The 57,671-nt window shown below is 72.0% G+C and carries 49 protein-coding genes and 4 pseudogenes (1 of these 53 running past the window's edge); 29 read left to right on the forward strand and 24 right to left on the reverse strand.

Features of this window, described 5'->3' with window-relative positions:
• Positions 1-104: 104 nt before the first annotated feature.
• From IF23_RS0122220 to IF23_RS0122230, 3 genes are all read right to left on the reverse strand, one after another.
• Positions 105-1,019 carry a VOC family protein gene (locus IF23_RS0122220; RefSeq protein WP_030286361.1) on the reverse strand — a complete coding sequence of 305 codons (915 nt, stop codon included), beginning with the start codon at positions 1,017-1,019 and terminating at the stop codon, positions 105-107.
• A 273-nt stretch (positions 1,020-1,292) separates the two neighbouring features.
• Positions 1,293-2,750, reverse strand: a complete 1,458-nt coding sequence (locus tag IF23_RS0122225; protein WP_030286362.1) for a DHA2 family efflux MFS transporter permease subunit — start codon at positions 2,748-2,750, stop codon at positions 1,293-1,295.
• Positions 2,751-3,276: 526 nt separating this feature from the next.
• Positions 3,277-3,978, reverse strand: coding sequence for a metal-dependent hydrolase (locus tag IF23_RS0122230; RefSeq protein WP_030286364.1), 702 nt, complete (start codon positions 3,976-3,978; stop codon positions 3,277-3,279).
• A gap of 134 nt (positions 3,979-4,112) precedes the next feature.
• Here IF23_RS0122230 and IF23_RS32940 point away from each other — a divergent pair, with 134 nt between their 5' ends.
• Positions 4,113-4,352 (forward strand): tetratricopeptide repeat protein, encoded by a 240-nt coding sequence (locus tag IF23_RS32940; RefSeq protein ID WP_078654170.1) that lies wholly within the window; start codon positions 4,113-4,115, stop codon positions 4,350-4,352.
• A gap of 28 nt (positions 4,353-4,380) precedes the next feature.
• Here the strand turns inward: IF23_RS32940 and IF23_RS0122235 are convergent, their stop codons facing one another.
• Entirely contained in the window at positions 4,381-4,824 is a 444-nt protein-coding gene (locus IF23_RS0122235; protein ID WP_030286366.1) for a DUF3592 domain-containing protein, read from the reverse strand.
• A 374-nt stretch (positions 4,825-5,198) separates the two neighbouring features.
• Between IF23_RS0122235 and IF23_RS0122245 the strand changes: the two genes are divergently transcribed.
• Positions 5,199-6,308 (forward strand): aminotransferase class V-fold PLP-dependent enzyme, encoded by a 1,110-nt coding sequence (locus tag IF23_RS0122245; RefSeq protein WP_037679255.1) that lies wholly within the window; start codon positions 5,199-5,201, stop codon positions 6,306-6,308.
• Between the two features lie 353 nt (positions 6,309-6,661).
• Positions 6,662-8,059: a DEAD/DEAH box helicase gene (locus IF23_RS0122250; RefSeq protein ID WP_030286372.1), complete on the forward strand. Its 1,398-nt coding sequence runs from the start codon at positions 6,662-6,664 to the stop codon at positions 8,057-8,059.
• A 113-nt stretch (positions 8,060-8,172) separates the two neighbouring features.
• Here the strand turns inward: IF23_RS0122250 and IF23_RS31525 are convergent, their stop codons facing one another.
• Complete coding sequence (locus tag IF23_RS31525) at positions 8,173-8,904, reverse strand: FadR/GntR family transcriptional regulator (protein ID WP_169750024.1); 732 nt, start codon at positions 8,902-8,904, stop codon at positions 8,173-8,175.
• 75 nt (positions 8,905-8,979) lie between these two features.
• Here IF23_RS31525 and IF23_RS0122260 point away from each other — a divergent pair, with 75 nt between their 5' ends.
• Complete coding sequence (locus IF23_RS0122260; RefSeq protein ID WP_051739818.1) at positions 8,980-9,825, forward strand: sterol desaturase family protein; 846 nt, start codon at positions 8,980-8,982, stop codon at positions 9,823-9,825.
• 52 nt (positions 9,826-9,877) lie between these two features.
• Here the strand turns inward: IF23_RS0122260 and IF23_RS0122265 are convergent, their stop codons facing one another.
• The gene (locus tag IF23_RS0122265) at positions 9,878-10,993 is read right to left on the reverse strand and encodes a baeRF3 domain-containing protein (protein ID WP_030286377.1); all 1,116 of its coding nucleotides are present in this window, start codon (positions 10,991-10,993) and stop codon (positions 9,878-9,880) included.
• Between the two features lie 744 nt (positions 10,994-11,737).
• Here IF23_RS0122265 and IF23_RS31530 point away from each other — a divergent pair.
• Positions 11,738-12,259: a cytochrome P450 family protein gene (locus IF23_RS31530; protein ID WP_051739807.1), complete on the forward strand. Its 522-nt coding sequence runs from the start codon at positions 11,738-11,740 to the stop codon at positions 12,257-12,259.
• Between the two features lie 51 nt (positions 12,260-12,310).
• On the opposite strand, the gene IF23_RS35650 is transcribed toward IF23_RS31530, so the two are convergent.
• The 4 genes and pseudogenes from IF23_RS35650 to IF23_RS0122285 all read right to left on the reverse strand — a co-directional run bounded on the left by IF23_RS35650 (position 12,311) and on the right by IF23_RS0122285 (position 18,569).
• A complete protein-coding gene (locus IF23_RS35650) occupies positions 12,311-14,410 on the reverse strand; it encodes a WD40 repeat domain-containing protein (protein WP_425423872.1) in 2,100 nt (699 codons plus the stop codon).
• 345 nt (positions 14,411-14,755) lie between these two features.
• A pseudogene (locus tag IF23_RS35655) lies at positions 14,756-16,231 on the reverse strand (ATP-binding protein); the annotation flags it as partial.
• Between the two features lie 171 nt (positions 16,232-16,402).
• Positions 16,403-17,443, reverse strand: coding sequence for a chitinase (locus tag IF23_RS0122280; protein WP_037679261.1), 1,041 nt, complete (start codon positions 17,441-17,443; stop codon positions 16,403-16,405).
• A 232-nt stretch (positions 17,444-17,675) separates the two neighbouring features.
• A complete protein-coding gene (locus tag IF23_RS0122285) occupies positions 17,676-18,569 on the reverse strand; it encodes an NADP-dependent oxidoreductase (protein ID WP_030286384.1) in 894 nt (297 codons plus the stop codon).
• A gap of 70 nt (positions 18,570-18,639) precedes the next feature.
• Here IF23_RS0122285 and IF23_RS0122290 point away from each other — a divergent pair, with 70 nt between their 5' ends.
• Complete coding sequence (locus IF23_RS0122290) at positions 18,640-19,245, forward strand: TetR/AcrR family transcriptional regulator (RefSeq protein ID WP_030286386.1); 606 nt, start codon at positions 18,640-18,642, stop codon at positions 19,243-19,245.
• A gap of 114 nt (positions 19,246-19,359) precedes the next feature.
• Entirely contained in the window at positions 19,360-20,337 is a 978-nt protein-coding gene (locus IF23_RS0122295) for a zinc-dependent alcohol dehydrogenase family protein (protein WP_030286389.1), read from the forward strand.
• Positions 20,338-20,404: 67 nt separating this feature from the next.
• Here the strand turns inward: IF23_RS0122295 and IF23_RS0122300 are convergent.
• Positions 20,405-20,893, reverse strand: a pseudogene (locus IF23_RS0122300) (cupin domain-containing protein); the annotation flags it as partial.
• 81 nt (positions 20,894-20,974) lie between these two features.
• Here IF23_RS0122300 and IF23_RS0122305 point away from each other — a divergent pair.
• Together IF23_RS0122305 and IF23_RS0122310 are read left to right on the forward strand one after the other, a co-directional pair.
• Positions 20,975-21,826: a LysR family transcriptional regulator gene (locus tag IF23_RS0122305; RefSeq protein WP_245655060.1), complete on the forward strand. Its 852-nt coding sequence runs from the start codon at positions 20,975-20,977 to the stop codon at positions 21,824-21,826.
• Between the two features lie 128 nt (positions 21,827-21,954).
• Positions 21,955-22,521, forward strand: coding sequence for a GNAT family N-acetyltransferase (locus IF23_RS0122310; RefSeq protein WP_030286395.1), 567 nt, complete (start codon positions 21,955-21,957; stop codon positions 22,519-22,521).
• A 184-nt stretch (positions 22,522-22,705) separates the two neighbouring features.
• On the opposite strand, the gene IF23_RS0122315 is transcribed toward IF23_RS0122310, so the two are convergent.
• Together IF23_RS0122315 and IF23_RS34650 are read right to left on the reverse strand one after the other, a co-directional pair.
• Positions 22,706-24,154 (reverse strand): MFS transporter, encoded by a 1,449-nt coding sequence (locus IF23_RS0122315; protein ID WP_051739808.1) that lies wholly within the window; start codon positions 24,152-24,154, stop codon positions 22,706-22,708.
• On the reverse strand, positions 24,147-24,332 hold the full coding sequence (locus tag IF23_RS34650; RefSeq protein ID WP_030286399.1) for an MbtH family NRPS accessory protein: 186 nt from the start codon (positions 24,330-24,332) through the stop codon (positions 24,147-24,149). Before IF23_RS34650 ends, IF23_RS0122315 begins: the two co-directional genes overlap by 8 nt.
• Positions 24,333-24,355: 23 nt before the next feature.
• Here IF23_RS34650 and IF23_RS35455 point away from each other — a divergent pair, with 23 nt between their 5' ends.
• Positions 24,356-24,487, forward strand: coding sequence for a hypothetical protein (locus IF23_RS35455; RefSeq protein WP_281179997.1), 132 nt, complete (start codon positions 24,356-24,358; stop codon positions 24,485-24,487).
• Positions 24,488-24,821: 334 nt separating this feature from the next.
• On the opposite strand, the gene IF23_RS0122330 is transcribed toward IF23_RS35455, so the two are convergent.
• A complete protein-coding gene (locus IF23_RS0122330; RefSeq protein WP_030286401.1) occupies positions 24,822-25,670 on the reverse strand; it encodes an NmrA family NAD(P)-binding protein in 849 nt (282 codons plus the stop codon).
• Positions 25,667-26,092 carry a nuclear transport factor 2 family protein gene (locus IF23_RS0122335; RefSeq protein WP_030286402.1) on the reverse strand — a complete coding sequence of 142 codons (426 nt, stop codon included), beginning with the start codon at positions 26,090-26,092 and terminating at the stop codon, positions 25,667-25,669. The genes IF23_RS0122330 and IF23_RS0122335 overlap by 4 nt, the downstream gene beginning before the upstream one ends.
• Before the next feature lie 86 nt (positions 26,093-26,178).
• Here IF23_RS0122335 and IF23_RS0122340 point away from each other — a divergent pair, with 86 nt between their 5' ends.
• Both IF23_RS0122340 and IF23_RS33710 read left to right on the forward strand, forming a co-directional pair.
• Entirely contained in the window at positions 26,179-26,775 is a 597-nt protein-coding gene (locus IF23_RS0122340) for a TetR/AcrR family transcriptional regulator (RefSeq protein ID WP_030286403.1), read from the forward strand.
• Between the two features lie 104 nt (positions 26,776-26,879).
• Positions 26,880-27,490, forward strand: a pseudogene (locus IF23_RS33710) (transposase).
• Between the two features lie 104 nt (positions 27,491-27,594).
• Here IF23_RS33710 and IF23_RS0122345 read toward each other — a convergent pair.
• From IF23_RS0122345 to IF23_RS0122355, 3 genes are all read right to left on the reverse strand, one after another.
• Positions 27,595-28,518 carry an aminoglycoside phosphotransferase family protein gene (locus IF23_RS0122345; RefSeq protein ID WP_030286404.1) on the reverse strand — a complete coding sequence of 308 codons (924 nt, stop codon included), beginning with the start codon at positions 28,516-28,518 and terminating at the stop codon, positions 27,595-27,597.
• Positions 28,519-28,775: 257 nt separating this feature from the next.
• Positions 28,776-30,035: an MFS transporter gene (locus IF23_RS0122350; RefSeq protein WP_078654182.1), complete on the reverse strand. Its 1,260-nt coding sequence runs from the start codon at positions 30,033-30,035 to the stop codon at positions 28,776-28,778.
• 74 nt (positions 30,036-30,109) lie between these two features.
• Complete coding sequence (locus IF23_RS0122355; RefSeq protein WP_078654175.1) at positions 30,110-30,724, reverse strand: ArsR/SmtB family transcription factor; 615 nt, start codon at positions 30,722-30,724, stop codon at positions 30,110-30,112.
• Between the two features lie 314 nt (positions 30,725-31,038).
• Here IF23_RS0122355 and IF23_RS0122360 point away from each other — a divergent pair, with 314 nt between their 5' ends.
• From IF23_RS0122360 to IF23_RS0122405, 10 genes are all read left to right on the forward strand, one after another.
• Complete coding sequence (locus tag IF23_RS0122360; protein ID WP_051739820.1) at positions 31,039-31,323, forward strand: phosphopantetheine-binding protein; 285 nt, start codon at positions 31,039-31,041, stop codon at positions 31,321-31,323.
• An 8-nt stretch (positions 31,324-31,331) separates the two neighbouring features.
• Positions 31,332-34,634: a non-ribosomal peptide synthetase gene (locus IF23_RS0122365; RefSeq protein WP_157848057.1), complete on the forward strand. Its 3,303-nt coding sequence runs from the start codon at positions 31,332-31,334 to the stop codon at positions 34,632-34,634.
• Entirely contained in the window at positions 34,631-37,327 is a 2,697-nt protein-coding gene (locus tag IF23_RS0122370; RefSeq protein WP_051739811.1) for a type I polyketide synthase, read from the forward strand. Before IF23_RS0122365 ends, IF23_RS0122370 begins: the two co-directional genes overlap by 4 nt.
• Complete coding sequence (locus tag IF23_RS0122375) at positions 37,324-40,605, forward strand: non-ribosomal peptide synthetase (protein ID WP_051739812.1); 3,282 nt, start codon at positions 37,324-37,326, stop codon at positions 40,603-40,605. Before IF23_RS0122370 ends, IF23_RS0122375 begins: the two co-directional genes overlap by 4 nt.
• Positions 40,602-41,438, forward strand: a complete 837-nt coding sequence (locus tag IF23_RS0122380; RefSeq protein ID WP_078654176.1) for a thioesterase II family protein — start codon at positions 40,602-40,604, stop codon at positions 41,436-41,438. Before IF23_RS0122375 ends, IF23_RS0122380 begins: the two co-directional genes overlap by 4 nt.
• A complete protein-coding gene (locus tag IF23_RS0122385) occupies positions 41,431-41,622 on the forward strand; it encodes an MbtH family protein (RefSeq protein WP_030286418.1) in 192 nt (63 codons plus the stop codon). Before IF23_RS0122380 ends, IF23_RS0122385 begins: the two co-directional genes overlap by 8 nt.
• A gap of 34 nt (positions 41,623-41,656) precedes the next feature.
• Positions 41,657-43,249 (forward strand): amino acid adenylation domain-containing protein, encoded by a 1,593-nt coding sequence (locus tag IF23_RS0122390; RefSeq protein WP_051739813.1) that lies wholly within the window; start codon positions 41,657-41,659, stop codon positions 43,247-43,249.
• A 17-nt stretch (positions 43,250-43,266) separates the two neighbouring features.
• Positions 43,267-46,377, forward strand: a complete 3,111-nt coding sequence (locus tag IF23_RS0122395; protein WP_078654178.1) for a condensation domain-containing protein — start codon at positions 43,267-43,269, stop codon at positions 46,375-46,377.
• Positions 46,374-47,261: a TIGR03621 family F420-dependent LLM class oxidoreductase gene (locus IF23_RS0122400; protein ID WP_030286424.1), complete on the forward strand. Its 888-nt coding sequence runs from the start codon at positions 46,374-46,376 to the stop codon at positions 47,259-47,261. Before IF23_RS0122395 ends, IF23_RS0122400 begins: the two co-directional genes overlap by 4 nt.
• A 337-nt stretch (positions 47,262-47,598) precedes the next feature.
• Positions 47,599-48,213 (forward strand): helix-turn-helix transcriptional regulator, encoded by a 615-nt coding sequence (locus IF23_RS0122405; protein WP_245655061.1) that lies wholly within the window; start codon positions 47,599-47,601, stop codon positions 48,211-48,213.
• Positions 48,214-48,442: 229 nt separating this feature from the next.
• On the opposite strand, the gene IF23_RS34150 is transcribed toward IF23_RS0122405, so the two are convergent.
• From IF23_RS34150 to IF23_RS0122415, 3 genes are all read right to left on the reverse strand, one after another.
• A complete protein-coding gene (locus IF23_RS34150; RefSeq protein WP_169750025.1) occupies positions 48,443-48,754 on the reverse strand; it encodes a hypothetical protein in 312 nt (103 codons plus the stop codon).
• A 104-nt stretch (positions 48,755-48,858) separates the two neighbouring features.
• The gene (locus IF23_RS0122410) at positions 48,859-49,572 is read right to left on the reverse strand and encodes an NUDIX domain-containing protein (RefSeq protein ID WP_030286428.1); all 714 of its coding nucleotides are present in this window, start codon (positions 49,570-49,572) and stop codon (positions 48,859-48,861) included.
• Positions 49,569-49,952 (reverse strand): hypothetical protein, encoded by a 384-nt coding sequence (locus tag IF23_RS0122415; protein WP_030286431.1) that lies wholly within the window; start codon positions 49,950-49,952, stop codon positions 49,569-49,571. The genes IF23_RS0122410 and IF23_RS0122415 overlap by 4 nt, the downstream gene beginning before the upstream one ends.
• Before the next feature lie 49 nt (positions 49,953-50,001).
• Here IF23_RS0122415 and IF23_RS0122420 point away from each other — a divergent pair, with 49 nt between their 5' ends.
• The 4 genes from IF23_RS0122420 to IF23_RS0122435 all read left to right on the forward strand — a co-directional run bounded on the left by IF23_RS0122420 (position 50,002) and on the right by IF23_RS0122435 (position 53,701).
• Entirely contained in the window at positions 50,002-50,760 is a 759-nt protein-coding gene (locus IF23_RS0122420; RefSeq protein WP_030286433.1) for a DeoR/GlpR family DNA-binding transcription regulator, read from the forward strand.
• A gap of 327 nt (positions 50,761-51,087) precedes the next feature.
• A complete protein-coding gene (locus tag IF23_RS0122425) occupies positions 51,088-51,498 on the forward strand; it encodes a RidA family protein (protein WP_030286435.1) in 411 nt (136 codons plus the stop codon).
• Between the two features lie 164 nt (positions 51,499-51,662).
• The gene (locus IF23_RS0122430) at positions 51,663-52,358 is read left to right on the forward strand and encodes a TetR/AcrR family transcriptional regulator (RefSeq protein WP_030286437.1); all 696 of its coding nucleotides are present in this window, start codon (positions 51,663-51,665) and stop codon (positions 52,356-52,358) included.
• A 203-nt stretch (positions 52,359-52,561) separates the two neighbouring features.
• Entirely contained in the window at positions 52,562-53,701 is a 1,140-nt protein-coding gene (locus IF23_RS0122435) for an FAD-dependent oxidoreductase (RefSeq protein WP_030286439.1), read from the forward strand.
• Between the two features lie 75 nt (positions 53,702-53,776).
• On the opposite strand, the pseudogene IF23_RS32960 reads toward IF23_RS0122435, so the two are convergent.
• Positions 53,777-53,914, reverse strand: a pseudogene (locus IF23_RS32960) (FKBP-type peptidyl-prolyl cis-trans isomerase); the annotation flags it as partial.
• On the opposite strand from IF23_RS32960, the gene IF23_RS0122445 reads away from it, so the two are divergent.
• The 3 genes from IF23_RS0122445 to IF23_RS0122455 are packed head-to-tail and all read left to right on the forward strand — an operon-like array spanning position 53,901 to position 55,735.
• Positions 53,901-54,560 carry a hypothetical protein gene (locus IF23_RS0122445; protein ID WP_030286441.1) on the forward strand — a complete coding sequence of 220 codons (660 nt, stop codon included), beginning with the start codon at positions 53,901-53,903 and terminating at the stop codon, positions 54,558-54,560. The pseudogene IF23_RS32960 and the gene IF23_RS0122445 sit on opposite strands and share 14 nt — an antisense overlap.
• Before the next feature lie 36 nt (positions 54,561-54,596).
• A complete protein-coding gene (locus IF23_RS0122450) occupies positions 54,597-55,055 on the forward strand; it encodes a hypothetical protein (protein ID WP_157848059.1) in 459 nt (152 codons plus the stop codon).
• Entirely contained in the window at positions 55,052-55,735 is a 684-nt protein-coding gene (locus tag IF23_RS0122455) for a hypothetical protein (RefSeq protein ID WP_030286445.1), read from the forward strand. Before IF23_RS0122450 ends, IF23_RS0122455 begins: the two co-directional genes overlap by 4 nt.
• Positions 55,736-56,441: 706 nt before the next feature.
• Here the strand turns inward: IF23_RS0122455 and IF23_RS34655 are convergent.
• Both IF23_RS34655 and IF23_RS0122465 read right to left on the reverse strand, forming a co-directional pair.
• Entirely contained in the window at positions 56,442-57,185 is a 744-nt protein-coding gene (locus IF23_RS34655) for a hypothetical protein (RefSeq protein WP_245655062.1), read from the reverse strand.
• Between the two features lie 239 nt (positions 57,186-57,424).
• Positions 57,425-57,671, reverse strand: partial view of a GlxA family transcriptional regulator gene (locus IF23_RS0122465; RefSeq protein WP_030286449.1) — the 3' end only. 692 nt of this gene lie beyond the right edge of the window; the window shows 247 of its 939 coding nt (coding positions 693-939); its start codon lies beyond the right edge, outside the window — the gene reads right to left on this strand; the stop codon is at positions 57,425-57,427.

Below are 57,671 nucleotides of genomic sequence, written 5' to 3' on the forward strand. Positions count from 1 at the left end.
GCCCACCCCCGCACCGCCCCGCTCCGCCCGTCCGCCGCCACCCGCAGCCATCTCACCGTCTCCCTCCGCTCGTGGTGTACGCCGCCCTGCCGCGCCCCGCCCGGTCACACCGGCGGCGGCTGCCACAGCCCGGTGTCCGGGCAGCCCCGCAGGCTCGCCGACACCACGTCGTCCCGGGGGGACGCCACCCCCCAGGTGTCGCTGGTCTGGGCGTTGGCCGGATACACCCGGGGCGTCCACTCGTGGTCCGGGTCGATCCGCAGCATTCCCGTGGTGTATTCGGCGACGAACCGGGAACTCGGCTCCTGGAAATAGGTGAAGGTGTTCGCCCCGACCCCGTGCCGCCCGGGACCCCACAGCGGTGTGTAGCCCTTTTTCGTCAGCTCGCCGGTCGCCCGCATGAATTCGTCGATGCCGCGCAATTCGAAGGCCACATGGTTCAGCGACACATGCGGGGCGCGGGTGAAGGCGAGCATATGGTGGGCGGTGCCGGAGCGGAGGAATACCATGATGTCCTCCACCCAGTCCGTCACCCGGAGACCGAAAATGTCGCGGTAGAACGCCAGAGCGGCCGGCAGATCGGCGGTGTTGAGCACGACATGGCTGATGCCGGTCGGTCTGCTCTCACCCGCCTCGACGGGCCGGAACGCCCGCGCCGCCGTCCCGGCGCTCACCTCGACCGTCCGGCCCTCGCAGTCCAGGAACCGGAAGCGGTAGCCGCCGCCCACGTCATCGCAGGTCGCGGGCGTGGTGAGGAGTTGGCCCTGCGGATGCGCGGCCACCCGGTCGGCGATCTCGTCCACCGCGCGTTCATCGGTCGCGGCCAGACAGAGCAGATCCATCCGCGGCTCCGCGGTGGCCCGCAGCCGCAAGGTGTGAGCGTCCTGGCACCCGGCTCCCAGGAATATCCGGTCCGCGTCGGTGCCGACCGGATCCAACTGCCAGTGTTTCTCGAAGAATTCCCGGGCGGCGCCGAGGTCGGGTACGCCGAGCGCCACACTCCGGACATGGGTGATCATCGAAAATGCCCCCAGACGGTCTCCGGTGGTTTCCGCACGAGAATACCGGCGCCCGCAGAACAAGGACCATTCGATTCGGCCCTTCTCGCCGCTCCACCGCACTTTCGGATACGGGCCGGAAAGCCCCCGCGCGGCACGCGAATTACCCTGCCCGGGCGTCCGTTCGGCCGTCACCGTACGGAAGGGGCGTACCGATTCCGGTCCCCGTACCCCTGTCGCAAAAACGCGGGAGGCGACGGCCGCAGCCGCCGCCTCCCGGTGTCCGGATCCGGGTCAGCTCTCCGCCGACCGGCCCCGGGACGGGAGCAGATAGCTCAGGGCGAAGGTGACGGCGAGCAGCGCGACGCTGACCCACATGGTGGTGGCGAACGCCGGTCCCGCGTCCCGGGCGAGCTGGTGGGCCCGGTCGGGCTGCGGGTGGAAGTACAGCGTGCCGAAGAGGGCGACGCCGAGGGAGGCGGCGACCTGGATGACCGTGTTGAACAGCCCGGACCCGCTGCCCACATGCCGCTCGGGGACGTCCTGGAGGGTGAGCTGGGCCAGCGGCGCCACGGCCAGCCCCGCACCGGAACCGGCGACGAACACACCGGGCACGAACGCCGCCCACGGGGTGTCAGGCGTGGCCCCGTGCGCGGTGATCCCGAGGATCGCCAGCCCCGCGGCCATCACGGCGATGCCGATCTGCACGGTCCCGCGCCCGATGCGCGGCATGAGCACGGTCGCGCCGAAGGTGGCGAACCCGGCGTTGGCGACCGGCCAGGCCAGCATCAGCACACCGACGGTCAACGGCGTGAACCCCAGCGCGGCCTGGAGGAGTTGGAGCAGGGTGAAGAAGAACCCCATCATCGGCAGGAAGATCAGGAACTCCACCAGCAGCCCGCCGCCGACCGAGGGGATCCGCAGCAGCGCGACCTCCACCAGCGGCGACCGGTCCGCGGCCGACCGCAACCGCTGAGCGCGGTGGAAGAGGGCCAGGACGAGCACGCCGAGGACGAACGCGGCCCAACTCCACACGGGCCACGTACCGCGGTCGCTGGCGAGCGTCAGCGGGTACAGCAGAAGCAGCAGCCCGATCCCGGAGAGCACCACACCGGGCAGATCGAGGCGGGGCCGCGTGGTGGCGCGCCCCTCCGGCAGAACACGCCAGGCGGCGAACACCGCCACGGCGCCGACCGGCACATTGATCAGGAAGACCGCCCGCCAGCCGAGACCGGTCCACGCCGACTCCAGCAACAGCGCGCCCAGGACGGGACCGAGGGCCGCGGCGAGGCTGGAGAGCGAGGAGAACGCGGCCATCGCCCGACCGCGCTCGTGGGGTGCGTACAGCAGCTGGATCTGGGAGAGGACCTGCGGGATCATCGCCGCCCCGAACAGCCCCTGCAACACCCGGGCGGCGACCAGCAGCCCGGGCGTGGGGGCCGCGCCGCACAGCGCGGAGGCGGCCGTGAACCCGGCCATACCGATGAGGAAGACGCGCTTGTAGCCGTAGAGGTCGCCCAGTCGGGCGCCGGTGACGACCCCCAGGGCGAAGGCCAGGGTGTATCCGGCGAGCACCCATTCGATCTGGGCCGCGGAGGCGTGGAGTTCGGTGCGGATGGTCGGCAGTGCGATGTTGGCGATCGTGGCGTCCAGCAGGTCCATGAACGCGGCCAGCAGCACGATGAGCAGAGTGACGGTGCGCCGCCGCCCGGCGGGAGCTGTTCGGGGCGGGGCAGAGGTGGTGACGGACAACGTGGTGCCCTTCGGGAAGTCGCAGAGATCGAGGGACGGCGGCACGCCCGCGGGTACGCGCGCGTGCCGCGGTGGCGGGACGGCCCACAGGCCCCCGCCCATCGGCCGACGGACCCGGAAACGGGCTCGGCCGGAAGAAACCGCTGGTCAGCTACTGGAGACCGGTCGCCCGCGCGAGGTTGCGGCAGCGGGCGGACAACAGGAAGAACGGGGCTGCGGCAGGCACACGGCCCTGCGCGGCCCGACGTGAAGAGTCATCACGAGGAAACGCTCCGAGAGGTGAAGAGGACACACTTGTGGCGTGCAAGCGGGTCCGCAGCTAGGAAACTCGGGGCGTAGACATACCTCCACGGTAGCCGATCGACGGTCCGCTCCCGTCCCTCCGGGCCGGTCGGCGGCCCGCGGAAGGCACGGAAAAAGGGCGTCCGAACGGGGGACTTCCCGTTCGGACGCCCATCTCCGGCGTCCGGAAGGAGCCAACTCCTTCCGTGGTCCCGATCGGATGACCGCGACCGGGCACACGCCCCTAGCTGAAGGGGTGCGGCGACAGCGCCGTGAACCACAGCAGGACGACGGTGGCGATCCCCATGATCGGGGTCAGTATCTCCGTCTCCAGCTTGTTGCCGCTGTGCTGGATGAGAACGATCTCGTAGCGGTTCTTCAGCGGCCAGAGCCACGGCGCGCCCTGTTTGGTGATGGAGTCGCCGAGCAGATGGGCCAGACACCCCAGACCGACGGCGTACGGCAGCCAACCCGGCGCCGAGGGGATGAACTTCGCGATCGTGGCCGTACCGATGCCCGCCATCGCCACGATCGTGCCCCAGGCGGAGAACCCGTGGCCGGGCGGACAGAGATTGAGCGCCCGGACCGCGAGGGCCAGCAGGAAGAACGTCATCCCGAGGGTGAACGGACGGCCCAGGTACTCCACCCCGGCCCAGGTCCCGACGGTCATCAGCGCCACGAAGAGCAGCGAGTGGGTGGCGTGCCGGTGGCCACCGGAGATCCACGCCACGAAGCGACACAGCGTCTTGGACACCGGACCGAGGAAGTTGGCGATGGTGCCGTCGTGGTGGTCCAGGTCCGGCAGCAGCGCGGCACCGGCGCAGAGCACCGTGCCCATCAAGATCTCCTCCGGCGCCAGATGAGCATGCATCAGCAGCGGCGGCAGAAAAGGTGAGGTGCCTGCGAAGAGCAGCGCCCCGCTCATCGCATGCGAGTGGCCCATCATGGTGCGTTCGTCCTCCCCGTACGGCGCGTGCCCGACGTCACGCCTGCAACGGCGCAGACGCTATCAGCGCGGTACCGCCGGACGAGCGGCGCCCGGCGCGTTGAGCTGGGAACCGTCGCCGAGGTGGGGACGGGGTGAGGAATACGGGGGCGCGCCGCGCCAACTCCCGGCACGCCGCCAGCACCTCGCCGACCGCCGGTGCCGCTGCGGCGGCCCGGAGCAACCTGGCGGGCGCGTACGCGGCGGCGGGGGACTGGGACCGGGCGGCGTCCTCGTACGAGCGGGTTCTGGCCGACTTTCGGCGCGCACTTGGGAAGGAGCACCCGCTGACGGAAACCGTCCGGAAGCGACTGGCCGCCGTACGCGCCGGATGAGGTGCGTCCCGCGACCCCGTCCGGCAACCTAGATCGAGCCGCCGAGAGGCACCGTGACGAGGAGGTACAGCCCGAGGCCGGTGGCGGCGAGGCCGATCACCACGAAGAACCAGTAGAGGGGCGCCCCGTCGTAGCCCTTGAGCGAGGCGCGGTCGGGGTCGGTCGGGTCGTAGTAGATCACCGCGGGGGCGCCCACCTTGAAGCGTCCCTTTCCGCTCTTGTACATCGTGGGGCAGTACTCGTGCCGACTGCCGTCGGGAGTCTGCCAGGCGACGATGGGGGAGTAGAGCGTCTGCCCGTTGTCGCTCGAACTGCGGCCATGGCGGACCACCTGGCCGTACGCCATGGCTCCGGTCCGCCGCAACGTTCTGACCTTGCGTATGCTCCGTATGCCGATCGCCAGGAAGGCCGCACCGAAGAGCAGTACGGGGATGAAGCCAAATGGCACGCTGTACCCGCTGGAGTCGTCCACGGTCGGAGAAACGCGCCCTTACCGCACCGGAGTTCCGGCCTTCGCTTCGAAGGGGCCGAAGTCGGCCAGCCCGGCAGCGCTCGCCGGACGGGGTCGGCAGAGGCCGAGATCTTGCCGCCGTGATCTCGTCCTGCACACGGTCCTGGTGAGGCTGAGGGAGCCGCGCCGACGCGTCGTGAAGGACGCCCCGCGCAGCGCGTGCCGATCCGCCTGGAGGTTGGCCTGAACTCGGAACGGGTGGCGGAAGCCGGACTCGTCGGCGCTCCGCAGGGTGAACATCCGTACCGCACACGGAAGATGACCTTCCCGGGCAAGCAGGGTCAGGATGCCGTCCGCCGCCTGTGCTGTGGTGCGGCGGAGGCAGGATGGCACCCATGGGACTGCACACCGCATACGGACTCAGCCGGATCATCAACGCACGAGGGCCCTACACGCCCCTCGGTGTCTCGCGGAGCGGGGACGGTGTCGCCGCCGCGGTGGCCGGAGCGCTGTCGGAGTTCTTCGTGATGGACGAGTTGCAGGGGGCGGCCGATCGGGCTCTCGCCCGGTTCTCCGGAGCGGAGGCGGGGACCGTGGTGCACTGCACGGCGTCGGCGATCACCCTCGCGGTCGCGGCGGCGATGACGGGGGAGTCCCCGGAGCGCATCGCGGCGCTGCCGGACACGACCGGTATGCCCGGCACCGTCGTCCTCCCGGCGGGCCACGCCGTCAACTACGGGCACCCCCTCGTCCAGGCCGTCCGGCTGGCGGGCGCGGTCCCGGTCACCGTGGGGACGGACGCCGGGTTCACGCGGGAGGATCTGGAGAGGGGCCTCGCCCGCCCCGGCGTCGCCTGTCTGCTGCTGGTGTCCTCCCGTCTCGTCCGCGGGACCGGCACCGATCTCGCCGAAGCCGTGGCGGTTGCCCATCGCCGCGGGGTGCCGGTCGTCGTCGACGGCGCCGCGCAGGACTTCCGGATCGGGGAACTGCTCGGCACGGGGGCGGACCTGGTGGCCGTCAGCGGGCAGAAGTATCTGGGTTCCCCGACCGCCGGGCTGGTGGTGGGCCGGACCGGTCTGGTGGCCGCGGTCCGGGCGCAGGAACGGGGCATCGGCCGGGGGATGAAGGCGAGCAAGGAGGCGGTGATCGGCGTCCTCGCCGCGCTGGAGGCGCGTCAGGAGCGGGACATGGCGGGGTGGCGGCAGCGGCAGGCGGACAAGGTGGCGGACTTCGTCGAGCGGACCGGTGCCCTCCGGGGCGTCACCGCGTCGTCCGTCCCCGACCCGACCGGGCTGCCCTTCGAGCGCGCCCGGCTGCTGCTGGACCCCGCCGCCGCGGGCATGGGCGCGGTCGCCCTGGAGGAGGCGCTGCGAGCGGGATCACCGTCGATCTGGGCCCTGCCCGGGCGGCACGGCACGGAAGAGCTGCTGTTCGAGCTGGTCCCGCTCGCACCGGAGGAGATCGACGCCGTGATCGTCCGGCTGGCCGAACTGCTACCGGGCTGAGGGGAGTTGGCGGGGGAGGGTGGCGGGCCTGTGCAGGTTCGCCGGGGATTACGGGGGGCGGCGGAGGCGGCTCTTCCTGCGGTACGGCCCACCGGGCGGCACTTCGGGCCCCGGTGCCGGAAGCCCGCGCCACCCCACCGCCCCATACCGAGTGACCAGCACCACATCGCCGGGCGCCACCCCGCACACCCCGCACCACCAGGCCAAACAGCCACTCGCTCCGTGTTACCCTTCCACGTTTGGACGGCCGGGACGGTCGGCGACTCCGTCCGCCTGCTTCCCCTCGTACGTCGGCCGTTCCTCGATCCTGCCGGGCCTTTCCCTCGGTACGTTCCCCCTGCGGAAGGCTCTTCATGAACCACCCGGACCGCCCCAGCACCCCGCACGGCGACGACGCCCGGCCGGTGCCCCCGGTCGCCTTCGCCGACATGGATCTTCCGGCCGAGGTGCTGCGTACGCTCACCGAGCGCGGGGTGCGCGAGCCGTTCCCGATCCAGGCGGCCACCCTGCCCAGCGCCCTCGCCGGACGCGACGTCCTGGGACGCGGGCGCACGGGATCGGGCAAGACGCTCGCCTTCGGCCTCCCGCTGCTCGTCCGGACGGCCGGGCGGCGCGCGGAGCCCAAGCAGCCCCTCGCCCTGATCCTGGTGCCCACCCGGGAACTGGCCCAGCAGGTGTCCGAGGCGCTCGCACCGTATGCCGACGCGCTCGGCCTCCGGACGGCCACGGTCGTCGGCGGGATGTCGATCGGTCGGCAGACCGCTGCACTGCGCGACGGGGCCGAGGTCGTCGTCGCCACGCCCGGCCGCCTGCACGACCTGATCGGACGCAAGGCCTGCCGTCTGGAACGGGTGCGGATCACCGTCCTCGACGAGGCCGACCAGATGTGTGACATGGGCTTCCTGCCGCAGGTCACCGAGGTGCTCGACCAGGTGCACCACGACGGCCAGCGGATGCTGTTCTCGGCCACGCTGGACCGCGACGTCGACCAGCTGGTCAGCCGCCACCTGCACGACCCGGTGGTCCACTCCGTCGACCCGTCGGCGGGCGCGGTCGCGACGATGGACCACCATGTGCTGGTCGTCCACGGACCCGACCGCTACGCCGTCACCACGGAGATCGCCGCCCGCGACGGCCGCGTCCTGCTGTTCCTGGACACCAAGCACGGCGTCGACCAGCTCACCCGGCATCTGCGGGCCCACGGGGTGCACGCCGCGGCGCTGCACAGCGGCAAGTCCCAGCCGCAGCGCACCCGGACCCTCGCACAGTTCAAGAACGGCCAGGTCACAGCCCTGGTGGCGACCAAGGTCGCGGCCCGTGGCCTGCACGTCGACGACCTCGATCTCGTGGTGAACGTCGACCCGCCCACCGACCCCAAGGACTATCTGCACCGCGCGGGCCGCACCGCCCGGGCCGGGGAGTCCGGCAGCGTCGTCACGCTGGTGCTGTCGGGCCAGCGCCGGGAGCTGCACCGGCTGACGGCCGAGGCCGGTATCGAGACGACGACCACCAAGGTGCGCTCGGGCGAGGCGGAGCTGAGCCGGATCACCGGCGCCAAGGCCCCCTCCGGCGTCCCGCTCGACGGCGGTCCCGCCGAGGCCCGCCCCAAGAACACCAACGCCCCCTTCCGTGGCCTGGGCTCCAGCAAGAGCGCTCCCCGCGGCAGCGGCGGCAAGCCGTCCCGTAAGGCGAACGAGGCCCGCAAGCTCGCCGAGGCCCGTAAGGCGGCCCGGGTGCGGCGCGGCGCCTAGGGGCACCGCCCGGCCGGATCCCGGGGATCCGGCCGGACCCTCGCCCCCGGGAGCCTGGCCTCACCTGCCCCGGAGCCACGGCGCGGCGCCCTCCGCCGGGGGAGAGGTGGCCCTCAGCGGCGTCGGCCCCTGCCGGGAGAAGGCGCGTCGGCGGCTCGTACGGCGGTGACCGAGGTATGGAGCAGGCGGCTGGCGGTGTCGCGGGCCGCCTCGGCGTCGCCGCGGCCGATCGCGCGGGCGATCTCCGCCAGATCGGCGGAGCGCCGTGACTCCTCGCGCAGCACCGTGAGGAAGTCCTTCGCGGCCGGTGAGTCCTCGGTCGCCTGGAGCCCCGCCATCAGCGTGTTGAGGGCGAGACGGTAGGCGAGGCTCTCCGTCCCGGCGACGAGCGCCGTCCAGTACGCGAGGTTGTTCGCCGCGAGCGCGGGGTCGGCCATCGACTCGGTCGGCAGCAGCTCCAGCAGCTGGTCGCCGACCGCGGGTGAGCGCTCGGCGCAGAGCCGGGCGGCGTCGGCGCCGATGCACGCGCGCAGTTCGAGGACGCCCACGGCCGCGTCGGCGTTCGGCCTGCCGCCGCCCGCGATCAGTTCGGGCAGCAGATCGAGCCCCGCGTGCTCGGGGATGCTCAGCACCCGCGTCGCGCCGCCCTGGTTGACCTCGACCAGGTTGCCCTGTTGCAGCCGTTTGATCGCTTCCCGTACGGCGTGGCGGTTGGCGCCGAACGTCTCCGCCAGCTCGCGTTCGGACGGCAGGGTGCCGGTGAGCGAGCCGTCGAGGATGGCGTCCATCAGCTGGCGATGGATCTGGCCGGAGAGCGGCATGGCGCCCACGGGTCGAAGAGTCACGCGGTCAGCATACCGAGACGGAGCACAGTGCATTACTCATTGTCTGGTTGGACCAGTAACCCTATGCTCCCGCTCATGGACCTCGCCTCGCTCCTGCTCTGGCTCTCCGCCCCCGTCTTCCTCCTCGCCATGCTCGTCGAACTGCTCGTACTCCGACGGCGGCGCCTGCCCTCCTACGACAAGCGCGATTCGTTCCTCAACATCGCGACCGCCCTCGGCAACCAACTGGCCGCGATGGCCTGGGCGTTCGTCCAGGGCGCGGTGTTGCTGTGGCTGCACTCGGCGGTCCCGTGGCGCCTCACCGGATGGGTGGCCTGGGCCGTCGGGATGGTCGCCGTCGACTTCGCGTACTACTGGTTCCACCGCGCGCACCACGAGATACGGGCGCTCTGGGCGGTGCATGTGGTCCACCACAGCAGCGAGCGGTACAACCTCTCGGTCGCGCTGCGGCAGCCGTTCCTCGTCGTCACGACGCTGCCGTTCCTCCTGCCGGTCGTGCTGACCGGTATCCGCCCCGAGACGCTGACCACCTGCTTCGCGATCAACCTCGTCTACCAGTTCTTCATCCACACCGAACTCGTCGACAAGTTGTGGGCACCGGTCGAATACGTCCTCAACACCCCGAGCCACCACCGGGTCCACCACGGATCGCAGGAGCAGTACCTCGACAAGAACTACGGCGGGATCCTGATCCTCTGGGACCGGCTCTTCGGCACCTTCGAACCCGAAGGCGAGCGCGTGCGCTACGGCCTCACCAAGAACATCCACACCTACCGCATCGTGCGCGTACAGACACACGAACTCGCGGCGATGGCCCGGGACATCCTCCACGCCGAGAACTGGTCCGCCCGCCTCGGATACGCCCTCCGGGGCCCGGGCTGGACACCGGGCCCTTCGCTCGGGCCGGGGGAAGCCAACTGATCGGGGAGTTGGCCTGTGGGCGGCGGCACCGGCGCGGGGCGGCGGGACCGGACTAGTACCGCAACGTCCCCGCGATCCCGCCCACTTCGGCGAGTACGCCGTCGGGGACGAAACGGACGTCCGCGCCGGTGTCCAGGGACCGTTCCACGATCGTGTCCACGATGTCGTCCACGGAGTCCGGGGTGCCGGGTTCGGTCGGCAGGAGGTGCTCTCCGGTGTCGCGTACGGTCTCCCGGTAGTTCTCCTCCACCGCCAGCAGCGCGACCCGGCCCTCCTCGGCGTTCTGCCGGATCTCGTCCACACCGGCGGCGAACGTCCGGCGGCCACGCGCCCGGTCCAGTTCGGCCAGCACCTCGGCGACCTCGGCCGCCGCCTGCTTCTCGGCGTACGGGCGGATCGCCTGCCGGAGGGCGTCCGGCGGCCCGGCCGCCAGCCCCGTGTGCGGCACCTGCGTCACCGTGACCCGGGTGCCGTTGCCGCCCCGTACGACCGTCCCGGCCTCTTCGAACAGCGAGAGCGCCGCCGTCTCGCCGACCACGTACAGGGGCCGGGGGGAGGCTTTGACGACGGCGGCGAGGGCGGTGTCCGCGTCGCGCAGGAACTTGCGGGTGTGCTCGTCGCGGAAGGTGCTGGGTACGTCGCCCACCTGCAACTGGTCCTCGGGATCGGGGTCCACCAGGCTGCGGGTCAGGGGGAAGCCGCCGCGGTGTACCTCGGTGAGGCGGTCGGTCGTGCCGCTCCACAGGCTGACGCGGTCGGCGGAGAGCGCCAGAACCCAGAAGGGGTGCGCCGCGGCCCGGGCGGCGACGAGGTTGCGGGTGAGAAAGGTGTCCGAGAGCACCACCCGGGCCGGGACCGTCCGGCCCAGCGACCACACCTGGTGTTCCCCCGGTGCCGCGAAGAGGACCAAGCCCTCCCCGGCATGTGTGAGGTCGATCTCCGACGCCGCCCGGCCCAACTGCTCGATGACCTCGATCCGGCGTTCCCTGGAGACATCCGGATCGTCCTGGAGCCCCTCCTTGGCCTCCGCCAGCATGTTCCGCAACAGGACGGGATCCTGCGCGTTGTCCGGCTCGCGACGGTGCGTGGGCAGCAGGACCGACACGGCGGGATAGGGCCGCCGCCGTCGGAGCTGGGCGAGGTCGGCGGAAGTGGGCGCTGCATGCATCGGAAGCCTTCTTTCGGCGCGGGGATTCACGGAGCCGAAGCGGATCGGGGCGGGGCGGCGAGCCGCGCGAACGAGGCGGCGGAGGCGCCTGACGGAGCCCGCCCCGAGGGAACCGTCCCGGGGCACACCGCCCGACCCCACTACGAACGATATGCCCGATTCCGCGGCCGGGCAGCAGGTGCGCCACCCGCCGCACCGGGCTCGCCCGGGCCGGGGTTCGTGCCCTGGATGGCAGTCCCGACTCCGGGAGCCGGGCGCGTCACTTACGGCGATGATGCGGACACAGCCCGCTCGGGAATCGCGGCACCGCACCGAGCCGCAACGGAACGCCGTCCGCCCGCCCACGGACGGCTCGCGGCGGCTCCCCTGCTCTACCATTCACGCTCCGCCGCCCTCGCCCGTCCACGGTGTGCGCGCAACACCCGCTCGAATGCGTCGCGTTGTCCGTCGGCGTGGCGCTCCAGGGCGCACCGCCCTTCGGCCGTACGCCGTGTCCACGGCGGCACCGAGGAGCGGCGGAGGGCGGGCCGTACGTGTCCGGCGCCCTGGCGCCGTTCCGCCCACCCGCCCGAGACGGAGGAACCGTGATGCGGAAGACCCCCGCCAGCTCCGTCGATCTCTTCTCCGACGAGGCCCTGGCCGACCCCTACCCGCTCTACCGGAAGCTCCGCGACACCGGGCCCGCCGTCTTCCTCGTACGCGAGGAGCGCTGGGCCGTCTCCCGGCACGCGGAGGGTCCGCACCGTGCTGACCACTCCGAAGCTCTTCGCCAACAGCGGCGCGGTCGCCCTGACCGACGACGCCAACGACCGGATGCTCTCCGGCACCGTGCTGGGTACGGACGGCGCCGAACACCGCCGTCTGCGCGCCCCGTTCACCGCGCGGCTGAGCCACCGGGCCCTGGCCGCCTCGGTTCCGCGGATCGAGGCGCGGGCCGCTCGGCTCGCCGACGCCCACGTCGCGCGCGGCGCCTTCGACGGCGCCGCGCTGGTCACGGCGTTCGGCACCGATGTGGTCCTGGACCTCATGGGCCTGCCCGCCGACGCCCGCCGCCTGCTCACCGAGGACCCACCGGCGATCTTCCACGCCTTCGGCCCCGCGGGGCCCCGCCAGGCGGACGGGCCGGCCCGGGCCGGGGCGATGTACACCGAGCTGGCCGGGGCCGTCCGGCCCGACGCCGTCCGCCCCGACGGCGCCCCCGAACGCCTCGTCAACAACGTGCTCCGCGGCTTCGACCGCCTGCCCCTGGGCGTCGAACCGGCCTGACCGCCCGGCGGGCATGCCCCCGGCAGCCGCCGGGGCGGCCCACCGGCCGGGTCAGCCGGTGCAGGGGGGATCGTAGGGGAGGGCCGGTGAGACGTACTTCTTCCACCGGGCGGGGGTCATGGCCCGCGGGGTGGACGCGCACAGGATGGTGCGGGCGCGTGCCGGGTCGGTCTGCCAGAGCCGTACGGTGCCGTCCTGGCCGCTGGTGATCAGCAGCCCGGCGCGGGGGCCGAACAGCAGCCCGTTGACCCAGCCGGAGTGGCCGGTGACGGGTTTCCCGTAGGCGGTGGCGTGGGCCGGGTCCGAGGTGTCCCAGAGGCGGATCTGCCCGTGGGCGGTGCCGCTCGCGAGGAGGTGGCCGGAGGGGGAGAACCCGACGCTGGTCACCATGCCACCGGCGGACAGCGGCTGCCCGACGGTGGTGGGGGACCGGTGCCCCGACACGTCCCACAGCCGTACGGTGCTGTCACTGTTGCCCGTCGCGAGAAGCGGGGAGCGTGCGCTGACGGCGAGGGCGAAGATCTGCTGTCGGCTGGCGACCTGGCCGCTCGGGGAGGGCGCCGCTCCGCCGCCCGTGTGCCAGACGAGGATGTTGCCGAAGTAGTCACCGGTGTAGACGTATTCACCGCTGGGCGCGGCGGCCATACCGCGGAGCGGCAGCCGCTGTACGGGCAACTCGCCGTCGCCGAGCGGCACGGGGTGTTCCGGGGGCGAGACGTTCCAGGCGCGTACGCCGCCGACGTAGCTGCCCTGGAGTTTCATCGAGGCGGCGAGGAGCGTGTGCCCGTCGGAGGCGAAGGCCACTGCGCCGACCGGCTTGACCTGCCCGGGCAGCGCCGCGCCGATCCTCACCGGGCGGGCCGGCGCCGACACGTCCCACAGCTGCACCCTGCCGCCGAACTCGCCGGTGGCCAGGACGGTTCGGTCGCCCGTACCGGGCCGGAAGGCCAGCGCGTTCACGGCCGTGGCCGCGCGGGGGAGGGCGCCGAGGCGCGTCAGGCGCGTGGGGTCGGAGACGTCCCAGACGGTGACCTCGCGGCCGGAGGAGACCGCGAGCAGCCGCCCGTCACCGGAGAGCGCCAGCGTCTCGGCGGCCGGTCCGTCGCCCGTGACGGCCAGCGTCGGCGGCAGCCGCCACAGCCGCACCGCGCCGTCGGCGCCGCCACTGGCCAGGGTGGAACCGGTGGCGTCGAAGGCCAGACCGGTGACGAACGTGGTGTGGCCGCGCATCGGGGGTCCGATGGCCCGGGTCAGCCCCGGCGATCCGACGTTCCAGAGAGTGATCTTCCCGCTCTGGTCGCCGGTGGCGAGTACATGGCCGTCCGGGCTGAAGGCGACCGAGTTGGCCGGGTCGTCGAAGTTCATCTGCCGCACCGCCTTCGGCCGGTGCGGATCCGAGACGTCCCAGACCAGGACCTTGTTGTCGGACCCGGCGGTGGCCATCACCCGCCCGGAGGGGCTGAACACCACCTGGTTGACGATGGCCGTGTGGCCGTTCAACGGGCCGCCCAGCGCGGTCGGGTGGGCGGGGTCCGAGACGTTCCACAGCCGCAGCAGCGACGCGCTGCCCGTCGAACCGACCGTGCCCCCGGCGGCGGCCAGCGTCCGTCCGTCCGGGCTGAACGCGACCGAGGAGACCCCCTGTTCCCGGACGGACAGCACATCCGTCAGATGCCGCAGATGCCGCGGATCGGAGACGTCCCACAGCTGCACGGTGCTCGGGCCGGGGTTGAGGCGCCCGAAGGCGCTGACCGCCAGCGTCCGGCCGTCGGGGCTGAACTTCAGGCTCGACACCGCGCCCTGCGCCACCGGCACCGGAGCCGAGAGCGCCGCCGGATGCCGGGCGTCGGAGACGTCCAGGATCCGCACCGTGCCGTCCGAACCGCCCCGGGCCAGCAGGTCGCCCCGCGTGTTGTAGGCGATCGGCTGGACGTCGACGTTCTTCCCGGCGCTGAGCGGCCCGGTCAGCGGGGTCGGCCGCCCTCTGGTCGCGCCGCCCCAGAACTGCAGATTCGCCGTTCCGGTGGCCAGCTCGCCGTGCGGACCGAAGGCGACCGAGTGGACGGTGCGGAACTTCCTCGGCAGCGTCGTGGAGAGCACGGAACCCGCCTCCGTCATCAGCCGGGTGTGCAGCGCGGCCGTCGGGCGCATCCGGTACGCGACGAGGTCGAGCTGCGCGGCGAGCGCGGTGTCGGATTCGCGTTGCCGGTCCGCCTCGGCGGTGATCCGCTCGAAGATCGCGTTGTCCCGCTGCTCCAGGGCGCTGCGGCTCTGATCGAGCGCGAACACCGCCAGCCCCGAGGCGAGCAGCGCCAGCACGGTGACGGCGACGACCGCACTGCGGCCCAGCAGCTGGGTCCGGCGCTGTTGCCGCCCGGAGGCGTCCAGGAAGTCGCCGATCAGCGGCGTGAGATCCTCGGGCGCCGCGTCCGAGGCCCAGGTGCGGGCCACCGCCAGCCTGGCCCCCCGGTACAGCGCCGCCGTGTCCCGCCGCCCGTCGCGCTCCCAGGTGACAGCCGCCTCCTCCAACTCCTGGCGGACCGCTCCGTCGGGACGACCGGCCCCGGTCAACGAGTTCCACAGCCGGGGCCAGGCCCGCAGCAGCGCCTCGTGGGTGATCTCGACGGTCCCTTCCTCCCGCTCCACGCCCTGGGTGAGCAGGCGTGCCCGGGTGAACCGTTCGGCGACCTCCGGTACGGCCTCCGGGTCGGCGGCGGCCAGCAGCAGATCACGGCGGGTGCGTCGGCGCCGGGTCACCTCGCCGTTCTCGCTGACCCGGGCGAGGCTGAGGAACAGCCGCCGCGCCGCCCGCTGCGCACGCGGGCTCAGCTTCTCGAACTCCTCCTCGGCGGTGGCCTTCACCGCGCCGTCGATCCCTCCGGTGTCGCGGTAACTGTCCACCGTCAAGGTGTCGCCCCGGCGCTCACGCCAGGTGGCCCGCAGCGCGTGCGCGAGCAGCGGCAGCCGCCCGGGCTCGTACGTCCCCTGCTCCTGTCCGGCGTCGCTGCGCAGGTCGCGCAGGATGACCTCCACCAGCCCCGTGGCCAGCGACAGCCCGGCCCGCTGCGCCGGGCGGAGCACGGCGTTGCGCACCTCGTCGTCGGTCATGGGGCCGACGAAGACCTGACGTCCGGCCAGCGCGTCCCGCAGGTGCGGGAAGGCGGCGCAGGCCCCGTAGAAGTCTGCGCGCAGCCCGTAGACCGCCAGGGCCACGGGCTCCTCGCCGCCGGTGAGACCGTCGAGCAGGTCCACGAAGCGGCGGCGGGCGGACTCCTCGGGGGAGAGGGCGAAGAGCTCCTCCAACTGGTCCACGACGAGCACCACCCGGCCGTCCGGCGGCAGACCGAGCCGGTCGCGCAGCAGCGCGTTCAGGGCGCCGGGGCCGGTCTCCGCGGCCTCCCGGACCAGCTTCTCCCCGGCTCCGGTGAGCGCGGCGAGCCCGGCGGTGAGGGCGGCGGGCGGATCGGCGGTGGGTGTCAGCAGGAGCTGCGGCCAGCTGCGGCTGCCGGGCAGGTGCCCGTTGGTCAGGGCGGGGAGCAGACCGGCGCGCAGCAGCGACGACTTGCCCGCGCCGGAGGGTGCGACGACGGCGAGCGGGGTCCCGTCGTCCAGGCACTCCTCCAGCCGGTCCATGACCTTGCTGACGAGCGCCTCCCGGCCGAAGAACCACTCGGACTCGTCCCGGCGGAAGGGGCGGAGCCCCGGGTAGGGGCACTCCCCGTCCGCCGAGGGGGAGGTGGTACGTCCGTACTCCTCGCCTCCCGCGTGGTAGTGCTCGTGCCGGTGGAGCGCACCGCCGTTGACGACGATCATGTTCTCCGCCGACTGGTACACGCTGCCGCGCTCGGTGGCCCAGGCGATCTGCTCGATGAGGTGCTTGCCCGCTGCGGGCTCCTGATGGGGCGTCATGGCGGTCCGGTCTTCTTCCACGCGCATCCCCCGAGTCGGCAGCGCGGTCAATGTGTCGCTCATGCTAGAGCCAGGAGCCTTGTCACAGGCGGGAGTTCGTCCATCGCAACGGCCGCGGTGCACGGCCCGGGGCCCGCGCCGACGACCACCCCGCGGACGATCGGCGACGCGGCCCCGGCGTTCTTCCGGGCCGGGCGGGCCCTTCTCCGGGCGCAGCCGCGGACGGCTCGGCCGTCAGCCCTTGCCGAGGGCGTCGGTGAAGGCGAACGGCGACTGCGGGACACCGCTGCACACCGGCGAGGCACCCCTCGGGGTCGGCACGGAGCCCGTACCGCCCTTGGCCGTTGCCCGCGCGGCCGAGCACGACTGGTCGCGGCTGACGGACCAGTAGGACATCCGGCCGACGCCGTTGCTCTTCGCCCAGCTCACCACCGAGGCGGCGTCGGCCAGGCTGAAGACGGAACCGTCGTCGTTCACACCGATCATCGGGGTGATCCCGAGGTTGGCGTAGGTGTAGCCGGAGTCCACGGACTGCATCTGCGCCAGGGTGGCCTTGCCCGCGCTGATCGCCGCCGCGCCCATGTCCGTGCCGGTGCCCTGGCCGTAGTCCATCGTCATGATGTTGACGTTGTCGAGCGTCACCCCGGCTGTCTTGGCGGCCTTCAGCACGTTGACGCCGTCGGCGGTCAGACCGTCGGGCAGCACCGGCAGTGTCACCGAGGCGGTCAGTCCGGGGTTCTTCGCCTTGAGGTCCTTGATCGCGGTCATCTGCCGGGCCACACCCGCGGCGTCGGCGACGGCCGCACCCTCGATGTCGAAGTCCAGGGAGGTGGTGCCGTAGGCGGTGATCTCCTTCTGGTAACCCGCGTCGATCTTGCTCTGGTCGGTACAGGTGAAGGCCAGCGGCTGCCCGCTCGCCCCGCCGGAGGAGATGATCACGTCGGCGCCCTCGGATTTCGCCTTGGCGATCTCCGGATCGGTGTACGGGTCGTTGCCGACGGGGAGCGTGTCGCCCCAGATGTTGTCGCAACCGGCGCCGATGGTGAAGGCGGCGGTGTAGGTCTTCACGCCGTGGTCGGTGATGGCGGTGTCCAGCAGCCCTTCACCGGAGTTGCTCATGTCCACGTACGGGGCGAACTCGCCCGCCGCGTTCAGCTGGGCGGCCGGGCCCACCGTCTGCGGGTGCGCGGGGCTCGCGGCGGCGGCGGTGATTCCGACGACGGACAGGGCTCCGGCGGCTGCCGTGGCCAGGGCTGTACGGATCGGCTTCCTCATCAGGTGTCCGGTCCTTCCGGGGGACGGGAGAAGAACATGACCGTTCACCGACAATGAATGGACTAGACCAAAGCTGCCGTCAAGGGGTCGGTTGGCCCAACAACCCTTTCTTTGAACGCACTTGGTGAAGCGGTGGAGCGCCGGTCGCGGTCGACGCCCGACGGGTTCACGCGCGGCCGGACCGGCGGGACCGCGCGCGAACCCGCCGGACGGGGCGGGGTGCGGCGCGCCCTCAGACGGTCAGCACCCGGCGTCCGCGCGTATGACCGGCCTGACTGTCGGCGTGCGCCGCCGCGGCCTCGGCCAGCGGATACGCCTTCTCGACCGGGATCCGGAGCCTTCCCCGCGAGATGAGATCGACGGCCTCGGCGAGCGCGTCCGGCACGCTCCCGGCCACACCGGAGAAGCGGACGCCGAGCGCCGGTGCGCCGAGATCGGCGATGGAGATCACCTTCTCCGGATCCCCGGTCAGCTCGATCAGCTCGCGGATCACGCCGGAGCCGGCCAGATCGAGCGCCGCGTCCACGCGACCGAGCTGCCGCACCCGCGCCACCCAGCCCTCGCCGTATGTCGTGGCGACGGCGCCCAGGCTCCGCAGATAGTCCTGGTTCGCGGCCCCGGCGGTGCCGATCACCGCGATGCCGCGGTCGCGGGCGATCTGCAGGACCGCCGATCCGACGCCCCCGGACGCGCCGCTGACCAGCAGCGTCTGCCCGGGCCGCACACCGACCTCGCGGAGGACGCGCAGCGCGGTCTCCACCACGGAGGGGTACCCGGCCGCCTCCTCGAACGTCAGCCCCGCGGGTATCCGGGCCCAGGCCGACAGCACGGCGAACTCCGCGTAGGTGCTGGAGCCCTCGCCGAACACGGGGTCACCGACCTCGAACCCCGTCACCCCCTCGCCGACCTCGTCCACCACCCCGGAGGCGTCCAGTCCGACCCCGGAGGGCAGCGAGATCGGATGCGCCCCCAGGACCTGGCCCTCGCGGATGCGCCAGTCGACGGGATTCACCCCCGCCGCCCGCACGGCGATACGTACCTGGCCGGGGCCCGCGTGGGGCTCCTCGGCATCGATGAGTCGTAGGACATCGGGACCGCCGAACTCGGCGAAGCTCACTCTCTTCATGCCGCAGACGGTAACCCTAACCGTTAGCTTTTCAAAACCGTTGTGAGTTCCTATTTGCTAGCGTTGGATCATGACCGAGCCGTCCGGACGCCGTGAACGCAAGAAGGCCGCGACCCGCCGGAAGATCGCCGACACCGCCCTGCGGCTCTTCCTCGACCGCGGCTTCGACGCCGTGGGCATCCGCGACGTCGCCGCCGAGGCCGATGTGGCGGTGACCACCGTCTTCTCCCACTTCGCCTCGAAAGAGGCCCTGGTGTTCGAGCAGGACGCGGACTTCGAGCGGCGTCTCACCCAGGCGGTCACCGGCCGCGCGCCGGACGAGCCGCTCCTCCCCGCACTGCACCGCGAGGTCCGGGCCCTGGTCCGGCACTGCACGGCGGACAGCGCCGCCCCGGTCTGGCGCATGATCGACGCCTCATCCGCGCTGCGGGAGTACGAGGAGTCGATGCGGCTGCGCCACGCCGCGGCGCTGGCCACGGCCCTCGCCGCCGATCCCGCCCTGCCGCAGACCACCACGGCCTGCCGAGCCCTCGCCAGATTCGTGATCGACGCCTATGCGGTGGCCCGTGAGGCGACCGATCCGCAGACCGCGCTGGACGAGATCTTCCGGATGATCGAGGCGGCCTGGGCCGTCACCTGCCCCGCCGGGAAATCCGGCGACCCGGCCGGAACGTAGGCGGTCGGCACCACCGACGACGGCACCACCTCCTGCCTCGGTGTCCGCCGCGACCTCCGGCCGTTCGTAGGATGGGGGGCCGACAGAGACACGGGAGAACGGGGGAGGACGCCGGTGCTGGCTGCTGTGGTGGACTCGCCCGGTCGGCTGGCCGATGTCCTGGTGGTCCGTGACGTGGACGGACCCGCCGCGCCCGGTGAGGGTGAGGTCGTGGTGCGTATGCGCGCGACGACCCTCAACCCTTCCGACGAGGTCACCGTCTCGGGCGCGTACGGGTCGCGGACGTCGTTCCCGATGGTTCCCGGGTTCGAGGGTGTCGGGGTGATCGACGCGGTCGGACCGGGGGTGCCCGCCGCGGCGGTGGGACGGCGGGTGCTTCCGCTCGGATCGGCGGCGAACTGGCAGCAGTACAAGAAGCTCGGCCACGCGTGGTGCGTCCCGGTGCCGGACGACGTGCCCGACGAAGTCGCCTGCTTCGCCTACGTCAACCCGCTGACGGCCATGACGATGGTCGACCGGTTCTGCCGCCCGGGGGTGCGCGATGTGGTGGTCACCGCGGCGACCTCGGCGATCGGTCGGCATCTCGCGGAACTCCTGGCCGAGCGCGGGATCGCACCGGTCGGTGTGGTGCGGGGGACACCGGGGCGGGCGGTGGCCGATCCGTCCCCGTGGCGGGCCGTGATCCCGACGGACGAGCCCGGATGGCGCGAGCGGCTGCGGGCGGCCCTCGGGCCGCGGGGTGCTGAGGTCACCTTCGACTGTGTGGGCGGCGGTGTCGGGGGCGACGCGTTTGCGCTGACCGCGGGCGGCGGCACCTTCGTCCACTACGGCCTGTTGTCGGGCACACCGCTCCCGGCGGAGTGCTTCGCCGACCGGGGCGGCGCCCGCGTGGAGTTCTTCCGCCTGCGCGACACCGTCCACCGGCCCGGCCAGGACCTGCCCGGGCTGCTCGCGCCGGTCTTCGCGCAGCTGCGCCGCGGTCGGCTGCACACGCCCGTGGGGCCACGCATCGGACTCAGCGAACTCCCCGCCCACTTCCGCGGCCCGGCGGTCGGCCGTGCGGGGAAGATCCTGATCGATCCGCAGAGATGACGGCCGCACGGGGGAGACCCACCTCCGTCGGCGCCGTGCGGCCGTCCCGGGCCGGGCGGCTTCGGCCGAGGTCGGTGGCGGGCTCGGTCGCGTAGCGGCTCATCGTGTCGATATGGGCCTGCGGCGTCAGCGGTCGGCTGTCGTCCGCCGCCTGCTGGAGATCCCGGAAGTACTGCACGTACAGGTCCGGGGTGAAGGTGCTGAGCAGGACGGCGGGGTGCTCGGTCGCGTTGGCGAAGGTGTGCGGGGTGCCGGGCGGAATCACCACCAGCGTGCCCGTGGTGGCGTCGTACTCCTCGTGCCCGACGGTGAACCGCACGGTGCCGGAGAGGACGTAGAAGCCCTCGTCGTGCCGGGCGTGGCGGTGTTGCGGCGGTCCCTGGGTGTGCGGGGCGAGGACGGACTCGACGACGGCGAGGCGGTGCCCGGTGTGGCTGCCGTCCTCCAGAACGCGCATCCGCGTGGTGCCCAGAACGATCGTCTCCCCGCCGCCGGGACCCACCACCGATACCGCGGGGCCGGGCTGCGGGGCGCTGGTCTTCGCTTCTTCGGTCATGCCCACGAGTCCACCGCCGGGACCCCGCCGGTGTCCAAGACCTGTCCCGCGACGCCGATACCCGGTGGGTATCGTTGCCGCGTGGAGCTACGGACCTTGCGCTACTTCGTGGCGGTCGCCGAGGAACTCCACTTCGGCCGGGCCGCGACCCGACTGCACATGAGCCAGCCGCCGTTGAGCCGGGCGATCAAGCAGTTGGAGGCCGAGGCCGGAGCCCTGCTGTTCACCCGCTCGCCCTCGGGCGTCACGCTCACGCCGGTGGGCACGGTGCTGCTCGACGAGGCGCGGGCCCTCCTCGACCACGCCGACCGGGTCCGGGAACGCGTCGGCGCGGCGGCCGGAACCGCGGTCCTCACCGTCGGCATCCTGGGCGACGGCACCGACCCGGGAGTCGCCAGGCTGGCCGCCGCCTACCGCCGGGACCACCCCGGTATCGACATCCGCGTCCGCGACACCGATCTGACCGACCCGACCTGCGGGCTGCGCGCCGGACTGGTCGATGTCGCCCTCACCCGGGCACCGTTCGACGAGGCGGCTCTGACGGTGCGTACGCTGCGCAGCGATCCGGTCGGCGTGGTGCTGCGCACCGACGATCCGCTGGCCCGCCGCGACCGGCTGCGGTCGGCGGAGCTGGACGACCGCCGCTGGTTCCAGTTCCCGCGGGGCACCGACCCCCTGTGGCAGTCGTACTGGAACGGCGGCCGACCGCGCGAGGGACCGGTGGTGCGCGCCGTCCAGGAATGCCTGCAGGCGGTGGTGTGGAACGGCACGGTCGGCCTGGCCCCCCTCGGGCACGAACTCCCCGCGGAGCTGACCGTGGTGCCGCTGATCGACATGGCGCCGAGCCGTGTGGTGGCGGTGTGGAACGAGGGCGACACCAACCCGCTGATCCGCCCCTTCGTCGAGAGCGCGACGGCCGCGTACCGCCGCTGAGCAGCGGCAACCGGAGCTGCCGCGGTTCGCGGGGTGCCGCGGACAGCCGGTCCGGGCGCCGCGGGCGGCCACCCACGGTGCGTCGAAATCGTTGGACACTCCGCAGGACGGTCGGCGAACATCCGCGGATGACGGACAAGGAAAACCGCGAAAGTCCGCTCCCACGGCCCCCGAGGAGTGTGCGTTTCGTCGAACTCTCCGGTGAGGTGATGTCGCTGCTGCTCGACGGAGATCTGTCAGCGGCCGGCAGAACGGCCGGGGTGACGCTGACCCCTTATTTCCTGACGGACCGAGCGCGGTGGCTGTGGCGGTTCCGGCTCGACCAGATGGACGCCGATCCCGGTCATGCGCGGTGGATGGTGCGGCAGGCGGTCGTCGACGACAGGGCTCGCGTCGTCGGACACGCCGGGTTCCACGGACCGCCCGACGAGGTCGGCACGGTCGAGATCGGCTATTCCGTCGCCCCCGAATTCCGCCGCCGGGGCTATGCCCGCGCCACGCTCATCGAGCTGCTCCGCCGGGCGGCGGCGGAACCCGAGGCCACCACTGTGCGGGCGACGATCAGCCCTGACAACGCGGCATCCCTGGCCACGATCGCGGGCTTCGGCTTCGTCGAGGTCGGCGAGGAGTGGGACGAGCAGGACGGCCTGGAACACGTCTTCGAGGTCCCTGCCCGCCGGGTTCCCTCCGCGTGAGGTTGCGACGGCGACCCGCGCGGGGGCCGTACCGTCACGTGCGGAGCAGGTGCCGCCGCTCGACGATCCCGGTCACGAGCGTCGGTCGACGATCCTGGTCACGAGCCGTTCGATGACCGACACCCCGCGGGGGCCGGTTCCGACGACCGCCACCGTGAACCCGTTCGACCTCTCTTCGCCTCTCCTACCGCTGTGTCGGGGGGACGGGGTGTCCGGTGCGCAGCACGTGTGCCAGCGAGAAGCTCAGCAGCAGACAGCCGAGCAGCGCAGCGGTCAGACATGCCTCCGCGATGCCGAAGGCGGTGCCGTAGGCGCGGGCCCCGGTGCCGTCGCCGAGCGCGGCGAAGAGCACGGGGCCGAATCCGGCCACCCCCAGGGCCGATCCGATCTGCATCGCGGAGATCACCAGGCTGGAGATCTGACCGGCCCGGCTGGTCTCGACGCCCATCATGAGCACGCGGGTCAGCGACGACAGGACCAGCCCGTGCCCGATACCGGCCACCACCAGCCCCGCGATCAGCACCGGGCCCGGCCGGGCCGTCGTCAGCACCGCCGTCACCTGGAGCGCGAAGCCCGCCGAGAGCACCGCGAAGCTGATCGGGACGGTGCGCTCACCGGCCACCACGACGAGCTTCGGCACGATCAGCGGGCCGATGATGAAGCCCGCGGAGAACGGCAGGAACAGCAGCGCGGCGGCCGACGCGCTCCGCCCCAGACCGTCCTGTGTGTAGATCCCGAAGCCCATGAAGAACAGGCTGTCGGTGTAGAACCAGAACGCCAGCAGCAGCCCGCGCCAGACCGCCGGACGACGGATCAGATCGATGTCGACCAGCGGCCGGACCCTGGTACGTCGGCGCTGGAAGCGGACGAACCACCAGGCCAGCACCGCGGCGGCGACCAGACAGGCGATCGCCCACGGAGGCCGGTGCAGCGAGCGCCCCACGGACAGCGGGACGAGCACCAGCGCGATGAGCGCGCACAGGGCGGCGGCACCGGCGACATCGAGTGCGCCGGTGCGGTCGCCCGCGTTCTCCCGCATCCACGCCCGTGCGCCCACCAGCGCGAGCAGCCCGACCGGCACATTGATCCAGAAGATCGCCCGCCACCCGAGCCCGAACACATCCGCCTGGAGCAGTAGCCCGCCGCCCACCTGCCCGATGATCGCGCCCAGGCCGAACACGAACCCGTAGGCCGCGATGACGGGCGTTTGGTGCCGCTGCGGGAGCACGGCCCGGAACGTCGCCAGGACCTGCGGCGAGAGCATCGAGGCGGCCAGTCCCTGGAGGAACCGCCCCGCGATCAGGAGGTAGATGCTGCCCGCCAGGCCGCACAGGGCCGAAGCGACCACGAAGCCGGTCAGCCCCGTCAGGAACAGGCGTTTGCGGCCGAACCGGTCGCCCAGCCGTCCGCCGGGGATCAGCCCGACGGCGTACGCGGTGGCGTAGGCGGAGATGACGAAGGGGAGCTGCCCGTCGCCCGCCGACAGGTCCGCCCGGATGTCGGGCAGCGCCAGATTGACGACGAAGTAGTCGATCGGGGCGAGGATCGCCCCCGTCAGCAGCGGCCCGACCGCCAGGACGTCCCGGCGGCTCTCCGTCCCGGAGGTCCGGCCGGTGGTGAGGGAGTCAAGCACGTGAGTGTTCCGTCCGGTCCGCGGTGAGGTACGCCTCGCACTCGCCCCGGGACGCCGGGCCGAACACCTGGTCCCGGCCGTCCGGCATGTCGAACGCGGCGGGCTGGAGCGCGTGTTGGCGTCTGTCGTTGTGCGGCACGGTGGGCGGGGCCGCATCATCGTCGAACGGGTTCGCCACGAGAAGGTCTCCAACTCCGTGGGATGCGTGACGAGGTGAGGGTGCACGATCTCGGCGAGGGCAGCGGCGAATTCCGGCCGCAGCATCTCGTGGTGGGCGGCGTCCAGATGCGCGGTGACCGGCGCCACGCCGGTGAACTGGTGCCACGCCGGTGAGCCGGTGCCACGCTTGGGCGTCCGCGCCCGGGTCGGCGGTCTTCCGGGAGGCACTGTTCCCACCGGCGGTGAAGAACCGGCCGACCTTGCCGTTGGGGGCGCGGGGGAGACGGTCCGGTAAGACCACCGCGGTCGGCACCATGTACTCCGGCAGCGTCGCCCGCAGCGACGCCTTGAGCGCGGACCCCGTCCACCGGCCAACGCCGAGCGCCTCCGGGACACCTCGCTGCGCCCCATCCGGCCCTGACCGAGGAAGGAGGGGATGGCCCGGCCCCCTCGCTCCCCGAGATGACGCGGCGTTCGCCCCAGAACTGCTCATCCTCGTTCTGGAGCATCAACTGCTGCGCCGCGCCTCCCTCTCCATGAGGGCCCGAAAGGTGCGTGGCGGCCGACCCGTGAGGCGTTGGACGGTGTCGGTGAGGCGATCCTCCGCACCTTCGGCGATGGCACGGTCCATATCGGCGAGCATCGTCGCGAACTCCACCGGGACCTGCGTCGTGAGGTGATCGCGCATCTGCGCGTAGGACAGGCGGCGGTGGACCACGGGCCGACCGGTGACCTCGGTGACGATCGTGGCGATGTCGCCGTAGCTGAGTGCCTCGGGTCCGGTGAGGATGAGATCGGTGTTGGGGGCCTGCCTGTCGGTCAGGGACCGGACGGCGACGGCGGCGATGTCCTCGGCGTCGACGAAGCCGACCCGGCCGTTTTCGGTGGCGGTCCAGATGGTGCCCTCGTCGCGGATGCTGCGGGCGTGCGGGTGTGTGCCGGTGAAGTTCTGCATGAACCACGAGGGCCGCAGTACCGCCCACTGTTCGAAGAGGTCGGGCAGGGCCTGGTGCACCGTTCCCACCGCCGGGCCGCCCTCGGGGATGGCCGAGGAGCTCAGCAGCACCGCGCGGCGCACACCGGCGGTGCGGGCCCGACGCAGGAACGGCAGCATGACCGCCGCGGGGTCGGAGTCGCCCACGGGCGGTACGAGAGAGACGTGGTCGACGCCGTTGAGGGCGGCTGCGTGGGTGGCGGGGTCGTGCCAGTCGAAGAGGACCGGGTCGGCGTCGGCGACGGGGGTGGCCTGCCGACTGGCGGCCTTGACGCGGTGGCCTGCGGCCGTCAGCTGTGCGGCGGTGCGACTTCCGGTGGTACCGGTGGCGCCGATGACCAGCGTGGTGCCGGTGGTGGTCATCGGCTGCTCCCGGTGAAGTCGGCGCCGGGCTCCTGGACGGCGAGGGGGTTCCAGTAGTCGCGGTAGGAGGTGATGTGCCCCTCTTGTACCGTCACGATGGCGATGTAGGTCATGTCGAAGGGAGTGCCGCTCTCCCGCAGGCGGCCGACGCCGCGCATCTCGGCCACGAGGGTCTGTGGATCGTCGGTCTGGTGGATCCGCAGGTCGGGGAAGTCGTACAGGTCGATGTGGTCGGGGTAGTGGCGCATATAGGCGGCGATGGCCTCCTTGCCCTCCAGGCGCCGGGGCCAGCCGTCGGGGGCGAACGGGAACTCCATGAGGCCGTCCTCGGCCCAGAGGGCGACCCACGCGGGAATGTTCTTGTCCAGCAAGAGCCGCAGGCTGTGGCGGTACAGATCCGCCGGGGAAGTCGGTGCGGGCATGGGTATCCTCCAACGCGTAGAATCCGGACCCCGGGTCCGCTTTGAAGATACGGACCACGGGTCCGCTTTGCAACTGGAGGAGCAGCATGCCCGAGCGCACGTTCCGCAAGGACGCCGCCCGTAACCGGGAGGCCGTACTCGCGGCCGCCGACGCTCTCTTCGCCCGCTGCGAGCGTCCCGAAGACGTCACCATGGCCGACGTCTCGGCAGCGGCGGGCGTCGGCAAGGGCACGCTCTTCCGGGCCTTCGGTGATCGCGCCGGGCTGCTCCGCGCGTTGTACGAGGCACGGCTCAAACCGGTCCGGCAGGCCGTCGAAGCGGGTCCGCCACCCCTGGGGCCCGCGACCCCACCGCAGGAGCGCGTGCCCGCCCTGCTCGACGCCGTCCTGTGCTTCAAACTCGACAACCGGCGCCTCGCGCTGGCCCTGGAGGAGAGCGGGAGCGGCAGTCCGTACCAGGCGGAGCATTACGAGCGGTGGCACCGCATGCTCCAAGGGGTACTGGAGCAGATCCCCGGCCTGACCGGCAGCGACTTCACCGCCCATGCCCTGCTCGCCGCCACGCGAGCCGACCTCGTCGAGCACCTGGCCGGAGCAGAGCGCGTGCCGCGGGAAAGGATGCGGGCACAGTTGACGCACTTCGTCACCGGAGTCCTGGCCTCCGGCCACGCAGGGGAGGAGTGAGCGAGGGCCGGGCAACTCCATGAGGGGGTGTGGCCTTCCGGGGGGCGGCAACGACCCCGTATCTCAAGGGCAGGTTTTCTTCAGACGCCATTTCAGTTGGCGTGATGGCTGCTGCGCTTGTCGAGCGGATGGCATCGGATGACCTGTGGACGTTGTTCCAGCGGGTGGTGCCGTCGGCACCGGTTCGCCCGCAGGGTGGAGGGAGTGGACCGAAGCCCGGAGGCGGGCCAAGCTGTGCCGCTTGGTCCTGGACGGGTTGGGTGTTCGGGGTGAGCTGGACTGGTCGCGGTGCGTGATCGACTCCGTCAGCGTCCGGGCCCTCACAGGGGGCAGTTGACGGATCGAATCCGACCGATCGCGGCAAGAAGAGATCGAAGATTCCCTTCATCGTCGACCGCCAGGGCTTGCCCCTGTCGGTCGGCATCTCCGCCGTCAACCTCCATGACAGCCAGGCCCTCGTCCCACTGGTCCATGGCATCCCACCCATCCGCTCCCGCCGCGGCCCACGGCGCAGGCGGCCCGGGAAGCCACACGGTGACAAGGGCTACGGCTACCGCCACCTGCGGCGATGGCTCGCGGGGTTGTGGAGTGGACCGTGTCGTGGCTGTCCGCCTGCCGACGCTTCCACCGCCGTTACGAACGCAAGCCCGAACACTTCCTTGTCTTCACAGCCATTGCCGCGACCCTCCTGTGCCACCGCAGACTGACCAAGTGAAGTGCCTCAAGGCCGAACTGCGCCAGGTGGTCAACTTCGTCAGCGGGATCGTCACCCCCGTACGCCGAGCGGATCCACGGGAACCAGTGGGCCCGCCCCGTCTCTCACACCGTGCTGAACCATGCCTCTGCGAGTGAAGGAAGAGATTCTTCGGCAGGTGCGGGCAGTTCTCTCATGTACCAGGGAAGGTTGCTGTACACGTGTAGCAACGTATAGGCCATGAGTTCACGCGGCTCGAAGCTGTTTCCGTATACGTCGGTGAGCCGAGCCAACAGGGCTGGATTTCCGCGGGTGACGAACAGGCCAACACCGACGAAGTCGTAGGCGCGGTCACCGATCATCGCTGGTTCGAAGTCGAACAGACCGGTCAGACGCCATCCGTCGGGGTCGACCAGGAAGTGCTGCTGCATGACCTCGGTATGCAGCAGGGAAGGCTGCGGGGCCCGTGGCAACGGAACCGACGCGAGGAAGTCCGGAATCTGTTCCAGCCATGCCGCTGACAGTCCATGTGCGCGCTGCTGTTCCACCGCGCCGGATTTCTGGAGGTCCAGAAAGGTTCCCCAGTCCTCGGGGCCGAGGGTGTCCCGCAGCGGCTCGGGGCTGAGGGCGTGCAGCGACGCGAGGGTCTCGCCGATCTCGACGACGAGCCGTTCACGATGATTCTGGGGTATGTGCTCCCAGGAGTGGGCGAGGTTCTTGCCGTGGAGCCTGGACATCAGGACGTACTGCCAGCCGTTCTCGTACGGGCCGGAGGCCCGCACCACGGGTGTCGGCACCGGCAGTCGCCCCTGAACATGGGCAAGGACACGGCCTTCGACAATTCCGTCCTGAGCGGCGGCTCCGGGGAAGAGCTTGAGCACGTGGTCGTCACCCACCGCGTAGACCGGCTGTGACCCTTCAGGGAAGCGAACCAGTGAGGTGCCGGAGAACCCGAGACGCGCACAGAGGTCTTCCGCTCCAGGACGCATCACGCTCTCATCGGTGACGACAGCGTCCCAGTCATCATCCGTTTCCACCACAGGCAGCACGAGCGGGACCGTAGGCCACTCCAGGCCAGGCGGCAACGGAGTTTCGTCGACACCATGGCCCACGCGGCCAGGAACCGGGCTGACAGCGAATCGGCGCCGCCACCGGCTGGAACAGGGCCCACAGGTCGCCCGGACGCCATCCGCTCAACAAGAGCAGCAGCCTCACCCCGGACTGCCGCAAGATCATGTCAACTGAAATGGCGTCTAAGTCATCTGGGATGGCCTGGCCGGAGGTAACCGCAGTGGCTTCGCGATGGTCATGGTCGAGGGGCTGTGTCTCGTTCGTCCCGTGGCGATGGTTCGGGTGGGGCGTGTGTGTGGCCGTTGGGGTGTTGGCGGTTCATTTCGCGCCATTCGGGGCGTAGGGCGGTCAGGGTTGTGGTGAGGAAGTAGGTGGCTCCGCTCGCCACCAGCGTGGGTGCGAGGCCGATGGCGCCCATCGCCGCTCCGGCGAGCAGACCGCCGAGCGGAATGCCCGCCCAGGCCAGTGAATCGCTCAGGGCGTTGACCCGGCCGAGTAGTTGACGTGGTATCCGCTCGAAGGAGACTGCTCCCAGGATCGGGTTGAGGAAACCCGATCCGAACCCGCTCACGGCGAACACGGCAAGTAGTGCCCACATCGGTGCGTCCGCAGCCAAGGCCAGGAACCTCGGTGCCCCGGCCAGCAGGAAGCCGATGAAGAACACCGCTCGGCGTCGCATCCGGTGGGCAACCCCTGCGGCGATCAAACTTCCGGTGACCGCCGCGATCCCTCCCGCGCTGCCCAGCAGGCCGATCTCTGCGGGTCCGTTGCCCGACTCCCTGGCCCAGACGGGCAGGAGCACGGTGGTGAACGCCGCGTCCAGCAGATTGGTGATGCCGACCATGACAATGATGGTGAGCAGCAGCGGTTCGCCGCGCAGGAAACGCAGGCCCTCGCCGAAACGCCGCCAGTAGCCGGTGGTTTCCTCCGCCGGGGCGGTAGCCCGTTCCGGTGCGTGTCCCATGTCGCGCGGCAACGCCAGGGCGATGACGACCGAACCCAGGACGAAGCAGGCTCCGTTGATGGCCAGTCCCGCCATCGGGCCGAGGAACGCCACCAGCGTGCCGCCCGCAGCCGGGCTGACGGTGACGGCAAGTCGTTCGACCACGCCGGAGAGGCCGGTGGCCCGTTCCAGCGGCATCCGGCCGCGCTCGGCCGCCTCGGGAACCATGACGTGCTTGGCCAGGTCGCCGGGGCCGCGGGCCGCACCGACCACCGCGACCAGCGCCAGCAGCAGCGGGAAGGAGAGCAGGCCCAGGGCGTGCAGCAGGGGGACCGCGCCGACGGCGGCCGCGCTGACCAGGTCGGTGCGCCAGGACACGGAGCGGGGCCCGACCCTGTCCACCAGCGGTCCGGTGAGCGCCTTCACCGCCACGTAGGGAGTCATTTCGCAGAAGGCCACCAGCCCGGTCTGAACCGCGCTTCCGGTGGTGACGAGAACGAACCAGGGCAGCGCGATCGCTGAGATACGGGTGCCCGCCAGGGACACCGCCATCGCCGTGAGCACCCCGGCCAACGGCCGCAGGCTCCGCCGCTGCGGTAAGCCGTCAGTCGCCTGGGGACGATTCTTCACGATGTCCCCGTCCCGGCCTCGCCCTGGACCGCCGGGCGCCCGGGCGGTGTCTCGGGCCGGTCCAATTCGGGCACGACGTGCGTGATCAGTACGACGCGCTCGGCGCCCTCGGGGGCCTGGGCCGCCTCCTGCGGTGTATCCCGCCGGTAGCGGGCGACCACCGCGGTCAGTTCCTCGCTCAGGGTGGTTGCCTCCTCGGTGGTGAGCCGCAGAGGCCAGTCGCTCATGTCGAAGACTTCCCGCCAGACGCGGGGCATCGTGTGGAACTCGTTCAAGGCGCGCTGGGTGTGCAGGGTGTACGCGGCGGCGACGGACTGCAGATAGGCGAGCGTGGCCTCCGGCTCCTGCTCCACCAGCTCGGAGTCGTTGAGCCATGTCGTCCGGTGTACCGCACGCCACCAGCGTTCCCGTGCGTTCCCGCGTTCCGCGTCCTCTGCGACGAAGCCCGCCGCGGCGAGCTGGCGTAGGTGATAGCTGGCGGTGCCGGAGTTCACGCCCAGCCGCTCGGCCAGACGCGTCGCCGTCGACGGACCGTGCTTGCGCAACAGCCCCACCAGCCGCACGCGTACGGGATGCGCCAGAGCCCGCAGCCCCTTGGCGTCCAGGGCCACCGTTTCGGGGAGCGGTCGCCGCTGGGTGCGCGGGGACTCGATCAGGCGGCGTCCGTGCTCGTCGAGGTCACGGAGCCTGAGGCCCCGGTGCCCCGTTCGGGGGATTTCGGCGGGATCGAGTCAGGGGGGAACACCTGCGTCCGGCTCTGGCGTGGGTGCGGGTGCCGCTGCCCGACAGTGCAGTGAGTGCTTCCCCTTCGGGCGTGAGGGTGGGAACTGGCCGGTGTGGCTTACATCTTGTGGGCGGACAGAGGTTTCACGCATCACGGCGGGAAACCGTCGCATCCTTCACAGCCGGAAGGGGGCTTGTGACCATGGTTTCCAAGTCCGGGCCAGCAGATCAGATCTCGGGCGAGGACGTGCGGCGCACGATCGGTGAGATCTGGAGACAGGTGCTGCGCGTCGAGAAGCTGGGCGACCGCGACAACTTCTTCGAACTGGGCGGTCATTCGCTGACGGCTTCGCAGATCATCTCCCGTATCGAGCGGACGCTGCACGTCGAGGTCCCGATGGGTGAGTTCTTCGAGCGGCCCACCGTCGAGCAGCTCACGGAGTTCGTCCTGCGGTACCTCGGACACGAGGGAAGTGCGCAGGCGTGAGCACGGGCATGAGCGCGGATACGGCCCTCTCCTCGGCCCAGCAACGACTGTGGTTCCTGTGGCAGTTGCGGCCCGACGGCAATGAGTACAACGTGCCCAGGGCCACCCGGCTGCGCGGCGCGCTGGACAGCGACGCCCTGCGGCGGGCCCTCGACCTGCTGGTGGCGCGGCACGACGCGCTGCGCGCCACCTTCCCGACCGTGGCCGGTGCACCGGTGCTGCGGATCGCTGCCGAGGCGGAGGTGCCGCTTCCGCTCACCGATCTGAGCGCGCTGCCCACGGCCGAGCGGGACGCGGCGCTCGACGAGGCGGTGACCCGCGCCGCCCTCGCGCCGTTCGACCTGGCGCACGGCCCGGTGCTGCGCGCGGAACTGATCCGGCTGGCCGAGGACGACCATGCGCTGGTCCTCACCTTCCACCACATCGCCGTCGACGGCTGGTCCATGGGCATCATCGACCGCGATCTGGCCGCCCTGTACGCGGCCACGGTGGCCGGTGACGACGCCCCGTCGGCCGCACCGGCGCGCTCCTACCGCGACTGCGTCGCCGCCGAGCAACGGCTCCTGGCGGGGCCCCGCCGCCACGAGGCACTGGACCACTGGCGGACCGAACTCGCCGGCGCACCGCTCGAACTGGCCCTGCCGACCGACCGGCCGCACCCCACGGCACCGAGCTTCGCGGGGGACAGCCGTGGCTTCCCCGTCCCGCCCGAACTGGCGGAACGCCTCGACGCCGTCGCCGTCCGCCACCGCGTCACCCGCTTCATCGCCCTGCTCAGCGGCTATGCGGCCCTGCTCTCCCGGATGACCTCCACGCCCGACCTGGTCATCGGCGTACCGGTCAGCGGCCGTACGGAGATGGAGGTCGAGGGCACCGTCGGACTGTTCGTCAACATGATGCCGGTACGCATCCGCTGCACCGCGGACACCACCTTCGGGGCGCTGCTGCACCAGGTGCGCGACACCGTCCTCGCCGGGCACGAATACCAGGACCTGCCCTTCCAGCTGTTGGTCGAGGAGGTCCAGCCGGACCGCTCGACCGCCCGCCACCCGCTGTTCCAGACGGTGGTCACCTACGAGGACCTGCCCACCGAGGGCACCGCGCTGCCCGGTCTCGACGCGTCGCCGCTGCCGATCCCGACGCGGACCGCCAAGTACGAACTGGCCCTGCATCTGGCGGGCAACCGGCAGCGCACCGAGGCATGGGTGGGCTACCAGACGGACGTCTTCGACGACCGCAGCGCCGAGCTGATCGGCGACCGCTACCTCCGCCTCCTGTCCGCGGCCCTCGACGATCCGGACACGCCGGTGGCGCAGCTGCCCGTACTCGGGTCCGAGGAGGAGCGGCTGCTGCTCACCGACTGGGCCGGAGCCCCGGAGCGGGCGGCACCGTGCCCCGCGCGGGAGCGGGTCGACCAGCTCGTCGAGCGGCAGGCGCGGGCCCACCCGGATGCCGTGGCGGTCCGCAGCGACGAGGGCGCCTTGAGCTATGCCGCACTGGACCGCGCGGCCGACCGGATCGCGGCCGGGCTGCGCGCGGCGGGCGCGGGACCGGGAACCGTCGTGGCGACCTGCCTGCCGCGCGGCGCGGATCTGGTCACCGCGCAGCTCGGCGTCCTCAAGAGCGGCGCGGCCTATCTGTCGCTCGACCCCGCACATCCCGCGCCCCGGCTGACCGCCCTCCTCGCCGAGGCGCGTCCGCTGCTGACGCTGACCGGCCCGGAGCACCGCGCGGGCCTGGAGTACGGCCGGGTGGAGACGCTCCACTCCCTGCGGGATGCGGGGGACGCACCGGACGCACCGGACGTACCGGATGCACCGGACGGCCCGCCCGCCGCGTCCGCCGGTCCCGACGACCTCGCCTACGTGATGTACACCTCCGGATCGACGGGACGGCCCAAGGGGGTGCTGGTCGAACACCACGCGCTGGCCAACCTGGTGGCCTGGCACCGCGCGGAGTTCGGCATCGGACCGGGCGACCGCTGCACCCTCGTCGCCGCCCCCGGATTCGACGCGTCCGTCTGGGAGACCTGGTCGGCCCTGACCGCCGGTGCCACCGTGGAAGTGCCCTCGGCCGAGACCGTCCTGTCCCCGTCCGAGCTGCGCTCCTGGCTCATCGAACGGGGGATCACCAGCGCCTTCCTGCCCACGCCGCTCCTGGAGCGCATGCTCCAGGAGCCCTGGCCCGCCGCGTCGGCCCTGCGGTCCGTGCTGACCGGCGGCGACCGGCTGCACGGAACGGGCCGAAACCCGCTGCCCTTCCGGCTGGTCAACAACTACGGCCCCACGGAGAACACCGTCGTCGCCACCTCGGGCACGGTCCCGGCCGACGGCGGCGAGCGGGACACCCTGCCCGGCATCGGGCGGCCCGTGACCGGTACCGAGGCGTATGTGCTGGACGCGGAGTTGCGGCCGGTGCCGGTGGGCGTGCCCGGAGAGCTGTACCTGGGCGGGGAGGGACTGGCCCGGGGATACCTGGGCCAGCCCGCGCTGACGGCGGACCGTTTCGTACCGCATCCGTTCAGCCGGACACCAGGTGCGCGGCTGTACCGTACGGGCGATCTGGTGCGTTGGCGGACGGACGCGGGTCTGGATTTCCTGGGGCGTAACGACCACCAGGTCAAGATCCGGGGTATCCGGGTCGAGCCGGGTGAGATCGAGAACGTGCTGCGCGCCCACCCCGGCGTCCACGACGCCGTCGTGGCGGCCGGGAGTCCGGACGGCACCGCGGAGCCCGAACTCACCGCCTACCTGGTGCCCGCCGACGCGTCCGGAGCCCCCGATCTCGCCGCGCTCCTGGACCACACGACGCGGCGCCTGCCCCGCCATATGCACCCGCGCCGCTACCTCCTCCTGCCCTCGGTGCCGCTCACCGCGAACGGCAAGGTCGACCGTACGGCGCTCGCCGGGGCCGCCCGGGAACTCGCCCCGCCGCCCGCCGCCGCGCACCGGCGCGCCAGGACACCGCTGGAGCGGCTGATCAGCGACGTATGGGCGCTGACGCTCGGCCACGACTCCTTCGGGACGGATGACAACTTCTTCGACGCGGGCGGCCATTCGCTGCTGCTGGCGTCGGTCCGCGACCGGCTCACCGCCGAACTCGGCACCCCGGTGCGGATCGCCGACCTCTACGCGTACCCGACCATCGCCACCCTCGCCCGTCAGCTGTCCGGCTCCCCGGGCAGCACCGCCGAGGAACGGCCCGCGGGCCGTACCGGCGGCGACGGCGTGGCCGAACGCCGCCGACGCGGCGCCGCCCGGCTGACGGCGATGCGGGCACGGACCTCTCACGGAAGGGCTGAACGACAGTGACCGCCGAGCACATCAACGAGGACGTCGAGGCGGCGGGCGTCGCGTACGACGACGAGGCCGACGACACCCTCATCGCCGTCGTCGGCATGGCCTGCCGCTACCCCGGAGCCGTGACCCCGGAGGAGTTCTGGCACAACGTGGTGACCGGCGTCGACGGCGTACGGACCCTGACCGCGGACGAGTTGCGGGAGTGGGGCCAGGACCCGGAGCAGTGCGCCGATCCGCGCTATGTCCGCGAGCACGGTGTCGTCGAGGACATCGGCGACTTCGACGCCGCGTTCTTCGGCATCTCGGAACGCGACGCCGATCTGCTCAACCCGCAGCACCGCATCTTCCTGGAATGCGCCTGGGAAGCGCTGGAACGGGCGGGATACGACCCGCTCGCGGTCCCGGGCACCACCGGGCTGTACGCGGGCGCCGGACGCAACGGCTACGCCGCGGTGATCCGGGACCGGGCCGACCGCTTCCCCGGCGTGGACGACCTCACCCTCAGCCTCGCCAACGACCCCGAGCACCTGTGCACCCGGGTGTCGTACGCCCTCGGCCTGACCGGACCGAGCGTGGCGGTCATGACCGCGTGCTCGACCTCGCTGGTCGCGGTGCACACGGCGAGCCTGGCGCTGCTGGCCGGTGAGTGCGACACGGCACTGGCGGGTGGGGTCACGCTGCGGGCGCCCCTGTCCGGATACCGGCACCGGGAAGGCGGGACCATGTCACCGGACGGGCGCTGCCGGACCTTCTCCGAGGACGCGCGGGGCATCGTCGCCGGGGACGGCGCCGGGGTCGTCGTCCTGCGCAGGCTGCGGGACGCGATCGAGGACGGCGACCACATCCACGCGGTGATCCGCGGCTCGGCCGTGAACAACGACGGCCACGACCGCGCCGGTTACACGGCCCCCGGCGTCCGCGGCCAGGAGGAGGTCATCCGCCGGGCGCACCTCGCCGCCGGGGTGTCCCCGGGTGACATCTCGTACATCGAGGCACACGGCACGGGCACGCCGGTCGGCGACCCCATCGAGGTGACCGCGCTTGCCCAGGCGTTCGACGCGGACGGCACCGGCGGGCGCACCACGCGGGACACCGGCGCCGAAGGACCCGTGGCCCTGGGCTCGGTCAAGACGAACATCGGGCACACCGACACCGCCGCCGGAGTCGCGGGCCTCATCAAGACCGTCCTGGCACTGGAGGACCGCACCCTCCCGGCCACGTTGCACTTCACCGGGCCGAACCCGCGGATCGACTTCGCGGCCACACCCTTCGACGTCACCACCCGGACCCGTAAATGGGAGACCAGCAGGCTGCCGCGGCGGGCCGGGGTCAGCTCCTTCGGGATCGGCGGCACTAACGCGCATGTGGTGCTGGAGGAGGCGCCCGACGCCGTACCGGCCGCGCTGCCGCCCGCCCCCGCCGAGCAGCTCCTGGTCCTCTCGGCCCGGACACCCACGGCCCTGGACACGATGGCCGGACGGCTCGCCGAGCATCTGCGCGGGCACCCGGAACTGCCGCTGGACGCCGTCGCCCGGACCCTCCAGCGGGGACGGCACGCGTTCGGCCACCGCCGTCACCTGGTCTGCGCCGACCGCTCCCAGGCACTCGCGGCGCTCGCGGCACCGGCGGCGGACACCGCCGTACGGCCGGAGGCCGCGCCGGACGGGACCCCGGCCGTCCTCGCGTTCGCGGGAACCGACGCGTGGGAGACCGGCTCCGTCCGACGGCTGTACGCGTCCCACCCCGCCTTCCGGGACGCCGCCGACGCCTGCTGCCGGGCGCTGACCGCGCCTCTCGGCCGGGACGTCCAGCGGCTGCTGACCACGGACGAGGCGGTGGCCGGTCCGGAGTCGGAGCGGGTGGCGCGCTTCACCGTCGCCTACGCGCTGGCCCGCACGCTCGTCGACTGGGGGGTGGCTCCCACCTCCGTCACGGGGCGGGGGCAGGGCGCCCTGGTGGCCGCGGGCGTCGCCGGGGCGCTGCCGCTCGCCGACGCGCTGCGGATCGCCGACGCGGCGGTGCGGGGCGCGGAGCCGCTGCGGGACGCGATCCGGGCGGCCGCCTGGCGCAGCCCCGAGACGCCTTGGATCCAGGCCGACACCGGCGCACCGGTGAGCCCGGACGAGGCGGCCGACCCGGGCTTCTGGCCGGAGCTTGCGGAGGACACACCGCCGCGACCGGTCGACGCCGCTGCCCTGGCGGCGGGAGGCGGTCGGCTGGTGCTGGAGATCGGGCCGGGGCGGACCGGCGACGCCCGCACCGCGCTGCTCGACGCCGTGGGCCGGGCGTGGTGCGGCGGCGCGACGATCGACTGGGACCGCCTGCACACCGGACCTGACCGAAGCCGGGTGCCGCTGCCCACCTACCCCTTCGAGCGGCGGACCCATCTGGTGCGGCCCCGGCCCGCACCCGGGACGGCCCGCGCCCCGGAGACCGCCGCCGCCCCGTCGGAGACGGAACGGCCGGGGCCGGACGCGCCCGAGCCGGTCGAGCGGGCCCTCCTCGCGCTCTTCCGGCAGGTGCTCGGCACGCCCGAGGACCTCACCGATCCGGACCTCTTCGAACACGGCGGGGACTCCCTCGCCGCCGTCGAACTGCTCGCCCTGATCGAGGAGCGGTTCGGGGTGGGCATGTCGCTCGACGACGTCTTCGACCACCCGACCGTCAGCGACCTGGCCCGCGTCATCGAAAGGAGCCTCATATGACGGACCTGACTGCGACAGCGCCCGGGCCCACCGGCACGGCGGACGCGGACCCGTCCCATCCGGCCTCCTTCGCCCAGCGGCGCCTGTGGTTCCTGGACCAGCTCGACTCGGGCAACGCCGCCTACAACCTCATGGCCGCCCTCCGACTGCGCGGCCCCCTGGACACCGAGGCACTGCACTGGTCCCTGAACCGCATCGTGGACCGGCACGAGGTGCTGCGCACGGTCTTCCGGGCCGACGGGGAAGGGGAGCCCCGGCAGCGGGTGACGCCCCACCGCCCCCTCGACCTCCCGGTCACCGATCTGACGGGGCAGCCGCGGGAAGAGCGTGACGAGCGGGCCCGGACGCTCATCGAGACGGAGACCGAGCGGGCCTTCGACCTCGCCACGGGCCCCCTCATCAGGACCCGGGTGGTGCGCCTGGACCAGCGGGAGCACGTGCTCGCCGTCATCTGCCACCACACCGTGTGCGACGGCTGGTCCATGGACCGGCTCTTCGCGGAGCTGTCCGAGCTGTACGCGGCGCGCACCGCCGGGCGCGACCCCGCCCTGGAACCGCTGCCCCTGCAGTTCGGGGAGTACGCGGCCCGGCAGCGCGGCGAACTCGCGGGCGCCGAGGCCCGGGCCGCGCTCGCCCACTGGCGGACCCGGCTGCAGGGGGCGCCGACGCTGCTGGAGCTGCCCACCAGCTTTCCCCGCCCCGCCGTACAGGGCTTCGACGGCGCGACGCACACCGTGCCGCTGAGCCCCGGGACCTGGCAGGAGGTACGGGCCGCCGCGGCGCGGCACAAGGCCACGCCGTTCATGCTGCTGCTGTCGGTGTTCGCCCTCCAGCTCTCCCGCCTGTCGGGCGCCGACGACCTGGTCATCGGCAGCCCGAGCGCCGGGCGGGGCAGGCCCGAACTCGCCCCCCTGATCGGCATGTTCGTCAACACCCTGCCGCTCCGTATCGACCTGTCCGGCGAGGTGACGTTCGAGGAGCTGCTGCGCCGGGTGCGGCGCAGTGCCCTGGACGCCTTCCCCCGGCAGGACGTACCGCTGGAGCGGATCGTCACGGAGCTGGGCCCCGAGCGGGCGCGCAGCCACGATCCGCTGTTCCAGACGATGTTCGCGCTCCAACAGCCGCTGTCCGCGCCCGAACTGGCCGGGCTGGCGACGGACATCTTCCCGGCGAGCCCGCGGACGACCTTCACGGACCTCTGGCTGGAGATCCGGCCCCACGCGGCCGGTTCGGACGGCACAGGCGGCGCCGACTGCTGCTTCCGCTACCGCACGGAACTCTTCGACGCGGAGACGGTGGGCCGCCTGGCGCGGCAGTACCAGCATCTGCTGCGCACCGCGCTGGACGCCCCCGGGACCCGGCTGTCGCGGTTCTCGCTCACGGGCGAGCAGGAGACGGCCCGGCTGCTGCGCCAGGGGAACCGGAGCGCCCAGGCGCACCCGTGGGACGGCCCGGTGCACGAGGCGGTCGACCGGCAGGCGCGGCGTACGCCCGGGGCCACCGCCGTGGTCTTCGCGGACGAGCGGCTCAGCTACGCACAACTCGCAGGTCGGACGGGCCAGTTGGCGCGGCACCTGGCCGCGCACGGTGCCGCGGCGGACACCCCCGTCGCGGTCTGCCTGCCCCGCGGCACCGGCCTGGTCACCTCGGTCCTGGCGGTCATGGCGAGCGGCAGCGCGTATCTGCCGCTGTCGCCTGAGGACCCGCCGGCCCGGCTGGTGCGGATGCTCCGCGCGGCGGGCGCCGCCCACATCCTCACCACGCGGGAGCTGGCCCCCGTCCTCGCCGACGCGGGCGTGCCCGTCACGGCCGTGGACACCTTCCCCTGGGAGGAAGGCGGGTGGCCGGACCGGCCGATGGCCCCCGGCCGGGTCGGCCCCGACCATCTCGCGTACGTCATCCACACCTCGGGCTCCACCGGAGCCCCGAAGGCGGTGGGTGTCCCGCACCGCGGACTGGCCAACCGCATCCGTGGCATCCAGGACACCCACGGGCTGGACACCACGGACCGCGTCCTGCACAAGACGCCCGTCACCTTCGACGTCTCCCTCTGGGAGCTGCTGTGGCCGCTGACGGTGGGGGCCACGCTCGTCGTGGCGGCACCGGGCGGCCACCGCGACCCGACCTACCTCGTCGAGCTGATCGAACGCGAGCGGGTCACCACCGTGCACTTCGTGCCGCCGCTGCTCGCCGCCTTCCTCGAAGAGCCCGGGCTGCACCGCTGCGCGTCGCTGCGCCGGGTGCTCTGCAGCGGCCAGGAGCTGCCCCGCGCCACCCGCGACCGCTGCCTGGAGCGCCTGCCCGCCCGGCTGTTCAACGCGTACGGGCCCACCGAGGCGTCGATCGAGGTGACCGAGGAGGAGTGCGCGCCGAAGGCCACCGGGGGAGGGGCACCCGATCCGCGGGTCTCCATCGGGCGGCCGATCGCGGGTGCCGAGGTGTATGTGCTGGACGCGGAGTTGCGGCCGGTCCCGGCGGGGGTCCCCGGTGAGCTGTACCTGGGCGGGGTGGCGTTGGCCCGGGGATATCTGGGGCAGCCCGCGCTGACGGCGGACCGTTTCGTACCGCATCCGTTCAGCCGGACGCCTGGCGCGCGGTTGTACCGTACGGGCGATCTGGTGCGCTGGCGGAGCGATGCGGCTCTGGATTTCCTGGGGCGTAACGACCATCAGGTCAAGATCCGGGGTATCCGGGTCGAGCCGGGTGAGATCGAGAATGTGCTGCGCGCCCACCCCGACGTCCGCGACGCCGTCGTGGTCGCCACCCGCCCGGACGGCGCCACCGGAATACAACTCACCGCGTATCTCGTGCCGTACGCAACCGACGGCTCCCGGGCGGCACCGGACGCCGACGCCCTGGTCGCCGCGGTGGACGACCGGCTGCGCGCCTCTCTGCCCGGGTTCATGGTCCCGTCGCGGACCGTCGTGCTGCCCCGCCTCCCGCTCAACGCGAGCGGCAAGGTCGACCGCGCCGCCCTGCCCGCGCCCGCCGCCCCCGCACCGGCCCCCGCGACCGCCCGCGTGGCACCCGCGGACCACGTCGAGAGCACGCTCGCACGCATCTGGTCCCAGGTGCTCGACCGGCCCGGGACCGATGTCACCGAGGACTTCTTCGCCCTCGGCGGGGACTCCCTCAAGAGCATCCAACTGGTGCACCGGGCACGGGAAGCCGGACTCTCCCTGCGCGTCGGCGACATCTTCCACCACCCCACCGTCCGCGACCTCGCGGCCCATGTGCGGCGCACGGCCGCCCCCGCCGAGCCCCGGGAGGACCGGTGAAGAACCCCTGGCTGCTGCGCTTCCCGCCGCGCCCCGACGCCCGGGTGCGCCTGGTGTGCCTGCCGGGGGCGGGCAGCGCGGCGTCCATGTACCACCCGTGGTCGGCGCTGCTCCCCGACGAGGTGGAGATCTGCGCCGTCCAGCTGCCGGGCCGCGGCGGGCGGTTGCGGGAGACCGCGTTCCGCCGGATGGAACCGCTGGCCGACGCCCTGACCGAGGTACTGCGCGCCGAGTGCGACCGCCCGGTGGTCCTCTTCGGCCACAGCCTCGGCGCCCTGATCGCGTACGAGGTGGCCGCGCGGCTGCGGGCGCTGCCGGACACCTCGGTGGCCGCGCTGATCGTCGCGGCGCACAAGGCACCCCATCTGGGCAGCGCGGAGGTGTCCGGCCACGAGCTGCCGGACGAGGAACTGCTGGCCTTTCTCGATCGGTTGGGCGGCACGCCCACCGGGGTGCTGGCCCGGCCGGACATCCGGCGGCTGGCCCTCCCCGCCCTGCGGGCCGACTTCGAGCTGGACGCCACCTACACGTACCGCGAACGGCCCCCGCTGGACATCCCCCTCAGCGCGTTCGGCGGCACGGACGACGCCCTGGTGTCGGAATCCGAACTCGTCGCCTGGGAACGGCACACGGCACGCGCCTTCCGGACGTGGCACCTGCCCGGCGGCCATTTCTTCCTCACCGGTCCGCACGGCCCCGACATGCTCAGCCGGATGCGTGCCCAGCTGCTCACCCCCGCCCGGCCCGGCCTGCCGGACCACGGCGCACCCCGCACCGGAATCCCCCGCGCGGGGACCGTTCACACAGGAGAGGACCGCGTTGCCCATGTTTGAGGACGATGAGGACCGCCGGTACACCGTGGTCCGCAATCACGAGGACCAGTACTCCGTCTGGCCCGCGGACCGCCCCGCCCCGACCGGCTGGGAATCCGTGGGCGTCACGGGCCCCAAGTCCGTGTGCCTGTCCCACATCGAAACGGCGTGGACCGACCTGCGCCCCCTGAGCCTGCGTTCCTGACAAGCCTGCGTTCCTGACAAGGAGGAGATCCCACGTGCTGGCAGAACTGACGCTGCACCGGCTGTTCGAGGAACAGGCGGCGCGCACCCCCCACGCGCAGGCCGTGACGGACGGCCGACAAACCCTGACCTACCGTCAGCTCGACGAGCGGGCCGCCCGCCTGGCCTCCGCCCTCCTGCGGCACGACCCCGCGCCGGGCACCCGCATCGGCCTCTACCTGCGGCGCGGGGCCGATGTGGTGGCCGCGGTGCTCGCCGTCATGAAGGCGGGCTGCGCCTACGTACCGCTGGACCCCGCGTACCCGCACGACCGGGTGCGCTACATGGCCCGCGATGCGTCACTGGACCTGGTGGTGACCGACCAGGACGCGGCCGCGGTGCTGCCCGACGCCACCGTCATCACCGTCGACGACGCCGTACGCTCCCAGCCTCCGCTGGAGGGCGGCCGGGTGACGGTCACCCCGGACATGCCCGCCTACGTCATCTACACCTCCGGATCGAGCGGCGACCCCAAGGGCGTCGAGGTCTCCCACCGGAACGTCACGGCGCTGCTGGCGGCCTGCGACCGGGTGTTCGCGCTGCGCGGCGACGACGTGTGGACGCTGTTCCACTCGCCCTGCTTCGACTTCTCCGTCTGGGAGATGTGGGGCGCCCTGGCCCACGGCGCCAAGCTGGTCGTGGTCCCCGCCGAGGTCGCCCGTTCGCCCGAGGCCACCCTCGACCTCGTGGTCTCCGAGGGCGTCACCGTCCTCAACCAGGTGCCCTCGGTGTTCCGCTATCTGTCCCGGTCCGCGGTGGCCCGTGCCGAGGACACCGCCGACCGGCCCGCGACGGCCCTGCGGTACGTCATCTTCGGCGGTGAGCCGGTGGACGTGGACGCCGTCCGCGCCTGGCGCGCGCTCCACGGCACCCGTACGGAGTTCTTCAACATGTACGGCATCACCGAGACGACGGTGTTCGCCACCTGCCGAAGGCTGCCGGAGAGCGAGATCGACCCACGGCCGACGACCGCCCCCGACGCCCCGGCTCCCACGGGCACGACCGCCGACCCGGAGCTGAACATCGGACGCCCGCTCGACGGCTTCGAGGTGGTGCTGCTCGACGAGTGGGGAGGCCCCACCCCGCCGGGAAGGGTCGGCGAACTCTGCCTCGCCGGTGACCAGCTGGCGATCGGCTACCTGAACCGCCCGGAGCTGACCGACGAGCGCTACCCCCTCCTCGACGTGGCGGGCACCGGCGAGGCACGGCGCTACTACCGCAGCGGCGATCTGGCCGTGGCCCGGCCGGACGGCAGCTGGGAGTACGCGGGACGCGCCGACGACCAGGTGAAGATCAACGGCTACCGGATCGAGACGGGCGAGATCGAGGCCGCGCTGCGCAGCACCGACGGCGTCCAGGACCTCGTGGTGCTGCCGGTCACCAGCCGGATCGGCGAACGCATGCTCGCGGCCTGCTACACCCCCGGGCCCGGCGTCGACCCGGAGGAGCTGGGCGCGCGGCTGGCGGCCCGCGCCGCCGCGGCGCTGCCCGGCTACATGGTGCCGCGCCGCTTCGTGCCCGTGCCCGAACTGCCGCTGAGCCCTTCGGGCAAGACCGACAAGCGCGCACTCGCCGCACACGTGTCATGACTCACACCGGAGGCCCCATGGCTGACGCGACCGGCAACCGGCCCCACGGCCGTGGCACCCGGTGGAGCGCGCCGCACGACGCCCTGCCCCTGTCCGCCGTACAGGAGGCCATGTGGATCGCCTGGCAGCGCGACCCCGAGACACCGGTCCACGTCGTCCCGCTGACCCTGGAGGTCAGCGGCGACCTGGACACCGAGCGGCTGCGGGCGGCCGTCACCGAACTGGCCCGCCGCCACCCCATACTGCGGGCCCGCGTCGAACCGGGCGCCACGGGAACCCGACTGACCTGGGCCGGGGCGCCTCCCGTCCCGTTCGAGGTCCGTGCCGTCGGCGTGGCCGCCGATGAAGCCGTCGCGGCCGCCCGACGCCCCCTCGACCTGAGCCGCGGCCCGCTGGCCCGCGCCGCGGTGCTGCGCTGCCCGGACCGCACCGTGCTGCTGCTCACCGTCCACCACCTGGTCCTGGACGGCACCTCGGTCCCCCTGCTCCTCGACGACCTGCGCCGCGCCTACGCGGGCGACCCGCTCGGCGGGCCGGACGCCCCCGGCCCGCTCGTCGCCCACGCCCGGCGCTCGTGGGAACTGGCCCTCGGGGACGACGGCGCGCCGCTGCGCGCGTACTGGCGTACCGCGCTCGCGGGAAGCACCGCCCCGGCCCGCCCGCTGCCCGTACGGGCCGAACCGACCGGCTACCGGCAGCGGCCCTGCGCCATCGACCCCGAACTGGTCCGGCGCGCCCGGAAGCTCGCCCGCGAACTGGACGTCACCTACTTCACGGTCATCTTCGCCGCCCTCTTCGTCACCCTGCACCGCCACACCGACGCCGACGACCTCATCGTCTCCGCGCCCTACCACGGACGGCCCGATCCGGCCCTCGCCGAGCGGGTCGGCTGCTTCGTCAACGTCCTGCCCTACCGCGAGCGGCTGTCCGGCGCGCGCACCTACGCGGAGCTGCTGACCGGCCTGCGCGCCCAGGTGCGCACCGGCACCGCCCACGGTGAGCTGCCGCTGCCCGCGATCCTGCGGGCCGCGGACCTGTCGGCGCCGGACGAGCGGGACCGCACCCACCAGGTGGTCCTCTCGTACACGCAGTTCAGCAACCACGAGGGCAACGGCGGGCGCGGCGCCGACGTGAGCCGGATCGCGCTCACCGGCGGGGACGCACCCGCCGAGCTGCGCCTCCTGGACCTGGCCGATGTGGCGGACCACCGGCTCACCGCCCTGCTCGTCGAGGACGGCCGCGGCAGCCGCATGCTGTGGAAGGACCCGCACGGCACACTGGGCGCGGACCTGCTCGCCTCACTGGCCGACGACCACCTCGCCGTCGTGGCGGACATGGTCGACGCCCCGCACCGCACCCTCGCCGAGGCCCGGGACACACTGCCCGCGCTCGGCGTTCCGCCCGCGCCCCCCGGCCCCGCGGCACCCGCGCCGACGGCCGCGGACGGGCCGCGACCGGACGGGCCGCCCACGCCCGCTCCCGTGGCCCGCACGCCCATCACCTCCCTGACCTCGCCCACCGCCGCCGCGCTCGCCGAGATCTGGCAGCAGGTCCTGGGCGCGCCCGTGACCTCGGTCGAGGACTCCTTCTTCGAGATGGGCGGGCACTCCCTGCTCGCCACCACGCTTCTGACCCGGATCGGTCGGCGGTTCGGCGTCGAGCTGTCCTTGCGCGAACTCTTCGGCCACCCCGGCTTCAGCGAGCTGGTCCGGGCCATCGACGCGCGCCGGACCCCCGCCCCGGCCGCGGACCGGTCCCGGGTCCGGCCCGCCGCGGACGCCCCGGTGGCCCGCCCCGCGCCCGGAGAGGCGTTCCCGGCCTCCGGTTTCCAGGAGAGCATCTGGTTCGCCCAGCGCCTGGACCCCGTCCACGCGACCTATCACGTACCGCTGTCCTGGGAGGTGACGGGAGACCTGGACCCGGCGGCGCTGCGCCGCGCGCTCGCCCTGCTGATCTCCCGGCACGAGATCCTGCGCACCCGCTTCGTCGACCGCGACGGCCGCCTGTACCAGGAGGTCGCCGAGGCGTGGACGCCCGACGTGGAGCAGGCCGACCTCACCCGGTGGAGCGCGGCCGAGCGTGCGGAACGGGTGCGGCGCTGGGCGGCCGACGCCGCGCACGACCTGGTGCCGCACAGCGGACGGCTGCTGCGCGCCGCCCTGTTCACGGTGGCGCCGCACCGCCACGTCCTGGCGTTCTGCGTCCACCACCTCGTTCTCGACGGCGAGTCGGTGCCGCTGTTCGTACGGGAGTTGGAGCGCTGTTACGCGGCGACCGGAGCGGCGGCGGCCCTGCCACCGGCGCCCCCGCACCAGTACCGCGACCTGGTGGCCGCCGAGCGGAACGGAGCGTCGGCGGTCGGCCTCGCGTACTGGCGCGAGCGGCTGGCGGGCGCCCCCAGCTCCCTGGACCTCGGCGCACCCGCCGCCCCCGAGCCGCCGGGGAACCTCGGGCTGCGGCTGGCGCCCGACCTGGCCGGGCGGCTGCTGCCCGTGCAGCGCGCCGAGAAGACCTCGGCCTTCATCATCCAGGCCACCGCGGTCGCCGCGGCACTGCACCGCTGGACCGGGCGGGAGGAACTGACCTTCGGCATCCCGGTGGCGAGCCGTGGCGAGGCGGCATTCCAGGACGTCATCGGGCCGTGCCTGAACACGCTGGTGCTGCGCTCCCGCTGCACACCCGAGACATCACTCGCCGCATTGCTGCGGGCCGTCCGGGAGGACGTCATCGCGGCCTTCGAGCACCGCGCGACCCCGTTCGACGACGTGGTGCGCGCCCTCGCGCCGACACGGTCCCGCGGGCACACCCCGTACGTCGACGTCCTGCTCAACAGCGTCAGCCTCACCCGCTGGTCGGGGAGGCTCGGCGGGGCCGAGCTGACTCCGGTGGACTTCGTCGCCGCGCGCACGGAAACCAGCAAGTTCCCGCTGACCCTCACCTTCGCGGAGAACGGCACCACGCTACGGGGCTCGCTGGCCTATCGCGGCGACCGGATCAGCGGTGCGTCCGCCGGGGAACTGGCGGAGGAAATCTCCGTGGTTCTCCATGAATTCGGTGCGCTTCTCCGCCAGCCGGTGTTCACTCCCCGGCCCCTCGAACTCTCGGGAAGGAATCACGAGAACTCATGAATGCATTCCGGTTCGGGGTCAACCTGAACTCCGCGACGGGACACCGGGAATGGACGGACAAGTGCCGTGCCGCGGAAGCGCTCGGCTACGACGTCCTCACGGTGCCGGACCACCTCGGTGTGCAGGCCCCCTTTCCCGCGCTGGTCGCCGCCGCTTCGGTGACCGAGCGCATCCGGGTGGCCCCTTTCGTGCTCAACAGCGCCTTCTGGAACCCGGTGCTGCTGGCCCGTGAGGTGATGACGACGGACCGGCTCACCGACCGGCGGCTCGACGTGGGGCTGGGCACCGGATACGTCCGCGCGGAGTTCGACAAGGCCGGCGTGGAATGGGGTACGGCCGGAAGCCGGGTGAACCGCCTGGAGGAGACGGTCGTCGAATTGACACGGCTGCTGGACAATCCCCGTGAACTCGGCGACACCCAACCCCCGTTCCGTCCCCCCGTGGTGATCGGCGGCAACGGTGACCGGGTGCTGCGGCTGGCCGCGCGGCATGCCGACATCGTCGCGTTCACCGGCGCCACCCTCAAGCCCGGTGCGCGTCGGGGTACGTTGGAGCTGCTGGACGCCGCCGCGGTCGCGGAACGGGTCGGCTGTTTCGAGCGAGCGGCCGGGGAGCGCGCCGCCCGTGTCGAGCGCAACATTCTGGTCCAGGCGGTGGTGGTGACGTCCCACCGCAAGGAAGCGGCCGAGTCGTTGAGCCGCCGGATGCCCCACCTGACGGCCGAGCGGGCGGCGGACGCGCCCACGGTACTGATCGGCTCTGTGAGGGAGATCACGTCCCAGCTCCTGGAACGGCGCGATCGGTTCGGCTTTTCGTACATCAGTGTGCATGAATCGGCCATGCGTGATTTCGCGCCGGTGGTCGAGGCGCTCGCCGGACGGTGATGTGCCGGTAGGTGGCGCCGGGGTCGAGGAGCGTCGGGGCCCGGCACCACCGCCGGAACGGGTGACTGAAAACGATCATCCCGAAGACGCCATATCTCAGCCCAAAGTTTAAAAATGATTATCCGAATAAGGGATTCCGGTTGGGTTACGTTGGTTCCGACCACATGACCCGTGCATGCGAGGGGTTGCCGGAATGTGTCAAGCACGTACGACACATTCCGGTACGGCATGACACGGCCCCACGCAACGGACCGCTCTCTCCCGTCAGGAGGGGCGGCCCGATGGCGCGGGGCGCCCTAGCAGGGGGGAATCCTTGGGAAGCTCGATTGCCGTAGCCGTGCTCGCCGATGACCCCATCACGGAAGAGGGGGCCATTGTGCGGTTGGCGTCGTACGAGGAGATAGCGCCGCGTCCCCTGGACTGCCGGACCGCTGATGTGCTCCTGGTGCTGGCCAACGAAGTGACCGGGACCATGCTGACGAGAGTGGAGCGCGTCGGCCGCGAGTGCGCCCGCAACGGCCGTCGGCTGCCCGTCGTGCTCGTCGCCAACGAATTCCCGGAACACTCCATGCTGCGCGCGATCGGCCTCGGACTGGTCAGCCTGCTGCACCGGCGCAACAGCAGCTTCGACGCCGTGGTGCGCGCCGTCGTGGCGGCTGCACCCGGCCGCGCGAAACCGGGCGACGGCGTGCAGCAGCGGCTGATCAGCCAGATCCATGCGCTCCGGGACAACGCCCTGGTACCGCACGGCCTCAATGTCGCGGGCCTGGTGGACAGAGAGGTCGAGGTGCTCGGGCTGCTCGCCGACGGTCTGAACACCAAAGAGGTGGCGGAAAAGATCGGCCGCTCCGAGCGCACGGTCAAGAGCGTCATCCACGATCTGGTGGCCCGCCACAACCTGAGAAACCGCACCCACGCCGTGGCCTTCGCCCTCCGTACCGGCGTGCTGTGACCCGACGCGCCCCGGCGCCACCCGGTCTCGACGGGCCGAGGGAACAAGGCGAGGGCACCTGACCGGGAACGGGGCGCGGTCGGCGTCATCGTGCAGGCACTCGGCGTCCGGCAGGCCCGCGTGCCCCCGGCCGCCCCAGGGCCATGAGACAGACCCGGCGGCCGACGAATCGGGGCCACCGGGCCTGTTACACGCTGTTCTGGTCTACTTACACGCTGTTCTGGTCAGCTCAGACGTCCACGGCCTCTGTCGGGCCCGCCCCGCTCGGCGGGTTGACCCGTCCTGCCGGGCTGACCCTCGTCGACCTGGTCTTCATCGCCGGGCTGGCCTTCGGCGCGGCGACCTTCCTTGCCGGGCTGACCTTCGTCGAATTGGGCCTGTCCGCCGGGCGCACCACCGGCGGGGCGCTCTTCCCCGCGACGGTGGCCGACTCCGTCGACCCGGCGGACGCGGCTCCGGCTCCGGCTCCGGCGACTCCGGCGGTGAGCACGGCGGCAGTGGCCACAGCGGCAGTGGCCACAGCGGCAGTACGGCGTTTCATGGTCTCCCCCTTGACTTCCGACAACCATCCACCACCATCCGCCGGACATGACATCTGGTCAACAGACTGGCCAGCTACAGGCCGCCCCTATGTGTTGGTCACGGTCACGGTCGCTCGTTGCGGCGTGCGACGAGGGCGGTCGGCTCGTAGGGGGCCGAGTCGGCGAACAGTCCGTCCAGGGCGGCCCATTGCAGGAGAAGAATGGTCTTGCCGTCGGTGATGCGTCCGTCGCGGGTCATGGCGAGGGCTTCGGCGAAGGGTAGTTCGAGCACTTCGATGTCCTCGCCCTCTTCCTCCAACCCGCCGCCGTTTCCGGTGCGGTCGGCGGGAGTGTAGGGGGCGGCGTAGAAGTGCAGGCGCTCGGTGACCGAGCCGGGGCTCATGTAGGCGTCGAGGACGTGGGTGAGCGGGCCGAGGGTGACACCGAGTTCCTCGGCGCTCTCGCGCCGGATGGCGGTGAGCGGGTCGTCTCCGTCGAGCAGCCCGGCTGCGGCCTCGACGAGCATGCCGTCCGGGTGGTCGTTGACGTAGGCCGGGTAGCGGAACTGGCGGGTGAGCAGCACACGGCCGCGCTTCGCGTCGAAGGGCAGGACGACCGCGCCGTTGCCGCGGTCGTAGGTCTCGCGCTGCTGGGTGACCCAGCGTCCGTCGCGACGTCGGTGGTCGAAGGTGGTGCGGCGCAGGACGTGCCAGCCCTGAGAAGTGAGCTCCACATCGCGGACCACGACGTCGGGGTTGCGTGCCAGATCGCGTCCGGCGCGGTCGAGGCCGGTGCGGCCACGGTGGTCGGGGGTGTCGATGCCGGGGCGGGCGTTCACGCGGTCTCCTGCGGGACGCGGCGCGGGATCTCGTCCACGTCGTGGTGGACAGGCAGGCCGCGGCGGTGGGCGGTGGCGACGTCCTGATCGGCTCCGGTGGAGTCGCCGGGAAGCCGGAGTACCGCGTCGCGGTGGGCGAGCGGGCGCTCGGCGGCCGGGTGGAGAACCCGGTCGGTGGGCGGACCGTTGGGGCCTGCGCCGGTCGAGCGCGGCACCGGCCGGGCGACCCGCTTCCCGATCACGGGTGGATGACCGGCGGCGAAGACCGGCCACGCCGCCGTTTCGAGGCGGGCGAGGTCGGCGGTCATGGCCTGCGGGTCGCCGTCGGTGCCGGAGCGGTGAGGCCCGGCGAGGGGGATGAGCATCGGCTTGTCGGACATGGCGCGCTACGATACACGCAGAAACGTGCAAGAACAGGAGAGAATACGAATGCTAGCTGCCGAGCGACGCGACCACCTGCTGGCCCTGCTCGCCCGCGAGGGCAAGATCGTCGCCAAAGATGTCGCCGCCGACCTGGGAATCTCCGAGGACAGCGTGCGCCGCGACCTGCGCGACCTCGCGGCCGAGGGGCTGTGCCAACGGGTCTACGGCGGAGCGCTACCCGTGTCGCCGGCCGTCGTGGACTACACCGCCCGGCAGACCGTCACCCCCGACGGCAAGCGCAAGGTCGCGGCAACGGCCGCCGCGCTCGTGCGGCCCGGCAACGCCCTGATCCTGGACGGCGGGACCACGGCCCTCGCCGTCGCGTACGCGCTCCCGGCGGACCTGGCCTGCACCGTGATCACCCACAGCCCGACGGTCGCGGTCGCGCTGCTGGACCGTCCGCGGGTCGAGGTCTTCCTGCTCGGCGGCCGCGTCTTCAAGCACTCGGCGGTCGCCTGCGGCGCGGCGGCGGTCGAGGCGGCCCAGAACATCTCCGCCGACCTCTGCCTGCTCGGCGTCACCGGCGTTCACCCGCAGGCGGGACTGACCACCGGCGACGCCGAAGAGGCCGCGATGAAGCGCGCCCTGGCCGCACGGGCCGCGGAAACCTACATCCTCGCCTCGTCCGAGAAGATCGGCACAGCTTCACGCTTCCGTGTCCTGCCCTGGGAAAAGATCAGCGGGCTGATCACCGACACCGACCCCCGCCACGCAGTCGTCGAGCAACTCACCGCGCGCGGCGTGGAGGTCCTGACAGCCGACTGAAGGCGACAGGCTGAACAAGCGACCACGGAAGAACCAGGGCGGCGAGCGGCTGGAGGGGAGTCGGCGAGAGCACGGCGCGCGACGACGTCACCGACGTGATCGGGCGGGCTGCGGGCGGCGCGGTGGGTGGCCTCCGCACGGTCCTGGGCGAAGTTCCCCAGTAGCTGTCCCCGATCCGGCCGTGAACCGGTCAGCCCGACGAGCTACGGACCCGGGCCGCGGAAATGACGGCCTCGCCGAGGGCGGCGAGAAAAAGGGCAGGCGTGTGCGAACGAGTCGTTGACAGGATGTCCGCGCTCCGTACCCGATGCGAAAGGTCCAACGACCGTGGCCCGTGCCATCACGCTGATCCGTTCCGACTCCCTGTCCGACGTCGCCGAGTACGCCTACGCGGCCACGGCTCCCGCCGACTCGCGCCTGATCTTCCTCGCCGGGGCGTGCCCCCTCAACGACGATGGCTCGACGGCGGCGATCGGGGACTACGCGGGTCAGGCGCGGAAAGCCGTCGAGAACATGCGGGCGGCTCTCGCTGCCTCCGGCGCCTCTCTCCAGGACGTCATCAGCACCAGGGTTCTTGTCGCATCGGCCCGGCGGGAGGACTTGGTGACCGCCTGGGAGGTGGTCCGGGACTCGTTCGCCGATCATGACGTTCCCAGCACCTTGATGGGCGTCACGGTGCTCGGCTACGAGGATCAACTCGTCGAGATCGAGGCCGTGGCGGCAGTGCTCGACGCCTGAGTCCCATCGAAGTACACGAGTCCCGTCGAATGACCACGGGGCCTTGGCTCGGGTCCCAGCAGGATTGCGTCGGTCGGTCGGTCGATCGGTCAGTCAGTCAGTCAGTCGGTCGGCTCGGTCCGAGGGCCGGGAACGAGTCCGAACGTGTTCGTTACGATCGGGGTATGGATGGGAAGCGAGAGCCGGTCAGCCGCCGTGAGCGCCCCGCGAAGCCCGCTCTGACCCGGCGTGGCATCGTGGAGACCGCCGTGCGGGTCATGCGAGCGGAGGGGCTGGAGAAGGCGACCATGCGTCGGCTCGCCCAGGAACTGGACACCGGCCCCGCGTCTTTGTACGTCTATGTGGCCAATACCGCGGAACTGCACGCGGCCGTCCTGGACGCGCTCCTCGGCGAGGTCGATCTGGCGGCTCGGGACGCGGGGGAGGGCTGGCGCGAGCAGCTCTTCGCGGTGCTCAGCTCGTACACCCGCGTCCTGTTCGAGCACCCGCAGCTCGCCCGGTCGGCTCTGGTGGCCCGGCCCAGCGGTGAAAACTATCTGCGCCTCGTCGAGCGCATCCTCGGCCTGCTGTCCGGTAGCGGCGCCCCCCGGGAGCAGACCGCCTGGGGCGTCGACAATCTGCTGCTGCACGCCACGGCGACCGCCGCCGAACACGGTACCCAGCAGCGCGACCCCGCCTCCCGCGACGACTGGAACGCCCTGACACGGGCCGTGCACGCCACGGACGCATCCACCCACCCGATGATCGACGCGCATATGCCGGCCTTGCTCGCCGGTACCGCCGAGGACCGGCTGACCTGGGGTTTCGACGCCCTGATCAACGGCATCGTCCAGACTCCCCTCCCGCGCGTCACCGGCTGACCCCTTCCTCCGGTCCGGCCCCGGGCGCTGTACGCCCCGGGGCGATTCGCATGCGGAGCATCGACGAACTTGTTCGCAACGAACGCGTTCGTTACTTTGGAGAGGTCGGGCCGCGCTGCCCGGCCACCCTGATCGGGCGCGGGCGCATCCCCGCTCCGGTCGGCGCCCGGCACCATGCACCACGAGCCTCCGGAGGTAGCCGTATGAACACGCATTTCCCTGTCGCGATCATCGGCGGCGGTCTGGGCGGCCTCACCGCCGCCCGGGTGCTGCACATCCACGGGATCCAGGCGACCGTCTTCGACCTGGAGGCATCCGCCGGAGCCCGCACCCAGGGCGGCATGCTCGACATCCACGAGGACAGCGGCCAGCGGGCCCTGCGCACCGCCGGTCTCCACGACGACTTCCTCAAGATCATTCACCCGGGCGGCCAGGCCCTGCGCCTCCTCGGCCCGGACGGCACCGTCCACGTGGCCGAGGAGGACGACGCCACCGGCGGCCGACCCGAGGTGGACCGCGGCGACCTCCGTGACCTGCTCCTGAACTCCCTGCCCGACGGCACCGTCCGCTGGGGCAGGAAGGTCACCGGCGCCCGCCCGCTGGACGGCGGACGCCACGAGGTGACCTTCGCCGACGGCACCACCGTCACCACCGACCTGCTGATCGGCGCGGACGGCGCCTGGTCACGCATCAGGCCACTGCTCTCCGACACCATCCCCGCCTACACCGGCATCTCCTTCATCGAGACCGACCTCTTCGACGCCGACACCCGCCACCCGCGCAGCGCCGCCGTCATCGGCGGCGGCTTCTTCCTCTGCCTCGGCGATCGGCGCGGCTTCCTCGCCCACCGCGAGACCGACGGCAGCCTGCACGTCTACACCGCCCTCAAGACCGACGAGGACTGGCTGGACACCCTCGACTTCCGCGACAGCGCCGCCGCCAAGGCCGCGGTCCTGGCCCACTTCGAGGGCTGGCACGAGGACCTGCGCTCCCTGGTCGCCGACGCCGACACGCTCACCCCACGCCGCATCCACGCCCTGCCCGTCGGCCACCGCTGGGACCGCGCCCCCGGCGTGACCCTGCTCGGCGACGCCGCCCACCTGATGTCCCCCTTCGCCGGGGAAGGCGCCAACCTCGCCATGCTCGACGGCGCCGAACTCGGCCGGTCCATCGCCGCCCACCCCGGCGATACCGAGACGGCCCTGACCGCCTACGAGGAAGCGCTCTTCCCGCGCAGCGAAGCGTCCGCCGCCGAATCCGCCACCAGCCTGGACACCATGTTCGGCGAGAACGGCCTGGAGCAGATGACCGGCTTCTTCACCACCGGCCCGACCGACGCGTAACGGCCCGCCGGGCCCACCGAGGGCGTCTGACCGGGAACTTCCCTGGTCAGACGCCCTCTCCGGATTCCGTGTCGGCTAGAAGAACCCCAGCTTCTTCGGCGAGTACGAGTCGAGCAGGTCCACCACGAAGATGAGGGTCGAGCCCGCTGGGATCACGGGCGAGGGTGACTGCTTGCCGTAGCCGAGATACGGGGGAACGGTGGTCTCGTGTCGGTCGTCGGCCTACCAGCTCGGCTCCGGGCACATGATGGCCACGGCCAACGCGCACCTGCTGACGGACCAGCCGGACAACAAGAAGTCCGCGAACGGCGGCGACGTCGGTGGCTGGGCCGGTGACCTGATGACCTTCTGGGCCGACTGGCGCAACTCCGAGCAGCAGTACGCGGATCCGCTGAAGTTCGCCCACGACAAACTCGCCGTGCCCGGCGTCGCCTCGTCCTTCGGCTTCAACGACCTCATCGAGGACGCCGACGGCTATCTGCTCGCCAGGGCCGTGCGCGGAGGCAAGAACATCGTCGACGCCGTGAAGGACCACTACAACGGCAGTGGCGGCCTGACCCGCTTCAACGACTACTACACGGGGCGCTGGGGCAACGCCACGGACTGCAAGGACTCCGCCCACAACGCCCTCACCGCGCTCGACGGAACTCTCTCGGTCGCCCAGGCGTACCTCATCACCGGCGCAGGGGCTGTCCTCCCGGCCGACTACCAGAACCTGCCGGGCGGCTACGACAAGCTCAGAAACTTCGAGCAGGGCCTCGTCGACGCGCTGCTCGCCCGCATGGGAACGGAGAAGCAGAAGCTCTCCGTGTACCAGGAGAACCACGCGCGCTACCTGAAGGCGGCGCGCGCCCGCTGAAGAACCCGAACGCAGCAGAGAGCTGGGCAAGAAGGCATGAAAGCACTAGGACTCCTCACGGTCATCGCCGTACTCGGCGCATGGCTCGTGTGGAACGCGTGGAACGTGTTCCACCTCGTCACCGGCGTACGGGACGGCTCGTGGCAGCGCCCCCTGTGGTGGACGCGCCTGTGCTCCGTCGCGCTCTTCGTCGGCGTCGCCGCATGGATCCGAGGCCTGTTCGCCGCCGGCCTGGACGCCCGCAAGACCTGCCTCTTCGTTCACCACGAACGGTACGACGAGGCGTACCGGCATTCCCACGCCGCCGAATTCCGCAAGATCTTCCCGCTGCACAACATGTGCAACGCGCACGCGGACCTGGTCCCCGCTTGGGTCAACCCGACGATCGCGGTCTGCGGAGTCCTCGCACTGTCCGCCGCGGCGGCCCTTCTGTGGTTCGTGACCACACACGTCATCAGACTTTCCCAACCTGCGAGAAAGGGGGACCAGTCATGACCTCGACCGGTCTGTCACGCCGCCGCTTCATAGGCGCCACGTCCTCGGCCGCCGCCACTGCCACGCTCATCAACCTCGGTGGGGTGGGTACGGCTGTGGCCACCACGGGCAAGGGCGCCGAACCCCACGCCTGGAAGGGCAAGCAGTCCCGCAACGGCTGGCCCGTCCTCGCGCAGGCCCCCAGTCACCGCATCGAGGGCAGTAGCCAGAAGGTGCGCCTGGCGGAGGGCGACGCATCGGTGATCCTCCTCCATGTCGCCCGCCGCTTCCACTACGAGATCGACTCCCTGCGAGCAGGAGACGTGCACGGCTGGACGGCCCACGCGAACGTGACAGAGCCCTATGAATCGAACTATGCGTCGGGCAGCGCCCTGGTCATCCGCCCGCTCTGCTACCCCAGCGGGTCGAAGGGCAATTTCTACCCGAACGAACTGGTGGTCATCCGCGACATCCTCAGCGAGCTCGACTCCACAGTGGCCTGGGGCGGCGACTTCAAGGTGCCCAAGGAATCCCATTTCGAACTCACGCTCCGCCCCGGCCACCCCCGCCTCAAGGGCGTGGCTCGCAAGATCCATGGATGGCAGACCGACCCCGGCAATCACGGCGCGGGCGCGATCGACGCCTTCGACCCGCGCCGCCGCAGGGTGGCTCGCGCGTTCGAACGGCGCATGGCGAGCTGAGCCGGTTCTGCGCCCGAAGTGGAGGGCGGGCCGACCCGGTCCGCCCTCGGGCACGTGACAGAACCCGGTGCGGGCTGGCGGCAGTGGTTCGAGCAGGAGGGGATGTCCGGTCGGCTGGGTCGCTGACCATCCGGGCTCGCCCGTCGGGCAGTTACACCACCGCCCGGCGCGTGCACGACAGCACGGTGGCGCCCCCAGCGAGTTCCGCTACGGGTAGTGCACTACGTACGGACTGATGGCGCGCCTGGGCCAACCCTCCGCCGAGGCTGTGACCCAATCCGGTCCGGGCCGCCCGGCTTCTCACGGCGGTCGCTCGGCAGCGAGCGCGGAAGGACGCCCTGACTCACACCGAACTCGCCTCTGGCCTGGCCAAGCGCCCCTACGACCTCCGGCACGCCGGACCGTGTCAGTCAAGGCGCGGCGCTTGAGGGGTGAGTCGGGATTTGGTCCGTGACTGGTCCGGAACAGCTGGTCAGGATCTGGATAGCGCGGGGAGTAACTGGGAGTTACGGCGTAAACCGTGCGCTTGGCTGGGCGGGGCGAGCGGAAGGCGCCTGACGGGAAAAGTCCAGGGGCAGGCGCCTTTTCTCGTGCCCCTAGAAGAACCCCAGCTTCTTCGGCGAGTACGACACCAGCAAGTTCTTCGTCTGCTGGCGGTACAGCGCTCGTAGTTGGCCTGACCTGGAGGTACGGCAGCTTGCGACCGTCAATGGTGGGGAGTTGGTCCGTGTATGGTCCGGATCTCGGCACCGGTGATCTCAATGCTGGGGCGCAATTGTCGCCGCCCCCCTTGACGCCTGTACGCCTCTTCCGCCCGCCGGTAGGACAGTCGGGCGCGGCCGGTCACGGGGCAGGTGTCCAGGGTCGGCGTACGGGCGGGGGCCTTGTGGTCGGTGAGGAACAGCGGGCCGTGGGTGCGGTCGGCGATGAGCCGGGGCAGAAGCTGGGTGGTGCCGGACTGCCAGTGAATCCACTCCACGGCGCCACCCTGGGGCTTGGGCAGTGCCTTGGTGCGGTCCGGTGGTGCCGGGCGGCGCTCGATCCCGATCGTCGGGTCGTCGACGATCCAGCCCTGGCGCTGCCACCGGCCGATCGCCTTGCGCACGATAGACAGTTCACGGTTGACGGTGTCGGCGTCCATCTCGTCCGCCCGCGCGGCGGCGAGCACCGGCGGCAGGCCCGGGTCGTCGATGGCTGTCAGGCCGAAAGGGGCGGGCCTGGCGCCGCGGCGGGCGGGCCCGGTTGGCGCCGGTTCGCCGCGCAGCATCCCCCAGGTGGTGCGCGAGATCCGGTAGATGCGCGCGGAGGACTTCGCGATGCCCGCGGCGGTGAGATACCGCTCGACCGCCGCGGCGTACGACGGCAGTGGAGCGGCCAATGGCACGGCCCGGGCGCGCGGCACCCGCAACGCGCCCCCGCTCTCCGGCACGGCCGCCTGTTCGATTCCCACTCGTCGCACCCTCTGACCCTGCCGCAGTGAATGCGTACGCCTCGCTCCCACCGCTCGTGATCGGGCTTGGCGAACATGCAAGGTCGTCGGCGAGAGCCGGGAAGACCGTTTCGACCCTGCCGCAGTGAATCCGGCATTTACTCGCGGCATCACGCTGACGGGTCATCGGGCCACGGGAGTCCGATAAGCCGCCCCGAAAGCCTGTCGTTCGCCCGTAACTGGAGGAGTGCAGGGCGCAGTCAGCTGAAGGTGCGGCGGTAGGTGTGGGGGCTGACGCCGACGGTGCGTTTGAAGCGGTCGCGGAAGGCGGTGGGTGAGCCGAAGCCGACCTGGGCGGCGATGCGTTCGACGGAGTGGTGTGTGGTCTCCAGGAGGTGCTGGGCCCGGCGGATGCGTGTGCGGTGGAGCCACTGGAGCGGGGTGGTGCCGGTCTGTTCGCTGAAGCGGCGGATCAGGGTCCGGGTGCTGACGTCGGCCTGGGCTGCC

The sequence above is a fragment of the Streptomyces catenulae genome (assembly GCF_000718015.1).
Taxonomy (GTDB): domain Bacteria; phylum Actinomycetota; class Actinomycetes; order Streptomycetales; family Streptomycetaceae; genus Streptomyces; species Streptomyces catenulae.

Bases quoted from the DNA above. Each gene is read 5' to 3' on its own strand.
- IF23_RS0122310 (WP_030286395.1), top strand. From the start codon at position 21,955: ATGACGGACAAGGAAAACCGCGAAAGTCCGCTCCCACGGCCCCCGAGG.
- IF23_RS0122430 (WP_030286437.1), top strand. From the start codon at position 51,663: ATGGATGGGAAGCGAGAGCCGGTCAGCCGCCGTGAGCGCCCCGCGAAG.
- IF23_RS0122450 (WP_157848059.1), top strand. From the start codon at position 54,597: ATGAAAGCACTAGGACTCCTCACGGTCATCGCCGTACTCGGCGCATGG.
- IF23_RS0122455 (WP_030286445.1), top strand. From the start codon at position 55,052: ATGACCTCGACCGGTCTGTCACGCCGCCGCTTCATAGGCGCCACGTCC.
- IF23_RS0122360 (WP_051739820.1), top strand. From the start codon at position 31,039: ATGGTTTCCAAGTCCGGGCCAGCAGATCAGATCTCGGGCGAGGACGTG.
- IF23_RS0122290 (WP_030286386.1), top strand. From the start codon at position 18,640: ATGACCGAGCCGTCCGGACGCCGTGAACGCAAGAAGGCCGCGACCCGC.
- IF23_RS34150 (WP_169750025.1), bottom strand. From the start codon at position 48,754: ATGAAACGCCGTACTGCCGCTGTGGCCACTGCCGCTGTGGCCACTGCC.
- IF23_RS0122400 (WP_030286424.1), top strand. From the start codon at position 46,374: ATGAATGCATTCCGGTTCGGGGTCAACCTGAACTCCGCGACGGGACAC.
- IF23_RS35455 (WP_281179997.1), top strand. From the start codon at position 24,356: ATGCGTGACGAGGTGAGGGTGCACGATCTCGGCGAGGGCAGCGGCGAA.
- IF23_RS0122385 (WP_030286418.1), top strand. From the start codon at position 41,431: ATGTTTGAGGACGATGAGGACCGCCGGTACACCGTGGTCCGCAATCAC.
- IF23_RS0122265 (WP_030286377.1), bottom strand. From the start codon at position 10,993: ATGCATGCAGCGCCCACTTCCGCCGACCTCGCCCAGCTCCGACGGCGG.
- IF23_RS0122350 (WP_078654182.1), bottom strand. From the start codon at position 30,035: ATGGCGGTGTCCCTGGCGGGCACCCGTATCTCAGCGATCGCGCTGCCC.
- IF23_RS0122365 (WP_157848057.1), top strand. From the start codon at position 31,332: ATGAGCGCGGATACGGCCCTCTCCTCGGCCCAGCAACGACTGTGGTTC.
- IF23_RS0122335 (WP_030286402.1), bottom strand. From the start codon at position 26,092: ATGCCCGCACCGACTTCCCCGGCGGATCTGTACCGCCACAGCCTGCGG.
- IF23_RS0122260 (WP_051739818.1), top strand. From the start codon at position 8,980: ATGGACCTCGCCTCGCTCCTGCTCTGGCTCTCCGCCCCCGTCTTCCTC.
- IF23_RS0122220 (WP_030286361.1), bottom strand. From the start codon at position 1,019: ATGATCACCCATGTCCGGAGTGTGGCGCTCGGCGTACCCGACCTCGGC.
- IF23_RS0122230 (WP_030286364.1), bottom strand. From the start codon at position 3,978: ATGATGGGCCACTCGCATGCGATGAGCGGGGCGCTGCTCTTCGCAGGC.
- IF23_RS0122375 (WP_051739812.1), top strand. From the start codon at position 37,324: ATGACGGACCTGACTGCGACAGCGCCCGGGCCCACCGGCACGGCGGAC.
- IF23_RS0122420 (WP_030286433.1), top strand. From the start codon at position 50,002: ATGCTAGCTGCCGAGCGACGCGACCACCTGCTGGCCCTGCTCGCCCGC.
- IF23_RS0122330 (WP_030286401.1), bottom strand. From the start codon at position 25,670: ATGACCACCACCGGCACCACGCTGGTCATCGGCGCCACCGGTACCACC.
- IF23_RS35650 (WP_425423872.1), bottom strand. From the start codon at position 14,410: ATGCGCCCGACGGCCGCGCTGCACACCCGGCTGATGACGGAGGCGGGT.
- IF23_RS0122435 (WP_030286439.1), top strand. From the start codon at position 52,562: ATGAACACGCATTTCCCTGTCGCGATCATCGGCGGCGGTCTGGGCGGC.
- IF23_RS0122340 (WP_030286403.1), top strand. From the start codon at position 26,179: ATGCCCGAGCGCACGTTCCGCAAGGACGCCGCCCGTAACCGGGAGGCC.
- IF23_RS0122280 (WP_037679261.1), bottom strand. From the start codon at position 17,443: ATGAGGAAGCCGATCCGTACAGCCCTGGCCACGGCAGCCGCCGGAGCC.
- IF23_RS0122285 (WP_030286384.1), bottom strand. From the start codon at position 18,569: ATGAAGAGAGTGAGCTTCGCCGAGTTCGGCGGTCCCGATGTCCTACGA.
- IF23_RS0122245 (WP_037679255.1), top strand. From the start codon at position 5,199: ATGGGACTGCACACCGCATACGGACTCAGCCGGATCATCAACGCACGA.
- IF23_RS0122415 (WP_030286431.1), bottom strand. From the start codon at position 49,952: ATGTCCGACAAGCCGATGCTCATCCCCCTCGCCGGGCCTCACCGCTCC.
- IF23_RS0122250 (WP_030286372.1), top strand. From the start codon at position 6,662: ATGAACCACCCGGACCGCCCCAGCACCCCGCACGGCGACGACGCCCGG.
- IF23_RS0122395 (WP_078654178.1), top strand. From the start codon at position 43,267: ATGGCTGACGCGACCGGCAACCGGCCCCACGGCCGTGGCACCCGGTGG.